Source organism: Rhizobium sp. C4, assembly GCF_021026315.1.
GTDB lineage: Bacteria > Pseudomonadota > Alphaproteobacteria > Rhizobiales > Rhizobiaceae > Ensifer_A.
This window is the reverse complement of sequence record NZ_JAJNCX010000004.1, coordinates 227,416-281,449: the sequence shown is the minus strand read 5'-3', so window position 1 is coordinate 281,449 and position 54,034 is coordinate 227,416. Positions and strand designations below refer to the sequence as shown.

61 protein-coding genes and 1 riboswitch (2 of these 62 running past the window's edge) are annotated in these 54,034 nt (G+C 61.7%); of the genes, 36 read left to right on the top strand and 25 right to left on the bottom strand.

Going from position 1 to position 54,034, the window contains the following annotated elements:
• A protein-coding gene (locus tag LQK84_RS10050) for a type II toxin-antitoxin system RelE/ParE family toxin (protein ID WP_230828557.1) crosses the window boundary here: on the top strand, positions 1-243 show its 3' portion. It extends 51 nt beyond the left edge of the window; only the last 243 of its 294 coding nucleotides appear in the window; its start codon lies off the left edge, out of view; its stop codon occupies positions 241-243.
• Positions 244-318: 75 nt separating this feature from the next.
• On the opposite strand, the gene cobO is transcribed toward LQK84_RS10050, so the two are convergent.
• Positions 319-948, bottom strand: a complete 630-nt coding sequence (gene cobO / locus LQK84_RS10045; protein WP_230828556.1) for a cob(I)yrinic acid a,c-diamide adenosyltransferase — start codon at positions 946-948, stop codon at positions 319-321.
• Between the two features lie 60 nt (positions 949-1,008).
• On the opposite strand from cobO, the gene LQK84_RS10040 reads away from it, so the two are divergent.
• Positions 1,009-1,221, top strand: a complete 213-nt coding sequence (locus LQK84_RS10040; protein WP_230828555.1) for an AbrB/MazE/SpoVT family DNA-binding domain-containing protein — start codon at positions 1,009-1,011, stop codon at positions 1,219-1,221.
• Positions 1,221-1,595: a type II toxin-antitoxin system VapC family toxin gene (locus LQK84_RS10035; RefSeq protein ID WP_230828554.1), complete on the top strand. Its 375-nt coding sequence runs from the start codon at positions 1,221-1,223 to the stop codon at positions 1,593-1,595. The genes LQK84_RS10040 and LQK84_RS10035 overlap by 1 nt, the downstream gene beginning before the upstream one ends.
• A gap of 2 nt (positions 1,596-1,597) precedes the next feature.
• Here LQK84_RS10035 and cobN read toward each other — a convergent pair whose 3' ends face one another.
• From cobN to LQK84_RS10010, 5 genes are all read right to left on the bottom strand, one after another.
• Entirely contained in the window at positions 1,598-5,563 is a 3,966-nt protein-coding gene (gene cobN / locus LQK84_RS10030) for a cobaltochelatase subunit CobN (protein WP_230828553.1), read from the bottom strand.
• Between the two features lie 11 nt (positions 5,564-5,574).
• The gene (locus tag LQK84_RS10025) at positions 5,575-5,883 is read right to left on the bottom strand and encodes a HigA family addiction module antitoxin (RefSeq protein ID WP_230828643.1); all 309 of its coding nucleotides are present in this window, start codon (positions 5,881-5,883) and stop codon (positions 5,575-5,577) included.
• A 158-nt stretch (positions 5,884-6,041) separates the two neighbouring features.
• Complete coding sequence (gene cobW, locus LQK84_RS10020) at positions 6,042-7,088, bottom strand: cobalamin biosynthesis protein CobW (protein ID WP_230828552.1); 1,047 nt, start codon at positions 7,086-7,088, stop codon at positions 6,042-6,044.
• A 5-nt stretch (positions 7,089-7,093) separates the two neighbouring features.
• The gene (gene cobU, locus LQK84_RS10015) at positions 7,094-7,606 is read right to left on the bottom strand and encodes a bifunctional adenosylcobinamide kinase/adenosylcobinamide-phosphate guanylyltransferase (RefSeq protein ID WP_230828551.1); all 513 of its coding nucleotides are present in this window, start codon (positions 7,604-7,606) and stop codon (positions 7,094-7,096) included.
• 62 nt (positions 7,607-7,668) lie between these two features.
• Positions 7,669-8,035, bottom strand: a riboswitch (cobalamin riboswitch).
• A 25-nt stretch (positions 8,036-8,060) separates the two neighbouring features.
• The gene (locus tag LQK84_RS10010) at positions 8,061-9,515 is read right to left on the bottom strand and encodes a cobyric acid synthase (RefSeq protein WP_230828550.1); all 1,455 of its coding nucleotides are present in this window, start codon (positions 9,513-9,515) and stop codon (positions 8,061-8,063) included.
• A 410-nt stretch (positions 9,516-9,925) separates the two neighbouring features.
• Between LQK84_RS10010 and bmt the strand changes: the two genes are divergently transcribed.
• Entirely contained in the window at positions 9,926-10,933 is a 1,008-nt protein-coding gene (gene bmt, locus LQK84_RS10005) for a betaine--homocysteine S-methyltransferase (RefSeq protein WP_230828549.1), read from the top strand.
• Between the two features lie 15 nt (positions 10,934-10,948).
• Here the strand turns inward: bmt and LQK84_RS10000 are convergent, their stop codons facing one another.
• A complete protein-coding gene (locus LQK84_RS10000; RefSeq protein WP_230828548.1) occupies positions 10,949-11,965 on the bottom strand; it encodes a hypothetical protein in 1,017 nt (338 codons plus the stop codon).
• Between the two features lie 144 nt (positions 11,966-12,109).
• Here LQK84_RS10000 and LQK84_RS09995 point away from each other — a divergent pair, with 144 nt between their 5' ends.
• A complete protein-coding gene (locus LQK84_RS09995) occupies positions 12,110-12,454 on the top strand; it encodes a hypothetical protein (protein ID WP_230828547.1) in 345 nt (114 codons plus the stop codon).
• Positions 12,455-12,458: 4 nt separating this feature from the next.
• Here LQK84_RS09995 and LQK84_RS09990 read toward each other — a convergent pair whose 3' ends face one another.
• Positions 12,459-13,136, bottom strand: coding sequence for a ferredoxin (locus LQK84_RS09990; RefSeq protein WP_230828642.1), 678 nt, complete (start codon positions 13,134-13,136; stop codon positions 12,459-12,461).
• A gap of 113 nt (positions 13,137-13,249) precedes the next feature.
• The gene (locus LQK84_RS09985) at positions 13,250-14,833 is read right to left on the bottom strand and encodes a trimethylamine methyltransferase family protein (protein WP_230828546.1); all 1,584 of its coding nucleotides are present in this window, start codon (positions 14,831-14,833) and stop codon (positions 13,250-13,252) included.
• A 218-nt stretch (positions 14,834-15,051) separates the two neighbouring features.
• Here LQK84_RS09985 and LQK84_RS09980 point away from each other — a divergent pair, with 218 nt between their 5' ends.
• Both LQK84_RS09980 and LQK84_RS09975 read left to right on the top strand, forming a co-directional pair.
• A complete protein-coding gene (locus LQK84_RS09980) occupies positions 15,052-16,122 on the top strand; it encodes an AbrB family transcriptional regulator (protein ID WP_230828545.1) in 1,071 nt (356 codons plus the stop codon).
• Positions 16,123-16,251: 129 nt separating this feature from the next.
• Positions 16,252-16,947, top strand: coding sequence for a corrinoid protein (locus LQK84_RS09975; RefSeq protein ID WP_230828544.1), 696 nt, complete (start codon positions 16,252-16,254; stop codon positions 16,945-16,947).
• Between the two features lie 63 nt (positions 16,948-17,010).
• On the opposite strand, the gene LQK84_RS09970 is transcribed toward LQK84_RS09975, so the two are convergent.
• The gene (locus LQK84_RS09970) at positions 17,011-17,172 is read right to left on the bottom strand and encodes an entericidin (protein WP_230828543.1); all 162 of its coding nucleotides are present in this window, start codon (positions 17,170-17,172) and stop codon (positions 17,011-17,013) included.
• Positions 17,173-17,268: 96 nt separating this feature from the next.
• Here LQK84_RS09970 and LQK84_RS09965 point away from each other — a divergent pair, with 96 nt between their 5' ends.
• Entirely contained in the window at positions 17,269-17,880 is a 612-nt protein-coding gene (locus tag LQK84_RS09965; RefSeq protein ID WP_230828542.1) for a DUF1638 domain-containing protein, read from the top strand.
• 9 nt (positions 17,881-17,889) lie between these two features.
• Here LQK84_RS09965 and LQK84_RS09960 read toward each other — a convergent pair whose 3' ends face one another.
• Positions 17,890-19,359, bottom strand: coding sequence for a sensor domain-containing diguanylate cyclase (locus LQK84_RS09960; protein WP_230828541.1), 1,470 nt, complete (start codon positions 19,357-19,359; stop codon positions 17,890-17,892).
• Positions 19,360-19,677: 318 nt separating this feature from the next.
• Here LQK84_RS09960 and LQK84_RS09955 point away from each other — a divergent pair, with 318 nt between their 5' ends.
• From LQK84_RS09955 to LQK84_RS09880, 16 genes are all read left to right on the top strand, one after another.
• Positions 19,678-19,980, top strand: a complete 303-nt coding sequence (locus LQK84_RS09955) for a virulence factor (RefSeq protein ID WP_230828540.1) — start codon at positions 19,678-19,680, stop codon at positions 19,978-19,980.
• Positions 19,973-20,536 carry a methylenetetrahydrofolate reductase C-terminal domain-containing protein gene (locus LQK84_RS09950; protein ID WP_442966943.1) on the top strand — a complete coding sequence of 188 codons (564 nt, stop codon included), beginning with the start codon at positions 19,973-19,975 and terminating at the stop codon, positions 20,534-20,536. Before LQK84_RS09955 ends, LQK84_RS09950 begins: the two co-directional genes overlap by 8 nt.
• Positions 20,533-21,624: a methylenetetrahydrofolate reductase gene (locus tag LQK84_RS09945; RefSeq protein ID WP_230828539.1), complete on the top strand. Its 1,092-nt coding sequence runs from the start codon at positions 20,533-20,535 to the stop codon at positions 21,622-21,624. The genes LQK84_RS09950 and LQK84_RS09945 overlap by 4 nt, the downstream gene beginning before the upstream one ends.
• Positions 21,625-21,690: 66 nt before the next feature.
• Positions 21,691-22,662: a methyltetrahydrofolate cobalamin methyltransferase gene (locus LQK84_RS09940; RefSeq protein WP_230828538.1), complete on the top strand. Its 972-nt coding sequence runs from the start codon at positions 21,691-21,693 to the stop codon at positions 22,660-22,662.
• A gap of 78 nt (positions 22,663-22,740) precedes the next feature.
• On the top strand, positions 22,741-22,968 hold the full coding sequence (locus LQK84_RS09935) for a DUF4160 domain-containing protein (protein WP_230828537.1): 228 nt from the start codon (positions 22,741-22,743) through the stop codon (positions 22,966-22,968).
• Positions 22,961-23,368, top strand: a complete 408-nt coding sequence (locus tag LQK84_RS09930; RefSeq protein WP_230828536.1) for a DUF2442 domain-containing protein — start codon at positions 22,961-22,963, stop codon at positions 23,366-23,368. Before LQK84_RS09935 ends, LQK84_RS09930 begins: the two co-directional genes overlap by 8 nt.
• The gene (locus LQK84_RS09925; RefSeq protein ID WP_230828535.1) at positions 23,365-23,664 is read left to right on the top strand and encodes a BrnT family toxin; all 300 of its coding nucleotides are present in this window, start codon (positions 23,365-23,367) and stop codon (positions 23,662-23,664) included. The genes LQK84_RS09930 and LQK84_RS09925 overlap by 4 nt, the downstream gene beginning before the upstream one ends.
• On the top strand, positions 23,630-23,893 hold the full coding sequence (locus LQK84_RS09920; RefSeq protein ID WP_230828534.1) for a CopG family antitoxin: 264 nt from the start codon (positions 23,630-23,632) through the stop codon (positions 23,891-23,893). Before LQK84_RS09925 ends, LQK84_RS09920 begins: the two co-directional genes overlap by 35 nt.
• Positions 23,894-23,908: 15 nt before the next feature.
• A complete protein-coding gene (locus LQK84_RS09915) occupies positions 23,909-25,930 on the top strand; it encodes an ASKHA domain-containing protein (protein WP_230828533.1) in 2,022 nt (673 codons plus the stop codon).
• A 95-nt stretch (positions 25,931-26,025) separates the two neighbouring features.
• The gene (locus tag LQK84_RS09910; RefSeq protein ID WP_230828532.1) at positions 26,026-26,274 is read left to right on the top strand and encodes a type II toxin-antitoxin system Phd/YefM family antitoxin; all 249 of its coding nucleotides are present in this window, start codon (positions 26,026-26,028) and stop codon (positions 26,272-26,274) included.
• On the top strand, positions 26,264-26,566 hold the full coding sequence (locus tag LQK84_RS09905; RefSeq protein WP_230828531.1) for a type II toxin-antitoxin system RelE family toxin: 303 nt from the start codon (positions 26,264-26,266) through the stop codon (positions 26,564-26,566). Before LQK84_RS09910 ends, LQK84_RS09905 begins: the two co-directional genes overlap by 11 nt.
• Positions 26,567-26,619: 53 nt before the next feature.
• Positions 26,620-27,180, top strand: coding sequence for an NADPH-dependent FMN reductase (locus LQK84_RS09900; RefSeq protein ID WP_230828530.1), 561 nt, complete (start codon positions 26,620-26,622; stop codon positions 27,178-27,180).
• A 130-nt stretch (positions 27,181-27,310) separates the two neighbouring features.
• Positions 27,311-29,548, top strand: a complete 2,238-nt coding sequence (gene purL, locus LQK84_RS09895) for a phosphoribosylformylglycinamidine synthase subunit PurL (protein WP_230828529.1) — start codon at positions 27,311-27,313, stop codon at positions 29,546-29,548.
• Positions 29,549-29,565: 17 nt separating this feature from the next.
• Complete coding sequence (locus LQK84_RS09890; protein ID WP_230828528.1) at positions 29,566-29,799, top strand: BolA/IbaG family iron-sulfur metabolism protein; 234 nt, start codon at positions 29,566-29,568, stop codon at positions 29,797-29,799.
• Between the two features lie 146 nt (positions 29,800-29,945).
• Positions 29,946-30,281, top strand: a complete 336-nt coding sequence (gene grxD / locus LQK84_RS09885) for a Grx4 family monothiol glutaredoxin (protein WP_230828527.1) — start codon at positions 29,946-29,948, stop codon at positions 30,279-30,281.
• A 139-nt stretch (positions 30,282-30,420) separates the two neighbouring features.
• Positions 30,421-31,629 carry a multidrug effflux MFS transporter gene (locus LQK84_RS09880; protein ID WP_230828640.1) on the top strand — a complete coding sequence of 403 codons (1,209 nt, stop codon included), beginning with the start codon at positions 30,421-30,423 and terminating at the stop codon, positions 31,627-31,629.
• Positions 31,630-31,656: 27 nt separating this feature from the next.
• Here LQK84_RS09880 and LQK84_RS09875 read toward each other — a convergent pair whose 3' ends face one another.
• From LQK84_RS09875 to LQK84_RS09845, 7 genes are all read right to left on the bottom strand, one after another.
• Complete coding sequence (locus tag LQK84_RS09875; RefSeq protein WP_230828639.1) at positions 31,657-32,430, bottom strand: inositol monophosphatase family protein; 774 nt, start codon at positions 32,428-32,430, stop codon at positions 31,657-31,659.
• Positions 32,431-32,494: 64 nt separating this feature from the next.
• Positions 32,495-33,382 carry a tRNA 2-thiocytidine(32) synthetase TtcA gene (ttcA, locus tag LQK84_RS09870; protein WP_442966942.1) on the bottom strand — a complete coding sequence of 296 codons (888 nt, stop codon included), beginning with the start codon at positions 33,380-33,382 and terminating at the stop codon, positions 32,495-32,497.
• Positions 33,379-34,233 (bottom strand): ChbG/HpnK family deacetylase, encoded by an 855-nt coding sequence (locus LQK84_RS09865; RefSeq protein ID WP_230828526.1) that lies wholly within the window; start codon positions 34,231-34,233, stop codon positions 33,379-33,381. Before LQK84_RS09865 ends, ttcA begins: the two co-directional genes overlap by 4 nt.
• Entirely contained in the window at positions 34,230-35,180 is a 951-nt protein-coding gene (locus tag LQK84_RS09860) for a glycosyltransferase family 2 protein (RefSeq protein WP_230828525.1), read from the bottom strand. Before LQK84_RS09860 ends, LQK84_RS09865 begins: the two co-directional genes overlap by 4 nt.
• A gap of 22 nt (positions 35,181-35,202) precedes the next feature.
• Complete coding sequence (locus tag LQK84_RS09855) at positions 35,203-36,738, bottom strand: glycosyltransferase family 39 protein (RefSeq protein ID WP_230828524.1); 1,536 nt, start codon at positions 36,736-36,738, stop codon at positions 35,203-35,205.
• 136 nt (positions 36,739-36,874) lie between these two features.
• Complete coding sequence (gene rpsD / locus LQK84_RS09850; protein WP_230828523.1) at positions 36,875-37,492, bottom strand: 30S ribosomal protein S4; 618 nt, start codon at positions 37,490-37,492, stop codon at positions 36,875-36,877.
• A 228-nt stretch (positions 37,493-37,720) separates the two neighbouring features.
• Positions 37,721-37,909 (bottom strand): hypothetical protein, encoded by a 189-nt coding sequence (locus LQK84_RS09845; protein WP_230828522.1) that lies wholly within the window; start codon positions 37,907-37,909, stop codon positions 37,721-37,723.
• On the opposite strand from LQK84_RS09845, the gene LQK84_RS09840 reads away from it, so the two are divergent.
• Both LQK84_RS09840 and pepT read left to right on the top strand, forming a co-directional pair.
• Entirely contained in the window at positions 37,908-38,912 is a 1,005-nt protein-coding gene (locus LQK84_RS09840; protein ID WP_230828521.1) for a TerC family protein, read from the top strand. The genes LQK84_RS09845 and LQK84_RS09840 overlap by 2 nt on opposite strands.
• A 331-nt stretch (positions 38,913-39,243) precedes the next feature.
• Positions 39,244-40,488, top strand: coding sequence for a peptidase T (pepT, locus tag LQK84_RS09835; RefSeq protein WP_230828520.1), 1,245 nt, complete (start codon positions 39,244-39,246; stop codon positions 40,486-40,488).
• A 21-nt stretch (positions 40,489-40,509) separates the two neighbouring features.
• On the opposite strand, the gene LQK84_RS09830 is transcribed toward pepT, so the two are convergent.
• Positions 40,510-41,478: an alpha/beta hydrolase gene (locus tag LQK84_RS09830; protein WP_230828519.1), complete on the bottom strand. Its 969-nt coding sequence runs from the start codon at positions 41,476-41,478 to the stop codon at positions 40,510-40,512.
• A 249-nt stretch (positions 41,479-41,727) separates the two neighbouring features.
• On the opposite strand from LQK84_RS09830, the gene LQK84_RS09825 reads away from it, so the two are divergent.
• The 3 genes from LQK84_RS09825 to LQK84_RS09815 all read left to right on the top strand — a co-directional run bounded on the left by LQK84_RS09825 (position 41,728) and on the right by LQK84_RS09815 (position 43,329).
• A complete protein-coding gene (locus LQK84_RS09825; RefSeq protein ID WP_230828518.1) occupies positions 41,728-42,549 on the top strand; it encodes a D-alanyl-D-alanine carboxypeptidase family protein in 822 nt (273 codons plus the stop codon).
• Positions 42,550-42,572: 23 nt separating this feature from the next.
• On the top strand, positions 42,573-42,917 hold the full coding sequence (locus tag LQK84_RS09820; protein WP_230828517.1) for a DMT family transporter: 345 nt from the start codon (positions 42,573-42,575) through the stop codon (positions 42,915-42,917).
• 202 nt (positions 42,918-43,119) lie between these two features.
• A complete protein-coding gene (locus LQK84_RS09815; RefSeq protein WP_230828516.1) occupies positions 43,120-43,329 on the top strand; it encodes a cold-shock protein in 210 nt (69 codons plus the stop codon).
• Between the two features lie 105 nt (positions 43,330-43,434).
• Here the strand turns inward: LQK84_RS09815 and LQK84_RS09810 are convergent, their stop codons facing one another.
• Positions 43,435-44,940 (bottom strand): ATP-binding protein, encoded by a 1,506-nt coding sequence (locus tag LQK84_RS09810; protein ID WP_230828515.1) that lies wholly within the window; start codon positions 44,938-44,940, stop codon positions 43,435-43,437.
• 188 nt (positions 44,941-45,128) lie between these two features.
• On the opposite strand from LQK84_RS09810, the gene LQK84_RS09805 reads away from it, so the two are divergent.
• The 6 genes from LQK84_RS09805 to LQK84_RS09780 all read left to right on the top strand — a co-directional run bounded on the left by LQK84_RS09805 (position 45,129) and on the right by LQK84_RS09780 (position 50,032).
• On the top strand, positions 45,129-45,821 hold the full coding sequence (locus LQK84_RS09805; protein WP_230828514.1) for a helix-turn-helix transcriptional regulator: 693 nt from the start codon (positions 45,129-45,131) through the stop codon (positions 45,819-45,821).
• A gap of 71 nt (positions 45,822-45,892) precedes the next feature.
• Entirely contained in the window at positions 45,893-46,270 is a 378-nt protein-coding gene (locus LQK84_RS09800; protein WP_230828513.1) for a VOC family protein, read from the top strand.
• Positions 46,271-46,280: 10 nt separating this feature from the next.
• A complete protein-coding gene (locus LQK84_RS09795) occupies positions 46,281-46,730 on the top strand; it encodes an EVE domain-containing protein (RefSeq protein ID WP_230828512.1) in 450 nt (149 codons plus the stop codon).
• A 48-nt stretch (positions 46,731-46,778) separates the two neighbouring features.
• Entirely contained in the window at positions 46,779-47,144 is a 366-nt protein-coding gene (locus LQK84_RS09790; RefSeq protein ID WP_230828511.1) for a DUF2946 family protein, read from the top strand.
• A gap of 54 nt (positions 47,145-47,198) precedes the next feature.
• Positions 47,199-48,656, top strand: coding sequence for a multicopper oxidase family protein (locus tag LQK84_RS09785; RefSeq protein ID WP_230828510.1), 1,458 nt, complete (start codon positions 47,199-47,201; stop codon positions 48,654-48,656).
• Between the two features lie 233 nt (positions 48,657-48,889).
• On the top strand, positions 48,890-50,032 hold the full coding sequence (locus LQK84_RS09780; RefSeq protein WP_442966940.1) for an AI-2E family transporter: 1,143 nt from the start codon (positions 48,890-48,892) through the stop codon (positions 50,030-50,032).
• Positions 50,033-50,129: 97 nt separating this feature from the next.
• On the opposite strand, the gene LQK84_RS09775 is transcribed toward LQK84_RS09780, so the two are convergent.
• The 5 genes from LQK84_RS09775 to LQK84_RS09755 all read right to left on the bottom strand — a co-directional run bounded on the left by LQK84_RS09775 (position 50,130) and on the right by LQK84_RS09755 (position 53,480).
• Entirely contained in the window at positions 50,130-50,366 is a 237-nt protein-coding gene (locus tag LQK84_RS09775) for a DUF1127 domain-containing protein (RefSeq protein ID WP_230828509.1), read from the bottom strand.
• A gap of 381 nt (positions 50,367-50,747) precedes the next feature.
• Complete coding sequence (locus LQK84_RS09770) at positions 50,748-51,158, bottom strand: hypothetical protein (protein WP_230828508.1); 411 nt, start codon at positions 51,156-51,158, stop codon at positions 50,748-50,750.
• A gap of 62 nt (positions 51,159-51,220) precedes the next feature.
• The gene (murI, locus tag LQK84_RS09765; RefSeq protein WP_269071936.1) at positions 51,221-52,006 is read right to left on the bottom strand and encodes a glutamate racemase; all 786 of its coding nucleotides are present in this window, start codon (positions 52,004-52,006) and stop codon (positions 51,221-51,223) included.
• A gap of 5 nt (positions 52,007-52,011) precedes the next feature.
• Complete coding sequence (locus tag LQK84_RS09760; RefSeq protein ID WP_230828506.1) at positions 52,012-52,881, bottom strand: RNA methyltransferase; 870 nt, start codon at positions 52,879-52,881, stop codon at positions 52,012-52,014.
• An 80-nt stretch (positions 52,882-52,961) separates the two neighbouring features.
• The gene (locus LQK84_RS09755; protein WP_230828505.1) at positions 52,962-53,480 is read right to left on the bottom strand and encodes a hypothetical protein; all 519 of its coding nucleotides are present in this window, start codon (positions 53,478-53,480) and stop codon (positions 52,962-52,964) included.
• A gap of 250 nt (positions 53,481-53,730) precedes the next feature.
• Here LQK84_RS09755 and LQK84_RS09750 point away from each other — a divergent pair, with 250 nt between their 5' ends.
• Positions 53,731-54,034, top strand: the 5' portion of a protein-coding gene (locus tag LQK84_RS09750) for an NADP-dependent isocitrate dehydrogenase (RefSeq protein WP_230828504.1). It continues 911 nt past the right edge of the window; the window shows 304 of its 1,215 coding nt (coding positions 1-304); its start codon is at positions 53,731-53,733; the stop codon falls past the right edge of the window.

Genomic DNA, 54,034 nt, shown 5'->3' with positions numbered 1-54,034 from the left:
GAAATTGGTGCCTACATATCCGCGCAGAATCCGAACGCTGCCTCCAAGGTCTTGAATCGCATTGTCGTCGCCGCAGATTCCCTCGCCAGCCAACCTGAAATGGGGCGCGACGGCCGCATCAAAGGAACCCGCGAACTGGTTTTGCCGGACATCTCCTACGTCATCGCATACCGCGTGGCGGAAACATCTGTCGACATTCTTACCGTCGTTCACACCTCTCGCCGCTGGCCCACTTTTCTTTGAAATCCCCTTTAACGGGAAGGATCAGCACACATGGACGAGCGTTTGGACCAGATGTCAAACCTCGACGCCTGAACCTTAATATTCAACACCCTTCTGCGCCTTGATGCCCGACCGGAACGGATGCTTCACCAGCTCCATCTCCGTGACCAGATCGGCAATCTCGATCAGCTCGTCGCGCGCATTGCGTCCCGTAAGCACGACATGCGTCATATGCGGCTTCTCGGTCTTGAGAAAATCCACCACCTCGTTGATATCGATATAGTCGTAGCGGATCGCGATATTGATCTCGTCGAGCAGCACCATCGACTTCTCACCCGAGGCAATCAGCTCCTTCGCCTTGGCCCAGGCCGCCTGCGCTGCCGCAACGTCACGCGCGCGGTCCTGCGTCTCCCAGGTAAAGCCCTCGCCCATCGTGTGGAATTCGCAGAGATCCGAAAAACGCGCCAGGATCAGGTCGCGCTCACCCGTCGACATGCCCCCCTTGATGAACTGCACGACCGCCGACGGCATGCCATGGGCGATATGCCGGAAGATCATGCCAAACGCAGCCGTCGACTTGCCCTTGCCCTTGCCGGTATGAACGACGATCAGCCCCTTCTCGTCGGTCTTCGTCGCCATGATCTTGTCGCGCGCGGCTTTCTTCTTCGCCATCTTCTCGGCGTGACGCGCATCGTCCTTGGGCGTGGTCTCTTCGGCTTCAGTCACTTTGCAGGCTCCTCGATTTGCGTTATTCTTACATTTGTCCATCGACAGGAAAACGTAAAAATGAGCGATACAGCAACGCTGTCGTCCAAATTCCAGATTTCCGTTCCCAAAGCGGTGCGGGAAAAGGAAGACTGGCATCCGGGGCAGAAATTCGCCTTCGTACCGGGCGATGGCGGTTATCTTCTCGTGCCGGTTCCCTCAGTGACAGAACTGCGCGGACTCGCCAAGGGAGCCGACCGCGCCGATATCCGCGACCGGCGTGACCGCACCTGATGCGCGTCATCGACTCGTCCGTCTGGATCGAAATTCTCGCCGATGGTCCATGCGCGGGCCGCCTGCTTGAGGACGTTCCGGCTCCGCAGGAAATTGCCATGCCATCGATCATCGAGCTTGAGCTGGCCAAATGGATTGCGCGCGAGGCCGACTCCGCCACGCTGCGCAAATTCCTCGCCTTCTCAAGCCAATGCATCTCAGCCCCTCTCGACACCAAACGCGCGCTCATGGCAGCCGAGGTTCACCGCGACCTGAAACTCGCGACGGCCGACGCGATCGTCTACGCCGCAGCACTTGAGTTCGAGGCTGAACTCGTCACCTGCGATCGGCATTTCGAGAGCCTGCCGCAGGTCCTCTACATCCCCAACAAATAGCATCATCGGCTCCCCGCCAACCGCTCCAGTTCGAACCGCGCCGAATTCGACCGCGCCTCCCAGAGCCCGCGATCCAGCGCCTCGATGAACCGCTCGGCCAGCTCCGTCAGCGCCGGCGCATTCTTGTCGCGCATGAAGTCGCGCACCGCCTCGTCCGCGATGAAGGCCTGATACGCGGCCTCGAAATGATGGCTCTTCACCGCGCCCGTCGTGGCGGAAAAGGCGAACATGTAATCCACCGTCGCGGTGATCTCGAACGCGCCCTTGTAGTCATGGCGCATCACGCCGGCGATCCATTTCGGGTTGACGACGCGGCCGCGCACGACGCGGGAAATTTCTTCTTCAAGCGAGCGGATGACCGGCTTTTCCGGCCGCGAGTGGTCGTTGTGATAGACCGCCGGCTGGCTGCCCTTCAGATGCTCCACCGCCGCCGACATGCCGCCTTCGAACTGGTAATAGTCGTCGGAATCGAGAAGGTCGTGTTCGCGATTGTCCTGGTTCTGGATGACGGCCTCGACCGTCGAAAGCCGGGTCTCGAACAGCCCGCGCTCGGCCACCCCCTCTTCGCCCGCGCCATAGGCATAGGAGCCCCAAACGAGATAGCTCTCCGCCAGATCGCCGCGCCGGTCCCAGCCCTTTTCATCGATCAGCGCCTGAAGGCCGGCGCCATAGGCCCCCGGCTTGGAGCCGAAAACACGGAAGCCCGCCTTGCGCGCGGCCTCGGCCTCGCCCATCCCGGCAGATACCAATGCGGCCTGTTCGCCGCGCATGCGCGCCGCAATCGGGTTGTCGCCTGCGTCCTCATCCAGCCCGCCAACCGCGCGCACCGCCTTGTCGAAGAGCGCGATCTGCTCGGGAAAGGCATCGCGGAAAAAGCCGGAAATGCGCAGCGTGACATCGACCCGCGGCCGCCCGAGCTGCGCGACCGGGATCACCTCATAGCCGGTGACACGCAGCGACGCCGTATCCCAAACTGGTTTCACCCCGATCAGCGCCAGACCTTGCGCAATATCGTCACCGCCGGTGCGCATGTTTGACGTGCCCCAGGCGGTCAGCGCGAAGCTCTTCGGCCAGTCGCCATGGTCCTGCACATAGCGGGTGACGAGGAGTTCGGCAGACTTGCGGCCCAGTTCCCAGGCCGTCTGCGTCGGCACGGCGCGGCTGTCGACGGAATAGAAGTTGCGGCCCGTCGGCAACACATCCGGCCGCCCCCGCGTCGGCGCACCGGACGGGCCGGGTGGGACGAAGCGGCCATCAAGCCCTCTCAACAGGCCTTCAATTTCCGCCGGCCCGCAGGCGATGACGGAAGGTTTCAGCCGGCTCTCGATCGCATCGAGAACCGCATGCGTGGCAGTCCAGCCCTCGGGGCAAGACACCTCGCCGGAGACCAGTTGCACCGCCAGCAATTCGATCCGCTCGACCGTATCGCCATTGGTGCGCCATGGATCGGCGGAGAGATCGGCGAGGATGGCGGGCTGCGAGCCGGCCCAGAGGTCCGACATGGTGCAATCGAGAGGGTCGAAAACGCTCGCCGCCAATCTCCCCCCTTGAGGGGGAGATGTCCCGTCAGGGACAGAGGGGGGTAAGTCACGGCATAACGGCGCGATACCCCCCTCTGTCGGCTTCGCCGACATCTCCCCCTCAAGGGGGGAGAGTGAAAGGGAATCCACCGCAATCGCCCGCTGCAAGCTCTGATCTCCACCCTCGCCCAGCCCGCGCGGCACCCGCGCCAGGGCCACGCAAAGATCGGTCAGCAGCCGCCCCTCCGGCGCAACACCAAAGACATGCAAGCCATCGCGGATCTGCATTTCCTTGAGATCGCAGAGCCAGGCGTCGAGCTTCACCAGCGCCTGATCCGCATCGTCGGCCCGCACGATGCCCGCATCATGGTCGAGCCCGATGTCCGTCACGAGATCGAGGATTTTCTTCCGCAGCACGGTCAGACGGCGCGGATCGCCGCCCGCCGCCTGATAATATTCATCGACCAGCGCTTCCAGATCCTTCAGCGGCCCGTAGCTTTCCGCCCGCGTCAGCGGCGGCGTCAGATGGTCGATAATGACGGCGGAGGTGCGGCGCTTGGCTTGCGTACCCTCGCCCGGATCGTTGACAATGAAGGGATAAAGCTGCGGCAGCGGGCCGAACACCGCCTCCGGATAGCAGGTCTCGGACAGCGCCAGCGCCTTGCCCGGCAGCCATTCGAGATTGCCATGCTTGCCCATATGCACGACGGCATCTGCGCCGAAGCTCTCGCGCAGCCAGGCATAGAAGGCAAAATAGCCATGCGGCGGCACGAGGTCCGGCGAATGATAGGTCTCTTTCGGGTCGATATTGTAGCCCCGCGCCGGCTGAATGCCGATCGCCACGTCACCGAGCCGGGACATGGGCAAAGCAAAGACATCGCCGACGACATAGGGATCGCGCTCCGGTCCGCCCCATTTCGCCGTCACAGCCGCTTGAATCACTTTGGGAAGTTTCGCGAAGAAGGCCTTGTAGTGACTCAGAGAAAGCGTTTCTCGGATCTCGCGCCCGTCATTGCCGGCATTGGTCGGCCCGGCCATCAGGAAATCCATGAGCCGGTCGCTATTCGTCGGAATGTCCGTCACCGGATATCCCGCTCCTGCCATCGCGTTCAAAACCTCGACCGTGCCGGCCGGCGTATCGAGCCCGACACCATTGCCGAGCCGCCCGTCGCGGTTCGGATAATTGGCAAGCACGATGGCGACGCGACGCTCTGCCGCCGGCTTCCGCCTCAGCCGTACCCAATTGGCCGCGAGATCGGTCACGAAACCGACCCGCCCCGGCTCCGGCACATGCGACACGATATTCGCCTGAACCCGCTCATCGAACCGCGCCGCCGCCTTGAAGGACACGGCCCGCGTCATCACGCGCCCATCCGTCTCCGTCAGCGACACATGCATGGCCAGATCGCGCGCCGACAGCCCCTGCGGCGAGGCCTCCCATGCCTCCTTGGACGAGGAGGAAAAGACTGCCTGAAGCACGACCGCCCCGCCCTCGTCCAACACGCCAGGCTGATAGGTGGCACCCGGCGGCGAGACTGCAAAGCCGGTCGCGTTGATCACGACATCCGGCTGAACCGCACCGAAGACATGCCGCACCGTTTCCTGGCTCACCGCATCCTTGAGGCTCGCCACGAAGACCGGCAGCGCTTTCAACCCGCGCGCCGCCAATGCGTCGACAAGAGCAGCAACAGGAGCAGTTTCTCCGGATTGCACGAGCGCCCGGTAGAAACAGATCGCGACGGTGCCGCAATCTCCCAATCTCCCCCCTTGAGGGGGAGATGTCGGCAAAGCCGACAGAGGGGGGTGCCCCACGGCGGAACGAGAGGATACCCCCCTCTGTCCCTGACGGGACATCTCCCCGTCGAGGGGGGAGAGGGACCGCCACGCCTCCACGCCGACAACACCCTGCCCCGGCCACCAGATCCCCGCCTTCAGAAGCGGTGTCGCCGGCGCCGGCTTCTCGGCAGAGGCCAGCATGGCGGCGCAATAGTCGAGAAAGCCGCGTGCATTCGCCTCGCCGCCCTCGACGAGATAGGAATGCAGCGCCGCGTAATCCGCCCGCGAAACATTGGAGTAATCGGCAAGCGCCGGATCGGGCCGGTCATCACCGGGAAGCGCGACAATCAACGCGCCCGCGCGCTCGGCCGCCGTGTAAAACGCCTCCAGCAGATACTGAAAATACCCTGTCCCGCCCAGCGCCCTGACGACAACGAGCTTCGCATGCCGCAAGGTTTTCTCGACATAGGTATCGACCGACATCGGATGCTTGAGGCTCATCAGGCTCGCCAGCCTCAGCGACGGCCCGGACCATCCGTCCGCCGCAGCAGCCACCCCCGCAAGCTCAGTATCGGCCGCCGACAAAAACAGGATATCGCCCGACGACTGACCAAGATCAACCGCCTCGCCCCCATCGGCGATGGAACCCTTTTGTGCGAGAAGAAGATGCATTCTGCCCCAGTTCAGGCCGCTTCAAGCGGTTCAATGGCGGCAATCTCGTCCGCCTTTTCAGCCCGTGCCACAGCAAGTTCATAGCCAACCTGCATATTCATCCAGAAATCCGGCGTAGTGCGAAAGAAGCGGGCCAGACGCAACGCCGTATCCGTCGTAATCCCGGTTTCTTCCGCCACAATCCGCTCGATGCGCGTGCGTGGCACCTGCAACCGTCGCGCCAGTGCGCCGGCGCTCATGTTCAACGGCACGAGATATTCCTCCCGCAGAATTTCTCCGGGGCGAATGGCTGGCAGTTCAACAGCAAGCATGTTCGTCATCGCATTCAACCCTTGTGGTCGACCAGCAAGCGGGCCGTCTTCCGTCTCCCCCCTTGTGGGGGAGATGGCGGCAGCCAGAGGGGGTAGCCGCCATCCATTCGCTTTCGGCAAGAATGCCCCTCCCCAACCCTCCCCACAAGTGGGAGGCAGAAGACCCATCAAATCCCCTTGATCGCCGCCATGATCGCTACATCGTCCATTTCGTCATGCAGACCGATCACGACAAGCCTCGTCGCCCGCGTCTCGCCCGGCTTCCACGGCCGGTCGAAATAGGTCTCGATGCGGTTGCCGACAGCCTGTATGACAAGGCGCATCGGCTTGCCGGGAACATCGGCAAAGCCCTTGAGGCGCAGGATGTCGTGCGTCTCGATGATCCCCTTCAGCGCATCGGCGAAACCGGCCGGATCGGCAACCGGACCGTATTCCACGACGAAGCTTTCGAACTCGTCGTGATCGTGGTCATGCGGCGCGCCTTCGTGCTCCAGCTCGTGATGCGACTTGCGGTTTTCGATATCGTCTTCGGTGCCGACGCCAAGGCCGAGTAGGACGGACGCCGGCACATCGCCGCCACGGCTGACCACCATTTTCGGCTTGCGCGCGGTCGCATTGCCAACTGCCTCGCGCACCGCGTCAAGACCGGCGGCATCCAGCAGATCGGCCTTGTTGAGAATGACGAGGTCGGCGGCCGTCAGCTGGTCTTCAAACAACTCTTCCAGCGGGCTTTCATGATCCAGCCCCTCATCCTCGGCGCGCTGAGCATCAATAGCGTCATGATCGTCGGCAAAACGGCCGGCGGCAACGGCGGCGCTATCGACCACCGTCACGACACCATCGACGGTCACACGGGTCTTGATGCCAGGCCAGTTAAAGGCGGCGACCAGCGGCTGCGGCAGCGCCAGACCGGAGGTTTCGATGACGATATGGTCCGGCAGGACATCGCGCCCCAGCAGCTTTTCCATCGTCGGAATGAAATCGTCCGCCACGGTGCAGCAGATGCAGCCATTGTTCAGCTCGATAATGTCGTCCTCGGTGCAGTTTTCCGCGCCGCAGCCCTTCAGCACCTCGCCGTCAACGCCCAGATCGCCGAATTCATTGATGATCAGCGCAATCTTCTTGCCCCCGGCATTGGAGAGCAGGTTGCGGATCATCGTCGTCTTGCCCGCACCCAGAAAGCCCGTGATCACGGTGGCCGGTATCTTCTGCATTCTCTTCAACCCTTCATCTTGAGCGGCAGCCCGGCCGCCACGAAATAGACTTCATCGGCAACCGCTGCGACCTTCTGGTGCAGACGGCCGGCATGGTCGCGAAAGGCGCGCGCCATGGCATTATCCGGCACGATGCCGAGACCGACTTCATTGGAAACGATGAAAACCTGCGCCTTTGCGCCGGCAAGCGCGGATACGAGCCTGTCAAAGGCCTCGTCCATGTCGCGCTCCGCCATCATGAGATTGGTGACCCACAGCGTCAGGCAATCGATGAGAATGGTATTCTCGTCATAGTCCAGCGGGGTGAGCGCACAGGTCAGCTCCAGCGGCGCTTCAATGGTTGTCCATTCCTGCCCGCGCCGGCTCTGGTGATGGTCGATGCGCGTGCGCATCTCCGCGTCCCAGGCCTGCCCTGTTGCGATGTAATGAAGCACGCCGCCGCTCTCGCGCGCCAGCTGTTCGGCCAGCGCGGATTTGCCCGAGCGGGCTCCTCCAAGAATGAATGTGTTGCGCGTCATCGCGCCGCTCCGGTGGGAGCGTTAAAAACCTGCGCCAAGACAACCTCCGTGCTGCGAGCGCTTCATCTGAACGGAGAATGGCAGGTCTCCTGGCTCACGGCTCCCGGTCGATGCTTGTCACATCTGCGCATCAAAGCGCCTGACCATCGGCGGCCCTCGCCTTCCCGGTATGGACGCGCGTCTTGAGAGGCGGACGATTCGTAGAAAAAGAGGCGTCCGGCCCCGGTTGTTCAAGACATGCATACCAGTGGCTTTTCACGCATCCCCAGGCCCACACCATTGCGGCATCCTGGACTTGCGCGACGGGCCGACCTCACCGTTCTACAGTCGCGGGGTCGGCTGCGATTGGAGGTTTGGGCAAAAGCCCGCCTCGTCGCATTCCCTCTTCGTCTCCGGTTGCCCGGAGAAACCATTCAAGTAACGGCACAAGGGTTAGGCGTGAACAGTTGCCGTGTCAATCGAGGAGGTTCGCAACCCAGCGCTTGTCCAGCACCGCCTCAAGCTCCGCGGCCACCTGATCGAGCGCCGCATCCACTGTCTCACGATAGGACTGCCCGCCCGCCTCCACGCCGAAACTGGCCAGCAGCGCACGGCGATAGGCATCCGAGCCGAAAAGCCCGTGCAGATAGGTCCCCATGACCCGCCCATCGGAAGAAACCGCGCCATCGGCCCGGTTGTCGATGGCAACCGACGGCCGGGCGCAATCGGCCCCGCGCGTCACGCCGAGATGGATTTCATAGCCGGAGAGCGGCGCATCATATTCAAGAGAGCGGGCGGAAGAGTTCCGCACCGTCTTTTCCGGCGCCATCTCCGTCTCGACATCGAGCAGCCCCAGCCCCGCAATCTCGCGCTCCTCGCCCTCAAGCCCGAGCGGATCGGTGATCCGGGTTCCGAGCATCTGGTAGCCGCCGCAAATACCGATGACGCGGCCACCGCGCCGGCGATGCGCTGCAAGATCGCGATCCCAGCCATTCGTCCGCAGAGCCTTCAAGTCACCGATGGTCGACTTGGAACCCGGCAGCACGACAAGGCCGGCGTCGTAAGGCAAAGCCTCACCCGGCTTCACGAAGACAAGCTCCACCCGCTCTTCCGCCGCCAGCGGATCGAGATCATCGAAATTGGCAATGCGCGGCAGCATCGGCACCGCCACCTTGAGCGCCCCCGCCCCCTTGGAAACCAGCCGCTCCAGCACGACGGAATCCTCCGCCGGCAGACGCCCGGCCGATTTTAGCCACGGCACGACGCCGAAACAGGGCCAGCCGGTGAAACCTTCGATCTGCGTAATCCCGTCATCGAACAGGCTGACATCGCCACGAAACTTGTTGATGAGATAGCCGGTGATCATCGCACGATCTTCCTGCGTAAGGATCGCATGCGTGCCGACCAGCGAGGCAATCACCCCGCCCCGGTCGATATCGCCGACCAGCACGACCGGTACATTCGCTGCCGTGGCAAAACCCATATTGGCAATATCGCCGGCGCGCAGGTTGATTTCCGCCGGCGATCCCGCGCCCTCGACAATCACGAGATCAGCGCCGGCCTTCACTGTCTCGAAACTTTCCAGCACCGCGCCGAGCAGTTGTGGCTTGAGGCGCTGATAATCGCGCCCCTTGGCCTGCCCGAACACCTTGCCCTGAACAATGATCTGGCTGCCGTTTTCCGACTGCGGCTTGAGGAGCACCGGGTTCATGTGGACGGAAGACGCAACGCGCGCGGCCATGGCCTGCAACCACTGCGCCCGGCCGATCTCGCCGCCATCCTCGGAGACGGCAGCATTGTTCGACATGTTCTGCGGTTTGAACGGGCGAACGGCAAGCCCGCGATTGGCGGCAATCCGGCAAAGCCCGGCGACAAGCACGGTCTTGCCGACATCCGAGCCGGTTCCCTGAAGCATGATGGTCTTGGTCATGGGGAGCGGTCGTAACATCGCAAACGGCGCTTTAAAAGCGCGAAAACCGCGCGTCGCAAAGCGATGCACGGTTTGCCGATACTCATTGGCCATCCCGCACATACACTGCGGGATACGCTCGCCTCCGGTACGCAAGACCTGATCCGGAAGCGTGTCAGCGGTGTCCCCCGCTGCACGAAAACAATTAGCCGGACATTCTTACCGGAGAGTTATTGAGAGCTTAAATATCTATGAATTGACGATTTATTTTAGCCATACCAACGGGACCTGAGGGTTACACGTCGCGTCAAAGACGAGTAGTTTATTGAAATGGAACGATAAACGCGAATTCTACGGGCCGGCCGAAGATAGCGATTGAAATCATATAAAGATATCTTTATATCATCCGCATCAAAATCGAGGATCTGACGATGACGACTGCAAATCCGCTTCAGGCGCTGCTTGCCGAAAAGGGCGTGCTGATGGCCGATGGCGCCACCGGCACCAATCTCTTCGCCATGGGGCTTGAGGCCGGCGAGGCACCGGAACTCTGGAACGAGGCAAAGCCGGAGAACATCACGAAGCTGCATCAGGACTTCGTGGATGCCGGCGCAGACATCATCCTCACCAATTCCTTCGGCGGCACGCGCCAGCGTCTGAAGCTCCACAAGGCAGAAGGCCGCGTCTTCGAACTGAACAAGAAGGCTGCCGAGATCGCCCGCGCCGTCGCCGACAAAGCAGGCCGCAAGGTCATCGTTGCCGGCTCCGTCGGCCCGACCGGCGAACTTCTGGTTCCGCTCGGCGCCATGACCTACGACGACGCCGTTTCCGCCTTCAAGGAACAGATGGAAGGCCTCAAGGCAGGCGGCATCGACATCGCCTGGATCGAGACCATGTCCTCGCCGGACGAAATCCGTGCCGCGGCAGAAGCAGCCATCGCGCTTGATCTGCCTTACGTCTACACCGGCTCTTTCGACACCGCCGGCAAGACCATGATGGGCCTGAACCCCAAGGACATGCCGCAGGTGGCCGACGGCCTTTCCGACAAGCCGGTCGCCTTCGGTGCGAACTGCGGTGTCGGCGCTGCCGACATCCTCTCCTCGCTGCTCGACATGACGGCAGCGGACCCGAATGCCGTCGTCGTCGTCAAGGGCAATTGCGGCATCCCGGAATATCGCGGCGCGGAAATCTACTATTCCGGCACGCCGGAACTGATGGCCGAGTATGCGCATCTGGCGATCGACGCCGGCGCGCGCATCATCGGCGGCTGCTGCGGCACGTCCTGCGATCACCTGCGCTCGATCCGCGGCGCCATCGACAGCCATACGAAGGGCCCGCGCCCGACCATTGACGATGTCGTCACCCGCATCGGCCCGCTGCGCAATAAGATGGCCTCCGAAAGCGGTGGCACCGGCGAACGCCGTCGCCGTCGCGGCTGATCCCAGAAGCCGCTGTCAGACAGACGCTGACTTGAGGAAGGCGATATATTTCGCCTTCAGGCCCGGCTGGAAACAGTCGAGCACGGCAGCCCCATGCAGAAATTTCAGCATGGGGTTACGCTCCTGCAAGCCCTTGCGTGCGAGTTCCGCAAGCGCAGGATGCAACTCTGCTGCCCGTTCGACAGCAATCCTGAGACCGAGGTCGAGCAGGTCTGAAAGCTCGCCGGCCTGCACCTCGGCAAGAGCCTCGCGGTTCGGGACAACGCCTTTGCGGCTTGCAAAGACGAAAAGATCCATCCAGCGCAACAGGGAATTATAGTCCCTGAAATTCTCAGGTAGGCCAACGCTCGTGTAGAGATGCTTCGCATTGGTATCGACCGCCTCGGGCGTCGCCCATGCCGCGACATTGTAGCGAAAGAGCATGGAGCGATCGAGGAGCATCCTGCCGGCTACGATGAGAGCCATCACCATCTGCCAGTCGGCATAGGAGCCGCGCGTCGGATGCGACGCCAGGAAATACTCCCGCAAAGAGAGATAGGGCTCCGTGCGGAAGATGCTGTAGAAGGTCGAGTTGTCGCCCTCGTTGCGGTCGATGTACTGACGAAGCCTCTGTCCGGGCGTGTCTGCGTCCAGCGCATAGACCCGCGGGACGGACAGGTCTGTCCCGTCAAGGAACAGCTCGACACATGGCTTGACCCCGATGACGTCCGGCGCAAGTGCCGCAAGATCGATGGCGGGACAGACATCCTGCGCGAAGAGTTCGTCATCATCCCCCATCGGCATCAGAAAGGGCGTTTCGACCGGCAGAAACGTATTCCGGGCATTGGCGATCGGATCGACGGGCGCATCGGGAAGATAGACAAGATGCGCCGAACGCCCCTGCCAGTAGGCGGCCTTTTTAGCATCGCCCGAATTGTCCGACACGATGAGTACGGCATCGCGCGCCTCGCAAAAGGCAAGCGCCGTCTCGATGGAGCTGAACGATCGTTCGAAGCCGCGATTGCTCGGCATGCAGACCGAAAGCTGTTTCATGCCGCCCCTTTTCAGCGATTCGTCATGGAGCCATCGGAAGTTCTGCGCTTCGCGAAGTCAAGCGGCGAACGGCAGGTGCGAAGGGGACGGACGTCCCCTATGATCCGCCCACATCAATCGATTCGGAATGAGAGACCTGAGACGATGAACGCCAAGGCCAATTTTCCAGACAGTGAAACCGTTGCGGGAAAGCTTTCGAGCCTCGAAGAACAGGACAAGGCCTGGCTTCAGCTCGTTCTGGAGAACTCGGCACAGGACGACGCGCTGCTCGACGGCATCACGCATTTCGTCAATGCCGCTGCTGAAGCGCGCTTTCTCAATTCGCTGAAACTGTCGCGTGCCGGCGAATGGCTGGGCGCCCATGCGCCCGCCCGCCTCCAGATCCGTCTCCTGGAGATCGCCCGTTCCAGCCAGCATCCGGCCTACGCCGCCTTCCGCGAAGGCGTGGCAAAATCAGGCGGCCTGGACAAGGCCTGGCCGAAAGCCTGAGGCCTCAGCTAAACAGCGCGTCCATGTGAAACCGAAGCTGCGCTTCCGGATATCGATAGCCTGCACCGACCGGACATGCGTTGCGCGCGACACAGCCCGAAGACATGCAGCCCGCCTGCCCCTCGGCGGTGACGAGATGCGCCCGGCACGGATCGACGGCAAAGCCTGAGAGTGAGATCGCACCGGCCGGACAGGCGGACAGACATGGCTTTCCCGCACAGGTATCGCAGGGCGAAGGCTCCATTGCCGAAGGCCGGGTGCCGATGTCGTCCCGGAACGCCAATGCTCCGCGATAGCCATGCCAGAGCCCATAGCGCGGATGGATCAGAATGCCGAGCGGCGAGGCCTTCAATCCCTCCGCCCGCATGGCCCAGCGCTGGAACGGCATGTAGGGCGGATCGGACGGATAGAAGGCCGTCGCGCCAAGCCTTTCTGCAACAGGTCCGATCACCGCCTTAGACCACGCATCCAGCGGATCGCTTCCGAAATAATCTCGCCGCCAGGCCGCAAAGCCAGGCCAGATCGATCCGCCGACATTGCCGAGCAGGACGACGCTGAGCGCGCTGCCTCCTTCGTCGAGAGACGGTCCCTCACCCTCTGCAAAGGACACAACACCGCGCAGCCTGATGCCCGAAGGCTCCAAGGCACTTTCCAATTCTTGCAGAATGCCGAAGGCGGGCATCACTGCCCGCCCTCCTGGTCGCGTTTTTCCTGATAATGCGGCCGCCAGACGGCGCGCTGGATCATCTCCGTCACCGTGGCCGCTGCGCCTTGCTCCCTGGCTGCGGGCTCGTTTCAGGTGAAGGCGTCTGGCACCGCATCCTTCTTTTGCTGGATGAATGCGAGCAGCGCCTCGTCGATCGCCGGATCAAGCGGCGGCGCTTCGTAACTGTCGAGCCACGAACGGCAGAGCGCATTGGCACGCTCCTCGATGCGCTTGGAGCCTTCGATTTCCCACTGCTCGAACGAATTGTTGTCGGCAAGCGCCGAGCGATAGAAGGCCGTCTGGAAATTCGCCTGCGTGTGGGCGCAGCCGAGATAATGGCTGCCGGGGCCGACTTCGCGGATGGCGTCAAGCGCCTGCGCGTTTTCCGAAAGGTCAATGCCCTCGGCCATCTTCTGCATCATGCCAAGCTGGTCCTGGTCGATCATGAACTTCTCATAGGACGAGACCAGACCGCCTTCGAGCCAGCCGGCGGCATGCAGTACGAAGTTCGTGCCGGCGAGCAGCGTCATGTTGAGCGTGTTGGAGCTCTCGTGTGCTGCCTGCGCATCCGGAACCTTGGAGGCACAGAGCGAGCCGCCCGTGCGGAACGGCAGACCGAGACGACGGGCCAGCTGGGCCGCACCGTAAGAGACAAGCGACGGTTCCGGCGTCCCGAAGGTCGGCGCACCAGACTGCATGGAGATGGAGGCAGCGAAGGTGCCGAACAGAACCGGCGAACCCTTGCGGATCAGCTGCGTGAACGACGCGCCGGCGAGAACTTCCGCCAGGATCTGCGTCAGCGTGCCGGCGACCGTCACCGGGCTCATAGCGCCCGAAAGGATGAAGGGCGAGATCACAGAGGCCTGATTGTGCCGCGCATAGACCTTCAGCGCGCCGACCATGGTTTCGTCAAAGACCATGGGCGAATTGGCGTTGATGAGGTTCAGCGTCACACAGTTGTTTTCGACAAACTCGTCGCCGAAGACCAGCTTCGCCATGGCAATCGTGTCTTCCGCGCGTTCCGGCGCGGTGACCGAGCCCATGAACGGCTTGTCGGAATATTTGATATGGCTGTAGATCATGTCCAGGTGACGCTTGTTCACCGGGACATCGACCGGCTCGCAGACCGTGCCGCCCGAGGAATGCATGGACGGCGCCATATAGGCGAGCTTCACGAAATTGCGGAAATCCTCGATCGTCGCATAACGGCGATTGCCTTCAAGGTCGCGGACGAAGGGCGGGCCATAGACCGGCGCGAAGATCGTCGCCTTGCCGCCGACATGCACGCTGCGTTCGGGATTGCGCGCATGCCAGGTGAATTCCTTCGGAGCGGTCTTCAGAAGTTCGCGGCAGAGCCCCTTCGGAAAATGCACGCGCTCGCCGCGAACATCAGCGCCAGCCTCTTTCCACAGCGCCAGCGCTTCTGCGTCTTCGCGGAACTCGATGCCGATTTCCTCAAGCACGCGATCGGCATTGGCCTCGATGAGGGCGAGGCCTTCCTCGTCGAGAACCTCGTATTCGCGGATCTTGCGGGTGATGTAAGGAAGCGAAGCACCCGGACCGCCGCCGGTGCGGGCCGCGCGGCGGGCTGCGGCACCGCGCCCTGCTCCACGGCTACGCCGTCCGCCATCTCCCTCGGCTGCGGCGCCTGCAAGTTCGATTTCCTGATCCATGGTTCCCTCACCCGATATGATGGTCTTTTCGACCGATGACAAACGATCTTAGATGATAGCCCTAGCCGGACATTCCTAAATGCGCCACTGAGAAGGCTGTTCGCGAAGAAAAATTCCGCAAGCTACGCGGTGATTTTCGCGGCCCGCATCCTTGCACTGGCCGGGTTGCTGCTGTAGGGCCGGACGGCAAGCCTCCCCGCCCAGCGAAGTCACCGCCCATGTCCAAAAGCGACAGCCGCAACAGCATCAGGAACTGGTGCCTGCTCATCGTCCTGACGGCTGTGGTGACGGGCGTGCTTTATGCCATGCATCTTCCGGCCGTTTTCCTGCTCGGGCCGATGGTATCGGGCCTGCTGCTAGCCTCGCGCGGCATGAAATTCTCCCTGCCCTCGCCTCTCGTCGCCTTCTGCCAGGGCATTATCGGCGTCATGATCGCCGGAGGCATGCCGCTCACCGTCTTTGCCGAAATCGCCAAGGACGGTTTTCTCTTCATCGGGCTGGTTCTTTCCGTCGTCGCCTTGAGCTTCGGCTTCGGCTGGCTGCTCGCAAAATATCAGGTCCTGCCCGGCACAACGGCCATCTGGGGCTCGTCGCCGGGCGCTGCGAGCGCCATGGTTCTGATGGCCGAGGCCGCCGGCGCCGATTTCCGCCTCGTCGCCTTCATGCAATATCTGCGCATGCTGATGGTTGCGGCCACGGCCTCGCTGATCGCCCGCTTCGTGCTCGGCCAGACCGGCCAGCTGCCGGTTCCCGAGCCGTGGTTTCCACCTGTCGATCCGCTGAACCTCGTCCTCACGCTGGCAATCGCCGCCTGCGGTCCGGTCTTCTCCCGGCTCTTCAAGCGCCCGTCGATCAACATGCTTGCCCCGATCGTCATCGGCATCGCCTGCCATGCCGCAGGCCTCGTGACAATCACGCTGCCTCACTGGCTTCTAGCATCCGCTTATCTGCTGTTTGGCTGGAATGTCGGATTCCGCTTCACCCGCGAGATCGTGACGCATGCGCTGAGGGCGCTGCCCGTCCTCTTCCTCTCGATCCTGTCGCTGATCGTCCTGTGCGGCCTGCTCGCCGTGGCGGTCTCCCATTTCGGCCACATGGACCTGCTGACCGCCTATCTGGCGACCAGCCCCGGCGGCGCCGATTCCGTCGCCATCATCGCGGCCTCCACGCCGGTGGACAAACCCTTCGTGCTGGCCATGCAGATGACGCGCTTCATCTCCGTCCTGTTCCTCGGCCCCGTCCTCTCGCGCTACTTCGCCGCCCGTTTCGACCGCCGTTTGAACCTCTGACCTCGCGGCCGTCGCAGATCAACGCTCACCGTGTCGCTTTCGATTGCGCGTTACCCGAACTTTAATCTAACACTCTATAAGGTCTTGGCGATTTGATGCCGATGGGCTTTTTTTGGAGCGGGAGCGACCATGTCTGACGATGAAATCATTCTTTCCGAGCTTTCCGACGAAGAACTCGTGCAGCAGATGCACGACGATCTTTACGACGGTCTGAAAGAGGAAATCGAGGAAGCCACCCACATCCTGCTGGATCGCGGCTGGGCACCTTACGACGTCCTGACCCAGGCGCTGGTCGAAGGCATGCGCATCGTCGGCATCGACTTCCGCGACGGCATTCTCTTCGTGCCGGAAGTTCTGCTCTCGGCCAACGCGATGAAGGCCGGCATGAACATCCTGCGCCCGCTGCTGGCCGCCACCGATGCGCCCAAGCAGGGCAAGATGGTCATCGGCACCGTCAAGGGCGACATCCACGACATCGGCAAGAACCTTGTCGGCATGATGATGGAAGGCGCCGGCTTCGACGTGGTCGACCTTGGCATTAACAATGCGGTCGAAGCCTATCTTGATGCGATCGAAAAGGAACAGCCGGACATCCTCGGCATGTCCGCCCTTCTGACCACGACCATGCCCTACATGAAGGTCGTGATCGACACGCTGAAGGAAAAGGGCATCCGCGACGATCTCGTCGTTCTCGTCGGCGGCGCGCCGCTGAATGAGGAATTCGGCAAGGCGATCGGTGCCGACGCCTATTGTCGCGACGCGGCGGTGGCTGTCGAAACCGCCAAGGATTTCATCAAGCGCAAGCACAACAGCCTGAACGCCTGATCAAGACAAAGCGGCCGCCCCAGAGAGCGGCCGCTTCGATAATGGGGGTGCTGCTGCGGCGGCTTACTGGGCAGCCTTGGCAACGTTATGCGCAGCATTCTTGGTCGCGCCAACGGCGCTTGCCGTATCGCGGCCGACGCCACGGATCGTGTTGCCACAGGATGCCAGCACGACGAGCGAGGCGAGAAGAACTGCGGTGGTGATTTTGGAACGATTCGAAATCATGGTAAGTTCCCAGATAATTAGACTGCCCAAGCTCCTGTACGGAGCTAACTCAGCGATAACGCATGACTCGCCGCCAAGTTCCCCGACAGGTTACACATGAGTGCGATTTCTCAAAAGGTCAAAGTGATCGCCTGCGGCGCTCTTGCACGCGAAATCATCGCGGTCTGCGAAGCCAACCGGCTGGACCATGTTGAACTCACCTGCCTGCCGGCCATCTGGCATGTCTATCCGGACAGGATTGCCCCTGCCCTCAGAGACAAGATTGCCGAAGCCCGCGCAGAAGGCATCGAGCGCATTTTCATCGGCTATGCCGAATGCGGCACACGGGGTGAAATCGACAAGATTTGCGCCGAGGAAGGGATCGAGCGGATCGGTGGTCCGCACTGTTATGCCTTTTACACCGGCGTCGACAAATTCCTCGCCGAATGCGCAGAGGAAATCACCGCCTTCTACCTCACCGACCTGATCGCCCGCCAGTTCGAGGCCTTCGTCATCGAGCCGCTGAAACTCGACAAGCATCCGGAGCTCATCCAGATGGTCTTCGGCAATTACGAAAAGATCGTCTATCTGGCACAGACGGAAGACGAAGACCTGCAGGCCAAGGCAAAATGGGCCGCGGACTATCTGGGTCTAGCCTATGAATATCGCTTCACCGGCTACGGAGACCTGACACCGGCGATTGCCGGTGCAGCGCCCGCATCCAGCTGAAGGCGTGTTTCAGCGGGCAGCCCGGCGGCTTGCCTCGCTTCTGCCGGAGCAGGCCTTGTCGGCATAATAGGCGCGCTTTTCTTCAAACATCAGCGCGTCCGCGCGGCGCACCACGGATTCGATCGTCTCTCCCGCCTCGCTCGTCGCGAAGCCGAGCGACATCGAGATCGGCGCGTCGGAATAGAACTGATTGTTGATCTTCAGCAGCTCGCGCACGGTCTCTGCCATGGCCGTCGCGGTGCGGAGATCGGCGCCGGGCATCAGCAGCGCGAACTCGTCACCGCCAATACGGGATGCGGTGACGGGTGCCGAGGCAACGCCGTTCAGGACCTCGCCGAAACGGCGCAGGAGTGCATCGCCGGCCTCATGGCCAAGCTGGTCGTTGGCTTCCTTGAGACCGTTGAGGTCGATGATGACAGCCGACACCGGCCTCAGCGGCTTGCGTTCCAGGCGGTTGAGCTCGTCGGTGTAGAAGGCGCGATTGTGCAGACGCGTCAGCACGTCGTGCTTGCCGAGATATTCGAGATAGGACTCCGCCTTCTTGCGGGCCGTAATGTCCGTCAGCGCCACCTGGACCAGCGACCAGTCCTTCTCGCGGCCCGGCAGGACGGAGAAATTCATCAGAAGATGCCGTTCATTGCCATCGAGCGCATAGTTGACGACCTCGCGATGCTGGTGAAGCCGGCCCTCCCAGAGATCGATCAGCTGCTCCTTGAACGGCTTTTCCATCGCATCGCGGAACACATGCGGCAGGCGCTTGAACAGCATCTCCCGATCGGTGGCTCCGAAAAGATCGAGCGTCGCCTTGTTCACGTCCAGCACGCGAATTTCCGACATGCATTGCTGGATGAATTCCGGATGGACGTCGAGAAACACCCGGAAATCCAGAATGCCACTTTCGCGTACGCGTTCCATCAGTGCGTAAATGGCGCTGAAGTCTTCCATCCAGAGCGAGACCGGCGAATATTTGAAAATGCCTTCCGCGTGCAGGCGGTTGCGCTCCTCGGCACGGCGAGCCTCTTCGCGTGCCGTGACATCTTCCGTCGTGATCAGCAGGCGGCCCAGCGTCTTCTCGTGCCCCGGCAGCACGGCGCCGCGCAGCTGGATGTCGAGCCGGCGACCGGAGAGCGTGTAGTTCACGGCACTGCTGGAAAAGGCGGTCTTGCCCTCCCAGAGCTCAACGAGTTCGTTGATATGGGTCTCGAGCATGTCGCCCCAGAACACCTTGTCGAGATTGGCCTTCAACTCATCGAGATCGCGCGCTTCGAAAAGTTCGAGCGTCTTGGTGTTGACCTGCAGGATCTTGATGCGGCTCGAGCAGGCGGAAACCCGCGAGAGATCTTCTCGCAGGAACGCACCGAGGTCCTCGACGCCCTCTACCTTCCAGGCATCGAGTTGCACACGAACATCGCTGAAATCCTCGATCCACATCGCCACAGGAGCGAGTTCGAAAATATCCGCATTGCGAGAATTCGGCATGAAGACAACCTGAAAAGAGAATCAACGGAAAATACAATCGAATGCTGACAAAGTCTTGAAATTTCTCGCCGCTTGACGAAGCGCAAGACTCTGCATCTGTACACCCATACAAGCTAGAGACAATTCGTAAACCGCATCTTTACGTCCCGCCTAAAGAAGTTGCCGAACAACCGGTCTTCCCAGTCGGCGCTGTCGCTTTTGAGCGATCCCGACGTCGCGCCAAGTGGCGTCCGCCTGTTGGCGCACGTGCATTCTCCTTGCATTCGCACGCCTTGCAGGACAGGCTCTGGCGATCGGGGGAGAGGCAGGAAAATCATCATGGCAGACCTTATCGTCGTCTACTGGCGCGACATTCCAGCGCAGGTGATCGTGAAGAAGGGCCGGGCAACGGCCAAGCGGGAATTGTCGCTGCGCTTCACCGAAGCCATTGACATGTGCGCCATGCGCTCGGGTGCCGCCGAAACCGACGACTATCTCGCCGAGTGGCGCAAGGCCGATCCGATCCCGGTTTCCGACGATCTGGAGGCCGAAGCCGACAAGGCAGCCGCAGATCTCGAAGCCGCCTATGACAAGGAACGCCTCGTGGCGCTGGTCCATGCCGGAGGCCGCAACAATGGCTGAAGCCGCCAAGAAGCCCACGGGCACGGCCTATCAGCCCTCCGGCGTCTCGCCCTCGCGCCGCGCCGGGCGCAGCTACACGATCCGTCTCTGGTCGGTGCGCCATTCGCGCTTCCTGGAAGTGCTCTACAATCTCTTCGCCGATCTCTTTCTCAAGCTTCACCCCTTCTGGAAGGCCGTCGGCTATGGCCGTGCCGAAAAGCCGGTGAAGTTCATCGAGCGCAATGTGAAGGGCCTGCTCTTCGACTGTCGCATGTGCGGGCAATGCGCACTGTCCTCCACCGGTATGAGCTGTCCGATGAACTGTCCGAAGCAGCTCCGCAACGGCCCCTGCGGCGGCGTCCGCGCCAACGGCAATTGCGAGGTCGAGCCGGATATGCCCTGCGTCTGGGTTCAGGCCTGGAAGGGCTCGCGCAACATGGAAAAGGGTGACGCGATCCTCAACGTCCAGAAGCCGGTCGACCAGTCGCTGCGCGAGACGTCCGCATGGCTTCGCGTCACCGCGCAGGCAGCCAAGGCACGAGAAGCCCAATCGCAGGAAAAAGGGGCCGCGAAATGATGCACGATACCCATCCGCACGATCCCGGCCTGCCGCTGGAGCCCCTGCCCGGCCATTCCTCGCGTGGCCGTCTTGAACGCATTCTGCGCCGTGGCGAATTCGCCGTCACCGCCGAGCTCAACCCGCCCGACAGCGCCAACCCGGAAGACGTCTACGAACGCGCCGCGATCTTCGAAGGCTGGGTGGACGGCATCAATGCCGTGGACGCCTCCGGCGCCAACTGCCACATGTCGTCCGTCGGCATCTGCGCCCTGCTTACCCGCATGGGCTATGCCCCGATCATGCAGATTTCCGCCCGCGACAGGAACCGCATCGCCATTCAGGGCGATGTGCTGGGCGCCTCCGCCATGGGCGTGCAGAACATTCTCTGCCTCACCGGCGACGGCGTGCAGGCCGGCGACCAGCCGGGCGCCAAGCCCGTCTTCGACCTCGACTGCATGTCCATGCTGGAAACCATCCGCACCATGCGCGACGAGGCGAAATTCCTCTCCGGCCGCAAGCTCACGACACCGCCCGCCGTCTTCCTCGGTGCCGCCATCAACCCCTTCGCCCCGCCATACGATTTCCGGCCCTACCGGCTCGCGAAGAAGGTCGCGGCAGGGGCGCAATTTGTGCAGAGCCAGTATGTCTTCGATATTCCGATGTTCAAGGAATACATGAAGAAGGTCGTCGACCTTGGCCTTGCCGAGAAATGCTTCATCCTCGCCGGCGTCGGCCCGATGGCCTCGGCCAAGACCGCCAAGTGGATCAGAACGAATGTCCCCGGCATCCATATCCCCGACGCCATCATCAAGCGGCTGGAAGGGGCGGAGAACCAGAAGCGCGAAGGCAAGCAGATCTGCATCGACATGATCAATGAGGTGAAGGAGATTGAAGGCGTTTCCGGCATCCATGTCATGGCCTATCGGCAGGAAGAATATGTCGCCGAAATCGTCCATGAATCCGGCGTGCTGAAGGGCCGCCAGCCCTGGAAACGCGAAGTCTCGCGCAGCGAAGCGATCGCCGCAGCGCATGCTGCCGATGTTCACGAAGGCCAGTTGCAGAACCCGCAGGAAATGGCCAAAGCTGCCGCCTCAAACAATTCGTAAGGCGGCGACGCCTCTCAATCAAACAATCATCTGTTCAACGCTGATCCGCCTGAAGGACCGAACACAATGACCCGCACCATCGTCGCCTCCGCCACCCGCGAAATCATCATCGGCTTCGACCAGCCCTTCTGCGTGATCGGCGAGCGCATCAACCCGACCGGCCGCAAGAAACTCGCCGCCGAAATGCAGGCCGGCAATTTCGACACCGTCATCAAGGACGCGCTGGAACAGGTTGCCGCCGGCGCCACCATGCTTGACGTCAATGCCGGCGTCACCTCCGTCAACCCCAACGAGACCGAACCGGGCCTCCTGGTGCAAACGCTGGAAATCGTCCAAGGCCTCGTTGACGTGCCGCTTTCCATCGACAGCTCCGTGACGGCAGCCATCGAAGCAGCCCTCAAGGTCGCCAAGGGCCGCCCGCTGGTCAATTCCGTCACCGGCGAAGAAGAAAAGCTCGAAGCCATCCTGCCGCTCTGCAAGAAATATGACGTGCCGGTCGTTGCCATCTCCAACGACGAGACCGGCATTTCCATGGACCCGGATGTCCGCTTCGCCGTCGCCAAGAAGATCGTCGAGCGCGCCGCCGATTACGGCATCAAGCCGCATGACATCGTCGTCGATCCGCTCGTCATGCCGATCGGCGCGCTGGGTGATGCCGGCCGGCAGGTCTTCCAGCTGCTCTATCGGCTGCGCAATGAACTCAAGGTCAACACGACCTGCGGCCTCTCCAACATCTCCTTCGGCCTGCCGCACCGCCACGGCATCAATGCCGGCTTCATCCCCATGGTCATCGGCGCCGGCATGACGTCTGCCATCATGAACCCCTGCCGCCCACAGGAAATGGAAGCCGTCCGCGCCGCCAACGTGCTCAACGGCACAGATCCGAACTGCTCCAACTGGATCATGACCTATCGCGACTACAAGCCCGCCGAAGGTGGCGCCGCCGCGCAGAGCCCGGCCCCCGCCCCCAGCGGCGACCGCCCGGCGCGGCGCGGCGGACGTGCGGCCCGCGTTGGCGGGAGTGGCGCGAGCGAGTGAGTTAACAACTCGCTGGTCTTCGGCCCGGCAAGAGACAGACGTCCTCCATTGAAAAACCCAACTTGTTAGGTTATTTGAATGGTAACGGTTCTCCGCGAATATGGAATGCGGTTTGTTATCTACACGGCCGACCATGAGCCGCCGCATGTGCATGTCTACGGAGACGGCGAGGCACGGATCGATATCGCCGGCCTGAAGGTCTTGACGCAGGGCGGAATGGCGGACCGAGACGTCCGCCGCGCCGTCGATGTGATAGAGGCAAACCGGGAGCTTTTTCTGAACGTCTGGAGGAAATACCATGGCTGACGTCAGCGATATCGAACTTGTCGAAGCCAAGGCCCGCTGGCAGGCCGAACGGGCCGGACGCCCCATTCCCGTTACCGTCCGCTATGACGGCAAGTCCGGCCTTATCGTCGTGGACTTCGAAAACGGTGCGGCCTTCATGGTGCCGGCCCGCGCGCTGGAAGGGCTTGCCGACGCAACGGAAGGCGAATTGGCCGAGGTCGAACTTCTCGGCGAGACCGGCCTGCACTGGGAAACGCTGGATGTGGACTACACGATTGCCGGCCTGATGAGCGGCATTTTCGGCAGCCGCCACTTCATGGACGCCCAACGCCGCGGCGGCCTCTCCCGTTCTCCGGCAAAGGCTGAGGCCAGCCGCCGAAACGGCAGCAAGGGCGGAAGACCACGCAAGATCGACCAATGATCGCCGACTTCGATTGGGACGATGGCAATTGGCCGAAATGCGCAAAGCATGGTCTGACCAAAGAAGACATTGAAGCGGTGTTCCGCTCCGGACCCCAAGTTTTCGGCGACCCTTCGGTCGAAGAGCAGCGCAAGCGCGCAATTGGCGTAACGTCAAACGGGCGTCACGCTTTTGTCGTGTTCACCCTTCGCCAGAGGCATGATAAGGTCTATATCAGGCCGATCAGCGCGCGCTTCATGCATCAAGAGGAAATCGAGTTTTATGAAAGCCAAATCGGAACTGAAAAAAATTCCTGATTTTGCTTCGGATGAAGAGGCCGAGCGCTTTGTCGAAAGCGCCGACCTGACCGATTTCGATTTGTCGGACATGAAGCCCATGCACTTCGATTTCGGCGACGAGGCGAACGATGTTCATATTCGCCTCCCTGCGTCGCTCTTGGACGCGATCAAGTCGAAAGCGAAGGAGCGTGGCGTCACATCTGCCCGCATTATTCGCGATGCACTTGAACAGGCACTCGCGAAGTAACGGTCAGACACCCCCATGACAGATCACCTCGTCCTTTTCATGCCTTCGGGCAAGCGCGGCCGTTTTGCCTCCGGCACGCCCGTCATCGAGGCCGCGCGCGAGCTTGGCGTCTATGTCGAAAGCGTCTGTGGAGGGCGGGCGACCTGTGGGCGCTGTCAGGTCTCGGTGCAGGAGGGCCAGTTTGCCAAGCATGGCATCACCTCCTCCAACGATCACATCTCGCCGATCGGCCCCAAGGAAGAGCGCTATGACCGCGTGCGCGGTCTGCCCGAAGGCCGCCGCCTCTCCTGTTCGGCAACCATTGAAGGCGACCTCGTCATCGATATTCCGCAGGACACCGTGGTCAACGCGCAGGTCGTGCGCAAGGAGAGCGACGGCCGCGTGATCGCGCGCGATCCGGCAATCCACATGTGCTATGTCGAGGTCGAGGAACCCGACATGGAAAAGCCGCTCGGTGATCTCGACCGGCTGCTCGTGGCGCTCGAAAAGGACTGGAAGCTGTCCCGCATAGAGGTCGATTTCCATCTCCTCCCGCGCGTTCAGCAAATCCTGCGCAAGGGCGAATGGAAGGTCACGGCCGCGATCCACAAGGATGAAGCCGACGACCGCCCGCGCCTCGTGGCGCTCTATCCGGGCCTGAAGAACGAGGCCTATGGCATTGCCTGCGACATCGGCTCGACGACGATTGCCATGCATCTCTCCTCGCTGCTGTCTGGCCGCACGTTGGCGTCCTCCGGCACATCCAATCCGCAGATCCGCTTCGGTGAGGATCTGATGAGCCGCGTGTCCTATGTCATGATGAACCCGGACGGGCGCGAGGCAATGACGAATGCCGTACGCGAGGCGATCAACGGCCTTGTCGACAAGGTGGCCGCCGAGGGCGGCATCGACCGGAAAGATATTCTCGATGCCGTCTTTGTCGGCAATCCGGTCATGCACCACCTCTTCCTCGGCATCGATCCGACCGAACTTGGCGGCGCGCCCTTCGCGCTTGCCGCTTCCGGCGCGCAGCACCTGAAGGCCGAAGAGATCGGCATCCGGCTTAACAAGGGCGCGCGCGTCTATATGCTCCCCTGCATCGCCGGCCATGTCGGCGCGGATGCCGCCGCCGCCACGCTCACCGAAGGCCCGCACCGGCAGGAGGAGCAGATGCTTCTGGTCGATATCGGCACCAATGCCGAAATCGTGCTCGGCAACTCCGCCCGCACCGTCGCCGCCTCCTCGCCCACCGGCCCCGCTTTCGAAGGCGCTGAAATCTCCTCCGGCCAGCGCGCCGCCCCCGGTGCCATCGAGCGCGTCCGCATTGACCGCGATACGCTGGAGCCGCGCTTCCGCGTCATCGGCGTCGAACAATGGTCAGACGAACCGGGCTTTGCCGAGGCCGCAGAGAAGACCGGCATTACCGGCATCTGCGGCTCGGCGATCATCGAGGTCGTCGCCGAAATGTTCCTCGCCGGCATCATCTCGGAAGACGGCGTTGTCGATGGCGCTATGGCGGCGAGAAGCCCGCGCATTCTCGAAAACGGCCGCACCTTCTCCTATCTCCTGCATGACGGCGCACAGAAGATCACCGTGACGCAGAACGACGTCCGCGCCATCCAGCTCGCCAAGGCCGCCCTTTATGCCGGCGTCAAGCTGCTGATGGACAAGCTGGGTATCGACCACGTCGACCGCATCGGCCTTGCCGGCGCCTTCGGCACCTTCATCGATCCGAAATACGCCATGGTCCTCGGCCTGATCCCCGATTGCGATCTCGATAAGGTCAAGGCCGTCGGCAACGCCGCCGGCACGGGCGCGCGCATGTGCCTCTTGAACCGTGGCTACCGCCGCGAAATCGAGGAGACCGTTCGCAAGATCGAAAAGATCGAGACGGCGCTGGAGCCGAAATTCCAGGAACATTTCGTCTACGCCATGGCCATGCCCAACAAGGTGGACAACTTCCCGAACCTCGAAAAGGTAATTGCGCTACCGGAGCGGAAGACGTTGACGGATGCGGGCGGCGAAGGTGGACGGCGGCGCAGACGAAGCCGGGAGTGATCAGGCGCGAGCGACGTGTCACCATTGGGCGCAACTTGAAAAGACCTGTTAATGGTACTATACTCAGTACTATAAATGACCTCAAGGAACATGCCATGACCCAGATCGTCCTCGCCGAGGTGACGGCAAGCGTTTCCGAGTTGAAGAAGAATCCTATGGGCACGGTTGCGGCTGGCGAAGGCTCGGCCGTTGCCATCCTCAATCGCAACCAGCCGGCATTTTACTGCATTCCCGCCGAGACCTACGAAGCCATGCTCGAGAAGCTGGAAGACCTCGAACTGAATGCCATTGCCGATGCGCGGGCAAACGATCCGGTCATCAAGGTCAGTCTGGATGATCTATGAGCTTGGCTTTGTCGAAGCTGCGCTGAAGGAGTGGAGGAAGCTCGACAGCAATACGCGCGAACAGTTCAAAAAGAAGCTCGCCGAACGCTGCGTAAACCCGCGCGTCCCGTCCGCCCAGCTTTCCGGCAGCAGGGATCGCTACAAGATCAAGCTGCGCGGCGCTGGCTACCGGCTTGTCTACGAAGTGCGGGACGAACAGGTGATCATCGTCGTCATCGCTGTCGGCAAGCGGGATCGGTCGGAAGTTTATAAGGCAGCAGCACGCCGAAAACTTCCTCCATCGACTGCCTGACAAAAGGCCCATCCGTCATTCCAGACTCACCCCACCGCTGGTAGCCTCTCCTGATGAAACTTCTCGCCATCTCCGGCAGCGCCCGCGCCCAGTCCACCAACACCGCGCTTCTCCGGGCCCTGGCGGGCATCGCACCATCGTCAGATGAGCTTGAGGTTTTCGCCGGCATCGGCGACCTCCCCATCTTCTCTCCCGACCGCGAAGGTGACGCGACGCCGGAACTCGTGCGGGCGTTCCAGCAGAAAATCGCCGCCGCCGATGGCCTGATCATCGCAAGTCCCGAGTATGTCCGTACCCTCCCCGGCGGGCTGAAGAATGCGATCGACTGGCTCGTGTCCGGCGAACATGTCATCGGCAAGCCGATCGTCCTGGCCCATGCCTCGCATCGCGGTGACGACATGCTGCAGACGCTGCGCACGGTGCTGTCCACGATCAGCTCTAATTTCAATCCGGGCATCTTCCTGCGCGTTGCCTTGATGAAACAGGAGCCGGAGGCCATCGCCGAGATCATGGCCCTGCCCGCAAACAGGCTGGCGGCGGAGAAATTCCTCGACGATTTCGCCGCCTTCTGCCGCGACAGCAGAGCCGCCAAACCGAGCGCGATGGACTTGTGACATCGGCGTCGAGGTCAGGCGCCGATTTTCCGCAGCCTTTCCCCAAGTTGCCGGCATTTCCGGGTCGCACTCCCCGCCGTCATGCGCTATAGGGGCATCAAAAGCGCCACCCTGAGCCAGACGGACGCCCATGACCATTTCGAACAGCCAGCCGATCACCCCGGAACTCATCGCCGCTCACGGCCTGAAGCCGGACGAGTACCAGCGCATTCTGGATCTGATCGGCCGCGAGCCGACCTTCACCGAGCTCGGCATCTTCTCCGCCATGTGGAACGAGCACTGCTCCTACAAGTCGTCGAAGAAGTGGCTGCGCACGCTGCCAACCAAGGGGCCGCGCGTCATTCAGGGACCGGGCGAAAATGCCGGCGTGGTCGATATCGATGACGGCGAATGCGTCGTCTTCAAGATGGAGAGCCACAACCACCCCTCCTATATCGAGCCCTACCAGGGTGCGGCGACCGGCGTCGGCGGGATCCTGCGTGATGTCTTCACCATGGGCGCGCGCCCGATTGCGGCGATGAACGCGCTGCGTTTCGGTGAGCCGGATCATCCGAAGACCAAGCATCTCGTTTCCGGCGTCGTTGCCGGCGTTGGCGGCTATGGCAACTCCTTCGGCGTGCCGACCGTCGGCGGCGAAGTCGAATTCGACGCCCGCTATAACGGCAACATTCTCGTCAACGCCTTTGCCGCTGGCCTTGCCCGTACGGACGGCATCTTCCTCTCCGAAGCCAAGGGCGTCGGCCTGCCGGTCGTCTATCTCGGCGCCAAGACCGGCCGCGACGGTGTCGGCGGCGCGACCATGGCGTCAGCCGAATTCGACGAGAGCATCGAAGAGAAGCGCCCGACCGTTCAGGTTGGCGACCCCTTCACCGAAAAGTGCCTGCTGGAAGCCTGCCTTGAGCTGATGCAGACCGGCGCCGTCATTGCCATCCAGGACATGGGTGCGGCAGGCCTCACCTGCTCGGCTGTCGAAATGGGCGCCAAGGGCGATCTCGGCATCGAACTTGAGCTGGACAAGGTTCCGGTTCGCGAAGAGCGGATGACGGCCTATGAAATGATGCTGTCGGAAAGCCAGGAGCGCATGCTCATGGTGCTGGAGCCCTCCAAGGAAGACGTCGCCAAGGCGATCTTCGTCAAGTGGGGCCTCGACTTCGCCATCTGCGGCAAGACAACCGACGACCTTCGCTTCCGTGTCATCCATCAGGGCGAGGAAGTCGCAAACCTGCCCATCAAGGACCTCGGCGACCAGGCCCCGGAATATGACCGTCCGTGGAAGGAACCCGGCAAGTTCCCGGCCATGCCGGCCGCCTCCGTTGCAGCACCGGCGGATTACAAGGCGACGCTCCTGTCGCTGGTCGGTTCGCCCAACCAGTCGTCGCGCCGCTGGGTCTATGAGCAATATGACACGCTGATTCAGGGCAATTCGCTTCAGCTTCCCGGTGGTGACGCCGGCGTCGTGCGTGTTGATACGCATCCGACCAAGGCGCTTGCCTTCTCCTCCGACGTGACGCCGCGCTATGTCGAGGCAGATCCGTTCGAGGGCGGCAAACAGGCCGTTGCGGAATGCTGGCGCAACATCACGGCAACGGGCGCCGAACCGCTCGCCTCCACCGACAACCTGAATTTCGGCAATCCGGAAAAGCCGGAAATCATGGGCCAGTTCGTCATGGCCATCAAGGGCATCGGCGAAGCCTGCCGCGCGCTCGATTTCCCGATCGTTTCGGGCAACGTCTCGCTCTACAACGAAACGAACGGCGTCGCGATCCTGCCGACCCCGACCATTGCGGGCGTCGGCCTTCTGCCCGACTGGTCGAAGATGGCCCGTATCGGCTCGATGAAGGCCGGCGACGCGATCCTGATGATCGGCACGGACGGCAGCCATCTCGGCCAGTCGATCTATATGCGTGACGTGCTCGGCATCAAGGACGGCCCGGCTCCGGAAGTCGATCTTGCCGCCGAACGCCGCAACGGCGATTTCGTCCGCAACGCGATCCGCAATGGCGAAGTGACGGCTTGCCACGACATCTCGTCCGGCGGCCTCGGCATCGCGCTCGCCGAAATGGCGATGTCCTCTGCCAAGGGCATGAAGCTCTCGCTTTCAGAAAGCCACGGCCCGGCGCATGCGCTTCTCTTCGGCGAAGATCAGGCGCGCTACGTCATTGCCGTTCCGGCTGACCTCGCAGACTTCGTCTGCGCCAATGCCGAAGATGCCGGCGTTCCCTTCCGTCGCCTCGGCACGGTTGAGGGCACGAACCTCGTTGTCGATGAACTTCTCAATGTTTCGGTTGACGAATTGCGCGTAGCCCATGAATCATGGTTCCCTGAATTCATGGACGGCGGCAAGGCGCTTCGCCCGGCTGCCGAGTAAGCGGAGAAGTACCCAACATGGCAATGAAAGCGGGCGACATTGAAGATCTGATCAAGGCGGGCATTCCAGGCGCGAAGGTGAAAATTCGTGACCTTGCCGGCGATGGCGATCATTTTGCCGCCGAAGTCGTCGCGGAAGCCTTCCGCGGCAAGACCCGCGTGCAGCAGCACCAGATGGTCTACGATGCCCTTCAGGGAAACATGGGCGGCGTGCTTCACGCGCTCGCCCTGCAGACCAGCATTCCGGAATAAGTGAGGCGCGGCGGCCTGCTGAAAACAGGCCCCGCCTCTTTTATTCCCGAAATGGCATGCTATTTATCGTGTCAGGCTTACCAAAGGTAAGGTTTGACCAGTCGGATTGGGCCGGGCCTTGAACCCGTGCAGGAAAGGACAAATCCATGAGCGCAGTTCACGAATTCATCGACAACGAAGTCAAGTCGAACGACGTCGTCCTCTTCATGAAGGGCACGCCGCAGTTTCCGCAGTGTGGCTTTTCGGGCCAGGTCGTGCAGATCCTCGACTATCTCGGCGTCGACTACAAGGGCATCAACGTGCTGGCCGATGGCGATATCCGCCAGGGCATCAAGGATTATTCCAACTGGCCGACCATTCCGCAGCTCTATGTGAAGGGCGAATTCCTCGGCGGTTGCGATATCGTGCGCGAGATGTTCCAGGCCGGCGAACTGCAGGATCACCTCCAGGCCCAGGGCGTTGCCGTCAAGGGCGCCGCATAAGGATCATGCCTGCCGCAACGAGGCGGCAAAGCAGATAACCGGAATGGCGAAGGCGCTGTCCAACCAGCGCCTTCTCGCTTTTTGGAGCACAGGAAGAATGACCGCATCAAATGCAGCGAAGCCCGCCGTGCTCGGCCGCATGGGCAAGACGCAGTTCATTGCGCTTTGCGCGGCCCTCATGGCGCTCAACGCGCTTGCCGTCGACATCATGCTGCCCGGCCTGCAATATATCGGCGCATCGCTGAATGTTCAGGACGAGAACAGCCGGCAGTTTGTCGTCACCGCCTATCTCATCGGTTTCGGCATCGCTCAGCTCTTCTTCGGCCCGGTCTCCGACCGTTTCGGCCGCCGCAAGCCGCTCTTCTTCGGCTTCATCATCTACATCCTCTCCGCCTTCGCGATCACGCTGGCACCCACATTCGGCGCGCTTCTGGCGCTGCGCTTCGTGCAGGGCATCGGCTCGGCGGCAACGCGCGTCGTCACCGTCTCGATCATCCGCGACGTTTATGGCGGGCGTCAGATGGCGGAAGTCATGTCGCTGATCATGATGGTCTTCATGGTCGTTCCGGTCATTGCGCCAGGCACTGGACAGATCATCCTCCTGTTTGGCAACTGGCACCTGATCTTCCTGTTCATCGGCGTTGTCGGCCTGATCGTTGCGCTGTGGACCTGGCGCAACCTGCCCGAAACGCTGAAGCCGGAAGATGTACGCCCCTTCACCAAAAGCGTCATTCTCGACGGCTTCCGCATCGTGCTGACCAACCGCTCGGCGCTGTTCTACACGCTTGCCAGCGCCGTTCTCTTCGGCGCCCTGTTCGGCTTCATCAATTCAGCCAACCAGATCTATATCGAGGTCTACAAGCTCGGAAACTGGTTCCCGCTGGCCTTTGCGGGCGTGGCGCTGTTCATGGCGCTCTCATCCTTCGTCAATTCAAGGCTGGTCGGACGTTTCGGCATGCGACGCCTGTCGCATGGTGCGCTCTTCGGCTTCATCGGCATCAATGCCATCTGGCTCGCCGCCGAACTGCTGGGGCCGGAGCCGCTGCCCTTCCCCATCTTCATCACGATCTTCGCGATCGCGATGTTCCTCTATGGCTGGATTGGCTCGAACTTCAATTCGCTGGCCATGGAGCCACTCGGCCATGTCGCCGGTACCGCGTCTTCAGTGCTCGGCTTCACGACAACCATCGGCGGCGCGGCACTCGGCGCCATGATCGGCCAGGCCTATGACGGCACGGCACTGCCGCTCGTCGCAGGCTACTGTGTGCTCTCGATTGTCGGTCTCGGCTTTGTCCTGCTCGCCGAAAAGGGCCGGCTTTTCCGCCCCCACAATCTGCCGGTCAGATAAGGTCGTGGTCGAAACAATGGTCGCCGTTCAGGCGACCATTGCGATATTCGGGAAAATCGTGTCGCGCAGCGCCTGCCAGCTGTCGCGATCGGTGGCAACCAGAAGGCCGCCATCGGTGTGGCTCGGCAGATAGGCGGAGCCGTCAAAGCGCGCGGCATATCCACCGGCCTCCTGGCTCAGCAGAGCACCGGCCAGATGATCCCACGGCATCAGCTTGTTATAGAGCGCGAACTGCATCCCGCCCTTGGCAAGCAGCCGATACTCATGCGCGGCGCAACGATAGCTGAAGAAATTGCGAACCTTCGCCAGATTGGCGAGCAGCGCCGCGCGCTCTTCTCCATAGAGATAGCCGGTGGAGGCTGCGCCCAGCATAGCCTCCACCGGAATGCCCTTGCCGACAGACAGGCGCTTGCGCTCACCATCGAGCGGCACGGCCCAGGCGCCGGCCCCCTTCTCCGCCACATGGCAATCGCCCGCAAACGGATCGAGGATGATGCCGGCAACCGTCTCACCGCCCCGGACCACCGAGATCATGACGCCGAAAAGCGGCACGCCATTGGCAAAATTGAACGTCCCATCAACCGGATCGACAACGATCGCGAGATCGGCAGCACCCAGCTTGCCGAGCAGCGCCGGATCGGCCGCAACCGATTCTTCGCCCACGAAAAGCGCATTCGGCATCAGGCCGGCGATCTCGCGAGCGATCAGCCGCTCGGCTGCCTCATCCGCCTCCGTCACCAGATCGATCGCCTCGCTCTTCTCGCGAATGTCGCCGTCGCCGAGCTTGCCGAAACGCGGCATGATCTCGGCCTCGGCGGCCTGCCAGAGAATGTCGATGAGCTTGTCTGTGGGGATGGTCACGGGATCAGTCCTGTCTGTCTTTCGAGAGTGTCAGCGAAGCGAAGTCGAACAAGCTCTTATCCAGCATATGCGACGGGTTGATGTTGGCCATCGCCTTCATCATCACCTCCTTGCGGCCCGGCATCTTCGCCTCGATGCCGGCCAGCATGTCCTTCATCGCGTTCCGCTGCAGACCGTCCTGCGAGCCGCAGAGATCGCAGGGGATGATCGGGAACTGCATGGCTGCCGCAAACTTTGCCATGTCCTCTTCCGCGCAATAGGCAAGCGGGCGGAGCACCATCAGGTCGCCCTCGTCATTGACGAGCTTCGGCGGCATGGTGGCGAGCTTGGCGCCATGGAAGAGATTGAGGAAGAAGGTCTCGAGAATGTCTTCCCGATGATGGCCGAGAACGAGCGCGTCGCAGCCCTCCTCCTTGGCGATCCGGTAGAGATTGCCGCGCCGAAGCCGAGAACAGAGCGCGCAATAGGTCGCCCCTTCCGGCACCTTTTCCTTCACGATCGAATAGGTGTCGCGATATTCGATCCGATGCTGGATCCCGAGCGAGGTCAGGTAGTCCGGCAGGACATGTTTGGGAAAGTTCGGCTGGCCCTGGTCGATATTGCAGGCAATGAGCTCCACCGGCAGCAGCCCGCGCCACTTGAGCTCCATCAGGATTGCCAGCAGCCCGTAGCTGTCCTTGCCGCCGGAAAGCGCCACCAGCCAGCGGGTCTGGCCTTTCAGCATGGCAAAATCGTCTATCGCCTGCCGGACGTTCCGCAGCAGCCGCTTGCGCAGCTTGTTGAAATTCGAGGACTGCGGCGCATGCGCATAGAGCGCCGTCATGGACGCGTCGCCGGCAAAGCTCTCGGTCGCGGCTTCGGCGTGTTCGTCGGGCGTGATTGCAATATTCATGTGGCCCTCTGCCGGAGGCTCGATTCAATGCGCATGAGCGTCGGATCAAGATTGGCGAGAACCGAATATTCGACATCGCGCCCCTCGACCAGCACGTCGCGCTGGCGCAGAACCTTGTCGACAAAACCGGGATGGCACATGAAGACGCCGTAATTGCCCTTCTCGATCAGGCCACGCAGCATGGGTTCGAATTCTTCCGGCCGCGTCCAGTCGTAGAAGCCGAGCAGCGGGCCGCGGATGCTGTAGCCGTGCTTGCGCATCGCCGTCTCGAAGCCGGCTGCAACGACTGCGACAACGACCGTCTTCGCCTTGATCTTCAAGCCGGGCGCCGCCATCACCGAAGGTGCGCCGCGGAGCCATGGCAGCTTGCCGTATTCGGCAAACAGGGCCGCCCGCTTTGCGAGCCATACCCGCACCGCCGGCAGGAAATGCACATGCTGGTGACCGTCGATATAGGCCGGCAACCCGCCCATCGTTTCCACAAAGGCCGCAAACTGCGCGTCGAGTTCGCCTTCGACGGCCGCCACATTGACCTTGCCCTGGAAGCTTGCCTTGATCAGCGCATCGACCTTCGGCATGCGCCGGTTCTGCCCGAAGGCATTGCGTCCGGTCATCGGATTGAAGTCGGTCAGCGTCAGATGAAGCCCCGCCTCGGCATAGCCCTGATCAACCAGCGCCTTCAGGCCTGCCGCCTCGACGCGCCAGTCGCCAAACAGCGTCATGCAGCCCGTGCCGTCGATCTTGCCGGCGGAGATCAGCTTGCGGATCGCGCGGTTGACGCCCGGCGCAAGGCCATAGTCATCCGCAACCAGAGTGAGACCGTCCCGCTTCGAGCCTCCGGTCCTGCTCATGACACGTCGTCCGAGCGATGAACCTTGCGCACGATGTAGAGCGGCCGGTCCTTCACCTCCGCAATCGTCACCCAGATATACTCGCCAAGGAGACCGAGAAGCGCCAGATTGAAGCCGCCGAGGACAGAAATCGCGGACATCAGGCTCGGATAGCCCGGAACATCGGTCCCGAATACCAGCGAACTGAAGATGATATGCGCGCCATAGACAATGCCGGCGAGACCCGTCAGCACGCCAATGATCGACATGATCCGGAGCGGCAGAGCGGAGAAGGACACGATGCCCTCGACGGAGAGCGCGATCAGCCCGAGTCTTGACCACTTTGTCACGCCCGAAAGGCGCGGATCCGGCCGGTAGTAGATGCCCTTCTGCCGGAAGCCGGCCCAGGCATAGAGGCCCTTGTTGAAACGGCGCTTGTCACGCACCCGCAGCAGCGCATCGACCGCAGCGCGGTTCATGACCCGGAAGTCGCCGGCATTTTCCGGCACTTCGAAGCGCTGGCGGAAATTGATGAGCCAGTAGAAGAACCGCCCGGCAAGCGCCTTCCTCCAGGATTCCTCGTTGCGGTCGTCGCGGATCGTATAGACGACATCAAGCTTGGGGTCCGCCATCAGCTCGTCGATCATCTGGATGCAGACGTCGTAAGGGTGCTGAAGGTCGGCGTCGATCATCATCACATAGTCGCCGCGCGTCTCGGCAAGGCCTGCGTAGAGCGCCACTTCCTTGCCGAAATTGCGGCTGAGCTCGATGATGCGCCAGCTGCCGTTGAGATGCGCCCGATAGCGCTCGATACTGTCGTCGGTGCTGCCATCGTCGACGAGCACCACTTCCAGATCGAACCCGAAGCGGCTCTTGATCTCAAGCGCGAGCTTGTCCGCGAACGCTCCAAAGCGTTCGGCAGACTCCCGTTCGTTCAGAAACGGCGCGACAATCGAGAACAAGGGCATGCAGGAACCAGACCTAGCAGTTTCATGGAGCCGGACGGCAAAGGCCTTCAGGCAGCAGAACAGTTAATGTCGCAATACGCCCCTGTCCACCACGGCCGTTCCGCCAATCGAAATTTTCCTGTGCGGCAACACAAAGCCCATTCGCTTCGGGATAACCGACGGGAACTTCCTCGGTCGCCAGAATGCCCTGGCTGCGAATGAGCGCATCCGTGACCCAGGGCGAATAACCCTTGTTGTAATGCTCGAACCAGGCAGGCCTGCCCGGCGTCACGTTTGCGACACCCGCCGCCTCCGGTCCCCCGGCGACGATCTGGATCGGCATGTCTGGCTTGCCGGCAGCGGTCACGGCCTTCCGCCACAGCGCCTGCCCCGCCTCGGCCATGGGCTCTGCCGGCATCAGCGGTGCCCACAGGACCGGACGGCCATTGGCCCGCCAGTAATGCGCCTGCCGCTCGACCGGATAGGCAATCGCCAGAATGACCAGCACCGCGACATAAAAGATTGCCGCGCTCTTGCGCCAGCTGACCTCCACGCCGTTCGGAACGAGGAGCATGATGACAAACGCGGGCGCCGGAAGCATGTAGGCGATCAGCCACTGGTCCTTGATCAAGCCGCCGCCAAGTGCGCCGATGAAGGCTGCGATCGCGATCGGGCCGATGACGACAAAGCCGAGATAGACCTTGAGGCTGCGATCAACCGCCGAATCGGTCCGCCGCGGCTGCGACACGTGATCAAGACCCCGAATCGCAATCAGCATTGTCGGGATCAGCACCCCGATGGCGCCAAGGATGACGAAGAGCGGGCTTGTCAGATGGCCAAGCGCCGTCCCCTCCGTGCGCTCGGCACTCATGCGGAAATAATCGGCCGTGTTCATCGGCGCGGTGAAGAACCACCAGACATGCGGCAGGAAGACGACCACCGAGGCAAGGAATGCCAGAAACACATGCAGCACCTTCACCCGCGACCGCGCCACCGGATCGGCCAGCAGGCCGACGGCGGCGAAAAGCACGATCAGGCCGAAGGAATACTTACCGAGCAGCCCCGCCCCGGCCGCGACACCGGCCAGCAGCGTCCAGCCGAGCGACCGCGTCATGACCCCGCGAAACGCCGCATAGAGGAACAGGCCGACAAAGGGCAGCTGCGCGATGTTCGCATTCCATTGCGGCAGTTGCGGCCCGAAATAATAGACGAGCGGCGTGGCCAGCACCACAAGCCCGGCCTGCGAGGCCGGTCGGGTAATGCGCAGGAGCAGGTAGATGAAGATGAGGCCGACACCCAACGCAATGCCGGAGGCCACATAGGGACTTCCGATCCACCCGCCGGAAAGCTTCCAGGCGATGCCGACGAGCCAGATCATCATCGGCGGATGCCGGTAGATACCGAGCAGGCCCTCGCGGGACCACGCGACTTCCTCGATCGTATCGACGGGAAGACCGGCGTTGGAGAAATATGGAATGATGGTCCAGCAGATCGTATAGATTGCCAGAAATACCAGTACACCCGCAAAAGATCGGGTGAGCCAGTCAAGACCCACCTGAAGCTTGTTTCTGTCTTTCAAGATCGCCTGCCTGCCCGCGTGGCTGAAACACAATAAGATCAAAAATCAGATTGACCTTCTGAAGGCCCAAAATAAAGAAGCCGGCGACCAAGATCGCCGGCTTTCCAAAGATATATTCTGTCTTGCGACTGAAAAATCAGCGCGAATAGAATTCGACGACCAGGTTCGGTTCCATGACGACCGGATACGGAACGTCGGAAAGCGAAGGAACGCGAACGAAGGTTGCAACCATCTTGTTGTGGTCGGCTTCGATATAGTCCGGAACGTCGCGTTCAGCGAGCGAAACGGCTTCGAGAACGACGACGAGCTGCTTGGACTTTTCGCGAACTTCGATCACGTCGCCGGCCTTGCAGACATACGAACCAATGTTGACGCGAACGCCGTTGACCGTAACGTGGCCATGGTTGACGAACTGACGGGCAGCGAAGACCGTCGGAACGAACTTGGCGCGGTAGACGATGGCGTCGAGGCGCGATTCGAGCAGACCGATCAGGTTTTCGCCCGTGTCGCCCTTGCGGCGGTCAGCTTCGGCGAAGATCGCCTTGAACTGCTTTTCGCGCAGGTCGCCGTAGTAGCCCTTGAGCTTCTGCTTGGCGCGCAGCTGCACGCCGAAGTCCGAAAGCTTGCCCTTGCGGCGCTGGCCGTGCTGGCCCGGGCCGTATTCGCGACGGTTGACCGGGGACTTCGGACGGCCCCAGATGTTCTCGCCCATGCGGCGATCGATTTTGTACTTGGCAGCGGTGCGCTTGGTCATCGCATTTCCTTTTTCTTCGTTTTTGTTAGACCGGTCTGTTACCAAACCGGTTCAAGGAAACACGCCCTCCTCTGAACGGTTTTGCCGCTCTGACAGGCTTCTCACGGGTTAAGCGTCCGGAGAATCCACGGGACATGTCAACATAAAACACCGGAAACGTGAGCCTCCGGTGCTGGCGCGGTCTCTAGGGGATCGTCATGGAATTGTCAACACTGCCGGGCCACCCAATCAGGGATCGCACCACTTTGCCCGCCGCAAATTGACGGAAAGCCAGAAAATTTCGCTCCCACACCTTGAAGCAACAGCCTCAAACCCCATTTCCAAAAAAGCACCGGGCCCCTCTGACGTGTACGCCGCCGGATCGACCGTGATGTCGGTGCTTTGTTTTTCAACCTGATCCGGCATGGACAATGTCATGGATTTTTTCCTGGTTGAATTCCAGGGGGCCGCCTTGTGGATGTGGCTCTCCTTCATCGCCATCGTGATCGCGCTTCTGGTGCTGGATCTCGGTGTTCTTCACAAGAAGAGCAAGGAAATCGGCATTCGCGAAAGCCTGCTCATGTCAGGCTTCTATGTCACGCTCGGCATTCTCTTCGCCGGCTTCGTCTGGAGCCAGTTCGGCGAGCAGGCCAGCCTGCAATATCTCACAGGCTTCGTGATCGAGAAGAGCCTGGCGATGGACAATATCTTCGTCATCGCGATGATCTTCGGCTATTTCTCCATTCCGCGTGAATATCAGCACCGCGTGCTTCTGTTCGGCATTCTCGGCGTGATCGTGCTGCGCGGCATCATGATTGCCGCAGGTGCCGCCGTCGTCGAAAACTATGGCTGGGTTCTCTACCTCTTCGCCGCCTTCCTGATCATCACCGGCATCAAGATGCTGTTTTCGAACAGCGAACCCTATGATGTCGAAAACAATCCGGTCCTGAAATTCCTGCGCAAGCGCCTGCCCGTCACGGAAAAACTGCATGGCCAGAAGTTCCTGGTGCGCGAGAATGATCCGGCAACCGGCAGGCTGAAGACCTATGTGACACCGCTGCTGTTGGCCCTCATCATGATCGAATTCGCCGACCTCGTGTTCGCGGTCGATTCGATCCCGGCCATCTTCGCCATCACCACCGACCCGTTCATCGTCTACACGTCGAACATCTTCGCCATCCTCGGCCTGCGCGCCCTCTACTTCGCGCTCGCCGCCCTCATCCACCGCTTCGCCTACCTGAAATATGCGCTCTCGGTGGCCCTGATCTTCATCGGCTCGAAGATCTTCATCGCCGACATGCTGGGGCTGGCCAAGATCCCGCCGCTGATCTCGCTCGGCGTCACGCTCGCCATCCTCGCCTCCGGCATCATCGGCTCGCTCTGGGCGACCCGCGACGCGGACAAGGCAGAGAAGGCTCTGCCGGAAAAGCCTGCCAGGTAACGCGTGGGAATGGATATGATCGCCCCGCTTGGAGTAAGACGACGGGAGCACCAACGCCTCCGTCATCCCGGCCTTGAGCCGGGATCCAGCAGCGCCGTGTCTACGGCGCGGAAGGCTCTTTTAGATGAGTCCTTTCAGCCCGCGGACGCGGACTGGCTGGATGCCGGATCGGGTCCGGCATGACGGAAGGTTGAGGACGCCGCGTCTTAACTCCCCCACATCACGCCGCGCCGGCTCACCCCGGCGCGGTTTTCTTATGCGGAAAAGATTTCCGCGCGACGACGGGCGCGTTAAGGTCAATCCAACCTCCCTTGAGAATCGGATACCGCTCATGACGCCTGCCAACGACACCGTGCTTTCCCGCCTGCTGCGCTATGTCGTGGTCGATACGCAATCGGACCCGAGCTCCTCCGCCCAGCCTTCGACGGAAAAGCAGAAGGACCTCGCCCGCATTCTCGTCTCGGAACTGCTCGAGATGGGCCTGTCGGACGCGCATATGGACGAGCATGGCAATGTCTATGCGACCCTGCCGTCCAACACGCATAAGGACGTCCCCGTCATCTGCTTCTGCTCGCATGTCGATACCGCCCCCGATTTCACCGGCACAGGCGTCAAGCCGCAGGTGGTGAAGAACTATGACGGCGGCGACATCGTGCTTCCGGGCGACAGGGACCGGGTCATCCGCCCCTCCGAACATCCCGAACTCGCAAACCTCATCGGCAATGACATCGTCACCTCCGACGGCACGACGCTTCTGGGCGCCGACGACAAGGCCGGTGTTGCCGAGATCATGACGGCCGCCGCCTGGTTCGTCGATCACCCCGAGGTGAAGCATGGCACGGTGAAGCTTCTCTTCACCACCGACGAGGAGATCGGTCGGGGCGCCGACAAGGTGAACCTCGAAAAGCTCGGCGCACGCTTTGCCTATACGATGGATGGCTCGACCGCCGGCGATATCGAGAACGAGACCTTCTCCGCCGATGGCGTGGAGATCGAGATTGCCGGCGTCGCCATGCATCCGGGCTTTGCCAAGGACCGCATGGAAAACGCCATCAAGATCGCTTCGGAGATCGTCGCCCGCCTGCCGAAATCGCTTTCGCCGGAACGCACAGACGACCGCAAGGGCTTCATCCACCCGGTCTCGCTGGAAGGCTCGATGGAAAAGGCCACGATCGGCCTCATCATCCGCGATTTCGTTGATGAAGGACTGAAGGAAAAGGAAACGCTGCTGGAGGGGATCGTCGGCACCGTGATGGCCGACTATCCAGGATCGACCTATTCGTTCAAGGTCCGCCAGCAATATCGCAACATGAAGGTCGTGCTCGATCGCACGCCGGAGGTCGTCCACTATGCAGTCGAGGCCGTGCGCCGCGCCGGCATGGCGCCGAAGCTCGGCAGCATTCGCGGCGGCACGGATGGCGCCCGCCTGTCCTTCATGGGCCTGCCCTGCCCCAATATCTTCACCGGCGGACATGCCTATCACTCGCCCCTCGAATGGGTGAGCGTTCAGGACATGGAAAAGGCCGTGAAGACGATCGTCGAACTGGTCAAGATCTGGGAAGAACGCCAGAGCTGAAAAGGACGCCCGGGAGCAGGCTTAGCGGTCGCGCTCCCGACCCGTCGCGGCCATCGAGACGGCCGTGTTGTCGTTTCGCTTCAGCCACTGCTCGAAGGACTTGCTCCAGGTGATGCTCGCCGTCCCCGGACGGCCCATGGCAAAGCCGTGGCCGCCTGTCGGCAGACGCACGAAATCGACAGGAACCTTGGCGCGCTTGCAGGCGGCGTCCATGATCTCGCTATGGGCAACATTGGCGATCGGATCGTCGGCGGCATGGACGAGAAACACCGGCGGCATGCGCGTGTTGACACCCGTCTGCACGGACCATTGCGCCTCTGTCGCCACCGTGCCGCGACCGACCATCTGCCGATGCGTGGAGGTCTTGGTGAAGGGCGGCTCCAGCGACACGACGGGATAGACCAGCGCGACCCAGTCCGGTCGCGCTGAGAACGTATCGATCTTGTCGATCGGCTCGTAATAGGTTTCGGCAAAACGGGTGGCGACGAGGCCAGCCAGATGCCCGCCGGCCGAAAAGCCGAGCACACCGACGCGGCCTTTGTCGATGCCATAGGAGGCGGCATTCGCACGGATCAGGCGGATCGCGCGCTGCGCGTCCTCGATCGCCACTTTCGGTCCATCGCCCCAGCTCTCGCCGGGCAGACGATAGGTCAGGACAAAAGCGGTAAAGCCGCGGTCGTTCAGCCACTTTGCAGCCGAATAGCCCTCGCCCTGCGCCGATATGGATCGATATCCGCCCCCGGGAATGATCAGCACGGCGCCGCCATTCTGCTTTTCCGGTTTGAAGACGCTGATATCGGGGGAGGAAATCTGGCTGAGGGCGCCCCACGGCGTCGACTTGAGCGGACCCTTCGGTCCGCCACCGCCCGGTGCAGCCTCGGGCCAGAGCAGAACTTGTTCGGGTGATTGAGGCATGACATCTCGCGCTTCGACCGTGCTGACAGTCAAAGCCAGAAATGCAGCAGCAATCAGATATTTGCGGAGGATCATCCAGTCTCCGATAACACGAAGGCTTCTTGCGCCCCGAACCACATGGGCTCCTGCTCAGACAACATTTTCTTGTGTCATTCGCCACTTAGGCTCTCATTGAGCAAGGTCGCGGTCAAATGCAAGTGAATTGTTCGAATCGAATGATTTATGTTTCGTTAATGCGGGAAGATATGGCGTTTCCAGCACGTTTCGGCTAACCCCTGCCGTCGTATCATCCCCTCGCCGCCGAACATCAGGAATCCATTGTCCATGTCCTTGCGTCTCTCCCCCGCCCTTGTCCGTGCAGCGCTCGGCGTTTCGCTGCTCTTCTCTGCTCACGCCGCCCTCGCCGACCGCGCGCATCTGATGCTCGACGCAGAGACCGGCAAGGTGCTGGAGGCAGAAAACCCCGATCAGCAGAATTTCCCCGCCTCGCTGACCAAGATGATGACCCTCTATCTCACCTTCGACGCGCTGCACAAAGGCTCGCTGAAATGGGAAGACAAGCTCGTTCTCTCCGCCAATGCGGAAAGCAAGGACCCTTTCAAATACGCACTCGGCGCCGGCAAGACGATCACCGTCAAGGAAGCCGTGCTCGGCATGATCGTGCTGTCCGCGAATGACGCCGCCGTCGCCGTGGCCGAGCATTTCTCGGGTTCCGAAGCCGATTTCGGCAAGGTCATGACGCAGAAGGCCCATGCGCTCGGCATGACCAACACGGTCTTCACCAACCCGGCCGGCCTGCCCGACCCGGTGCAGGTCTCGACCGCCAAGGACATGGCAACGCTGGGTCTGGCGCTGATGCGCGACTTCCCGGAAGAGTTCAAGCTCTTCTCCACCCGCAAGTTCGTCTTCCGCGGCATGAAGCTGCATGGCCATAACCGCATGATGGCGAGCTACCAGGGCGTGGACGGCATCAAGACCGGCTATACGCAGGCCGCCGGCTACAATCTGGTGACCTCCGCCTCCAGGAACGGCAAGCGCGTCATCGGCGTCGTCATCGGCGCCAAGTCCGCTGGCGAACGAGACCAGCAGATGACCGACATGCTCAACAAACATCTGGGCGGCGAGACCAAATCCGCCAAGAGATAAAGCCACGAAGACGAGGACGACACATGCCCACAATGACAGTGACCTATGCCGTTCTCGTCGCCGCCATCTTCTTTGAAGTGATCGGCACGACGCTTCTCAAGCAGGCCGAACAGTTTACGAAGCTTTGGCCGACCGTCTTCTCCATGGCTGCCTATGGCGTCGCCTTCTATCTGCTCTCGATCGTGCTCAAGACCATGCCGGTCGGCATCGCCTATGCGATCTGGAGCGGACTGGGCATCGTCTTCGTTTCGATCATCGGCGTCACCGTCTTCCGCCAGAGCCTTGACTGGCCCGCGATTGCCGGCCTTTTGCTGATCATCATCGGCATTGTCATCGTCAATCTGTTCTCGTCGTCCGTCGGACATTAGGCGCTGACGTCACACAACAGGACAGAGGCGTCCAGGAAAAACGGTTGCGTTTTCAGCCGATTCCTTTATGAAATGCGCATCGAACTTTGCTAGCGACTTCTGGTCGGCGCTTAACCGGCCTCTGTTTTCCCTTCAAAATCGATCCACCGGCGTGGGAGGTTTTCCACGCCAAGTCCACACAACGATTTGAAAGGAAATCGTCATGGCATCAGGCACCGTAAAGTGGTTCAACAGCACCAAGGGCTTCGGCTTCATCCAGCCGGACGACGGCTCCACGGACGTTTTCGTACACATCTCGGCCGTTGAACGCGCCGGCATGGGCACGCTCTCCGAAGGCCAGAAGATCCGTTACGAAGTCCTCCAGGACCGCCGTTCGGGCAAGAGCGCCGCAGGCAACCTGCAGGCTGGCTGATAAGCCGCTCTTCTGAACTGAATAACGAAAAGGCCGGGCGTTTGTCCGGCCTTTTTGATTCTGCAGTTTGAATGAGACGCCCGGCTTCCGCGTGAAGCGCCGTGACTACTCCGCCGCCTGCGCCAAATCCGCCGCATCCGGATCGCCCGGTGCCGTCTCGCAGTCGAGATCGGGAAAGGCGGCGATACGCCCGCCGCCATGGGCCGTGTGAACGACAATCAGTCCCTGCTCCTCGAAATAGCTCAGGAACCGCCGCGCACGCCGCGCCGAATGCGTACCATAGACCCGCGCAATCGAGGCATCCGGCGGGCAGGCCTCGCCGCAGATCGCAGCCTTGGCCAGCAGCAGGAACACGCCCTGAAGATCGTCGGTGACACGACGCGCCAGCTCGAGCGCACTCGCCCATTGTTCGGACCCCGCCGTCTCCTCGTCCACGCCGGAGCGCACGACGGCAAGTCTTCGCCGGAACTCGGCGAGCGGCAGCGGCGGCCCCTGAATGCGGCGAATGCGGGCGCGCACGAGGAAGTCCTGATAAAGCTCGGCATCCGGCCGAAAGGTGGCGCCGGGCTGCGACAGAACTTCCGAGAGCGCCTGATCGAGCTTGTCTTCGCGCTCGGACGGATCGAGGTCGAACGAGGCCTGGCGCGGCTGCGGCTCGGATGCGGCAGGCTCGGCACGGGCAAGTTCGGCCAGAATATCGGTGGCGGGCTTCGGCGTCGGCGGCGTGCGGCGCACGACAGGGCGCGTCAGTTCATCCTCGGTCGGCGTCAGGATCAGATCCTCGACATCGACTTCGGGCGCCTGGCCCGGCAGCGGCATCAGTTTCGGGCTCCCCGAGCGCGCCGAGGTCTCGACATGCCCGATCGTGACATTCAGCGGTCGCCGCGACAGGGCAGGTCCGAGCGCCACGAAGGCGCCGCGCGACAGGTCGCGGAACATTTCCGCCTGCCGCCGCTCCATGCCGAGAAGATCGGCCGCACGCGCCATGTCGATATCGAGAAAGGTACGCCCCATCAGGAAGTTGGAGGCTTCAGCGGCGACGTTCTTGGCAAGCTTCGCCAGACGCTGCGTGGCGATGACGCCGGCGAGACCGCGCTTTCGGCCACGGCACATGAGGTTGGTCATCGCGCCGAGCGACAGCTTGCGCGCCTCGTCCGACACTTCGCCGCCGACGGCGGGCGCAAACATCTGCGCTTCGTCCACCACGACCAGAACCGGATACCAGTAGTCGCGATCCGCATCGAAAAGCCCGTTGAGGAACCAGCCGGCCGCCCGCATCTGGTTCTCGACATCGAGCCCTTCGAGCGACAGCACGCAGGAAACGCGATGCTGACGCACGCGCGTCGCGATCCCCACCAGCTCGCCCTCCGTGCGCTCGCCATCGACGACCACATGGCCATATTTGTCGGCCAGCGTCACGAAGTCGCCTTCGGGGTCGATGATAACCTGCTGAACCCATTGCGAGGACTGTTCGAGAAGGCGGCGCAACAGATGCGACTTGCCGGAGCCGGAATTGCCCTGCACCAGAAGGCGCGTCGCCAGCAGTTCCTCGATATCGAGCATGGCTTTCTGCCCGCCCGAAACCGTCCCCATATCGATGCCGACCTTCAAATGCGCACGTCCTGAACTGATTGGATGCTGAGGGAGACTCGGGATAGCCCTGCCCCGAACTCGCCTTTTAGCAAAGGTGCGGTCATTTGGGCAGCTTGAATGCCGAAAACCACAGATGATTGCAGAGCATGGCATCCTGCCATAATCTGTCAGCACATCATGTCAATAAAACCCGCTTGAGGGAACCCATGTCGCGCTCAGCCAGATTGCTAGATCTCATCCAGATCCTGCGCCGCCACCGCCAGCCGGTGAGCGGGGACAATCTCGCGCGCGAACTCGGCATTTCCATCCGCACGCTCTATCGCGACATCGCCACGCTCCAGGCACAAGGCGCTGACATCACCGGCGAGCCTGGCATCGGCTATATCCTGAAGCCCGGCTTCATGCTGCCGCCGCTGATGTTTTCCGAGGATGAACTGGAAGCGCTGGTGCTCGGCTCGCGCTGGGTGTCGAAACGCGCCGGCGGGCCGCTCGGCAAGGCGGCGGAAAATGCGCTGGCCAAGATCGCAAGCGTTCTTCCGAAGGACCTGCGCGAGCAGCTGGATGCGACGAACCTGCTGGTCGGCCCCGGCGATCCGGTTGTCGCCGGCGACACGCATCTCTCCGCCATTCGCCTTGCCATCCGCAAGGAGCGCAAGCTTTCCATCGCCTATGAGGACGAGGCCGGCCGCACCAGCGAGCGCACCATCTGGCCCTTCGCGCTCGGCTTTTTCGACCGCGCCCGCGTCGTCATCACCTGGTGCGAGCTGCGCAACGATTTCCGCCATTTCCGCGCCGACCGCATCGTCCGGCTGGATGAGACCGATATGCGCTATCCCCGTCGCAAGGCGGTCCTTCTAAAGGAATGGCGCGAGCTGGATCGCGCCAAGGTCAAGAACTGATACTGCCATTTTTTGGCAGTATCAGATTCTATAACGCTCCTGTCCTCAACGACAAACGACAGGAGATGAACATGAAACCTTCCAACTTCGTCCTCTTCTATGTGAAGAGCCCCGCCGAAAGCGCCGCCTTCTATGAAAAGCTGACCGGCCACAAGCCCGTTGAGCAATCGCCCGGCTTTGCCATGTTCGTCATGCCCGGCGGCTTCAAGCTCGGCCTGTGGCTCGACAGCGAGATCGACCCGCCCGCCAATGGCAGGATCGGCGGCGCGGAAATCATGTTCGATTGCGATACGGACGCTGACGTCGACGCGGCACATGCCGATTGGGCCGCCAAGGGTGCAGCGATCCTCCAGAAGCCGACCATGATGGATTTCGGCTACACCTTCACCGCCGCCGACCCGGACGGCCATCGCCTGCGCGTCTATCGCCGCGCCGATGAACCGGTCTGAGGCTCGCCCCATGACAAGCACCATGTCGAGATACTGGATCGGCATAGCCTCGGCGGACCATGTCCGCCGCGGTGTCAGCGAAGGCTTCATGCAGGTCTGCCACGGCAAGGGCGGCCCGCTGAAACGCACCGCACCCGGCGACTTCATCGCCTATTATTCGCCAAGCCGCGTCATGGGCGTGAAGGACGGCCTGCAGGCCTTCACCGCCTGCGGTCGTTTGAGCGAGCGTGAGCCCTACCAGTTCGACATGGGCGGCGGCTTTGTCCCCTTCCGCCGCGATGTCGAATGGATCGCTTCCGGCGAGGCCAAGATCCTGCCCATGCTGCAGATGCTGAGCTTCACCGCCGGCAAGGCGAACTGGGGAGCGCCCTTCCGCTACGGCCTCTTTTCGATCCCGGCGGCGGATTTCGCCCTCATCGAAAACGCCCTTCGGCCATCATCTGGCGTGGCCGCCGCTTGAAATCGGCGCATGCGATGTTACTTTCATAGGATTGAAGCGGAACATCGCATGCGTCACCTGTCGCGCCTTTTCCTGATCCTGTGCCTTCTGGCCGGCCTCGCCGCCGCGCCGGCCGCATCCTTTGCGGCCCCGGCGGGCCATGATCAGGCCGCGATGATGGCGGACGGAATGAACATGCACGCACATCATGGGATGCAGACGGAGAAATCCCACGCACCCGCAACCGACCATCACGGCAAGCACGACGCCGCCTGCGCGGCCTGGTGCGCCGGCGTCTTCCTCACGGCCCTGCCCCGTCCTGCCGCACTCTTCACGGCGTCGCCAACCTTGCAAATCCACCCGGCCCGCGCCGAACCGCTGACCGGCCTCGTGCCCGCGCCGCCGCTCCAGCCGCCGAAACACACGCTTTCCTGATGTCACCGCCCCGCGACTTGCGGAGCAAACGACCACATCATGAAAGCCAAACCCATGAACAGAAGAGATTTTCTGAAAACGGCAAGCCTTGCCGTCGGCGGCCTTGCGGCGAGCCAGTTCGTCCCCCGGATCGGTCGCGCAGCGCCCGCCCCGCGCCAGCTCACCATCGACACGCGCATACTTGAGGTCAACGGCAAGCCCGCGACCGTCTATGGCCTCACCGAAAACGGCAAGCCCGGCCTCACCTTTGCCCCCGGCGAACGCTTTTCCGTCTCCTTGAACAACAGGCTCAAGGAAGACACCATCATCCATTGGCACGGTCTCACCCCGCCCTGGGAACAGGATGGCGTGGCCGACAATCCGCTGCCGATGCTGAAAGGCGGCGAGACCCGTCCTTATGATTTCGCGCTCGAAGAGACCGGCACATTCTGGATGCATGCCCATACGCTTCAGGAACAGAACCTGCTGGCAGCCCCGCTGATCGTTCATTCGAAGGAAGACGCAGCGGCTGACCGTCAGGAGGTCGTCATCCTGCTCCACGACTTCTCCTTCAAGCCGGCGGAAGAGCTTCTTTCCACGCTGACCGGCGGCAAGGGCGGCCATATGATGCATGGCGCCCACCAGATGGATCATGGCAGCATGGGCAAGATGTCGATGCAGCACGACATGACATCCATGGGCTCCGGCCACGACATGTCCGCCATGGGCGGCATGGGCGCGATGGACCTCAATGACATCGAGTATGACGCCTATCTCGCCAATGACCGCACGCTCGACGATCCGGAGATCGTTACCGTCGAGAAAGGCGGTCGCATCCGTCTGCGCATCATCAACGGCGCAGCCTCCACCGCCTTTCATCTGACAACGGGCAAGCTTGCCGCCCGGCTCGTCGCCGTCGACGGCCACGCCATTGTGCCGATGACGGCGGAGACGGTGCCGATCAGCATGGGCCAGCGCATCGATCTCGACGTGGAAATCCCGAAGGACGACGGAGCGTTTCCGATCCTGGCGCTGCGCGAAGGCACCGGCGATAGAACCGGGATCGTGCTTGCCACGCCCGGCGCGAAGATCGACCGCCTCGCGGCGAAGATCGGGACCAAGACCCAGCCGCTCGATCTGACGCTCGAAAGCGCGCTGCGCTCCACTGCGCCGCTTGCAAACCGCCCCGCCGACAAGGCGCTGATGGCGCACCTGTCGGGCGACATGGCGAGCTATCAATGGGCGCTGGCGGGGCTGGAAGACCTGAAGCTGAAAAGCGGCGAACGGGTCGAGATCGCCATGATGAACATGTCGATGATGGCCCATCCCATGCATCTGCACGGCCATGCCTTCCAGGTCGTCGCCATCGATGGCCAGCGGATGGCGGGCGCGGTGCGTGACACCGTCCTCGTGCCGCCGATGAAGACCGTCACCATCGCCTTCGATGCCGGCAAGCCGGGCCATTGGCCCTTCCATTGCCACCATCTCTACCACATGGTGACAGGCATGATGACGCATATCGAGGTGGCGTGACCGCAAAGGCGATAGCGGACCAACCATCCGCTTCGCTTCCGCCACAAGGACCGGCTTTCCAATGCAGGATTGCAAGCGCCGTCCTTTCGATCGGCGCTTGCGACGCGCGCGCGTACGCGGCATTCGCGCGCAGCGTTGCTCCATGGACATCGCACAGCTTACTCCCTATGTTGCGCGCCTGCTCGCGCTTTTGCGGTGGAGCAGGACTTTTATGAAAAGAGAATTGTAGTCCGATGGACCGGGAAAAAGTGACCAAATCCGAACCGGTGAAAATGCAGCGTTGGCTGGGTGCGACAAAGGCCTCGGGCGCGGCGATCGTGGAACCGGTGTCGATCGCGCGTTGGCTGCTGATCATGGTGATCGGGCTAGGGATCTATTTCTTTTATGGATTTACGGTTCCCATACTCGGGGCGCTGGTGATCGGATTTGCAAGCTGGCCGCTTTTCGCGATGCTCAAGGCACGCGTCAACGGTCGCCGCACCGTTGCCGCAAGCCTCGCCGTGCTGCTAATCCTCATATTCGTCATCGTCCCGGTCTTTCTGGCCTCAAGCTATACGCTGAGGGAAGTCGGGCGCTGGCTTAAGCTCGCCGCTGAAGCAAACAGAAGCGGTGCGAAGACGCCCGCGTGGGTGACCAACCTGCCGTTCATCGGTGATTGGGCGAATGAAGAATGGACCCGCCTTTTTGCCCATCCAGGCGGCATCGGCGAACTGATCCAGCTCGTGACCGGCAGCAACATCGGCGCCATCTATCATGTGGCCCTCATGACCGGCGCCGGCATTTTCAACTTCCTGCTCACCCTGCTTTTCATGATGATCGTTCTGTTCTGCATCTATCGTGACGGGGCCGGCTTCGCGCTACAGATCGACAAGCTGGGAGAACGGGTCCTGCCGAAGCGCTGGGAGCGCTTTTCGCGCATCGTGCCGCAAACCGTCAGCGCGACGGTAACCGGCATGACCCTGATTGCCGTTGGCGAAGGGGTCGTGCTCGGCGTCGCCTACTGGCTTGCCGGTGCGCCCTCCCCGATCACGCTCGGGGTCCTGACGGGCATCATGGCGCTCATCCCCGGCGGCGCGCCCTTGTCCTTCACCCTCGTCTCGCTCTATCTCCTCGGCACAGGCTCACCGGTCGCAGCCGTTGCCCTTTTCACCTGGGGAACGACCGAGCTCTTCATCGTCGACAAGACACTCCGTCCGAGAATTGTCGGAGGTCCTATCAAGTTGCCGTTTCTACCGACGTTCTTCGGCCTGATCGGCGGCGTCAAGACTATGGGGCTTCTGGGTCTCTTCATCGGACCCGTTCTGATGGCCCTTCTCGTTGCCATATGGCGCGAGTGGCTGCGAGAACTCGATGCACGGGACGCAGACAACCAATAGAGCGTTCAGCAAACGCCGGAAACGGCGTGACCGCGCCTGAACCAACGCGTTCGAGGTCGAGGGTGGAAGCGGATCTCCTCCGCCTCCACCAATACAGTCAAAGCCGGCCATCCCAGCGATGAAGCCAGAGGATCTGCGGCTGAACCTCGATCACCGGCAGGCCGATATCCTGGCGGGTCCGGTTGTCGAGATAGGCCAGCTCGCGCCGCTCGCGGCGGCGCTTCCTTTCAGCCGCCATGAGTGCCCGCAGCGTCGTCCAGAAACCGAAACGCCGGCTGATCCTGTCCAAGGCAAGAGAAAGCTCTCCTGCGTCCTTGAGTTGCAATTCAAACATGATTGTCCGCCCCGGCGCTCGACGAGCCGCCAGGTCCTTTCGCGGTTGCGACGGGCGGAATCCGAACGCTATGGGACAAGCCCAGGGGCACGGAAAGACCGTCAGGTACTAATGATGATTTTGGAAGTTAAGCGTCTGCAGGGAAACGGTTTTCAGACGCCATCACACGTGATGGCGATAACCCACCGTGCCGGAAAGCACGCTCATCGGGCTGAAACCAAGCGGCAGACGCACTTTACGATAAGTCGTATTCATCTCGCGCCTCCAGAGGTTCGCGTTGCAGATGGTGAGACGATACACGAACTTTGACGGACGACAAGAGCGCAATTTGGGATTGCGGAAATCAGACACAGCCGTTGCAAATCCGCAACAGCGCATCCATCAGCCCAAGGCTTCAAGCCTTGCCAGCTTTTCCATATCCTTGGCGCGTCCAAACAGACGGCACATGTCCTTCAGGTCTGCGACAGCGGGAACGGGGATCACGCCACGCGACAGATGAACCAGCCGGCGGCTTGTCGGCCAGAAGACCTGCCAGCCGCCCTCGCCCGCCACCTCGAACCCACCCATGAACTCGGCCTCGCGCACCAGCAGCCGTTGGCGGAAAAACACCTTTGACCGGAATTTCGGATGCGCCGACAACGAGAGCGGGGCTGCGCCAAAGCGAAGGGCGAGAGCCTGCGCCGCTTCGGCGGAGAGAAGCACAGCGATATCGTTCGGTTCGATACCCGATGCGCCGGAAAGCAGGATCGCGGCACTGCCGATGACCCACCAGTGATCCTGAAAGTCTGCCATCAGGTGTGCAAGCCGTTCCAGATCAGCTGCGAAACCATCGGGAAAGGTTGGGGCCATGGGCGTCAAACCGTCAACCCGAACCCTTGCAGCAGCCGCCGCGTCGCAAAATCCGGCGGGCCAGCTGTGAAATGGGCGATGTCTGCCTCGCCGTCGGACTTGAGATGATTGGTCATCGGCACCAGTCGCCGCGCCTGCCGCGCGATCGCCTCGGCCGGATCGAGCCAGTCGACCGGCCAGGGCGCGAGCTTGCGGAAGATATTGGCAAGAAAGGGATAATGCGTGCAGGCGAGCACGACGATATCGGTCTTCTTCCCGTCCTTCTCGACAAAGCATCCCGAAATCTCGGACAGCACCGCCGCATCCTCCAGCTTGCCGCCGCGAATATAGGTCTCCGCCATGCCGGCCAGATTTTCAGACCCGACAAGGCGGACATGACACTGGCTGGCAAAAGACTGGATCAACTCGCGCGTATAGGCGCGCTTGACGGTGCCGGGCGTGGCCAGCACCGAGACGAGACCCGAACGCGTGCGCTCCGCCGCCGGCTTGATCGCCGGCACGGTGCCGACAAAAGTCATGTCGGGATAGGTCGCGCGCAGCGCGGAGCCTGCAATCGTGAACGCCGTGTTGCAGGCGATGATGCAGGTCACCGGCTTGAAGCGCGCGATCAGCTCTCCGAAAAGCGAAACGACGCGCTGCGTCAACTCGGCCTCACCCCAACGGCCATAGGGAAAGGCCGCATCGTCGGCGACATAGACGAAATTGCGCTCCGGCATCAGCACGCGCGCCTCGCGCAGCACGGTAAGCCCGCCGATACCGCTGTCGAACACGAGAACCGGCTGCATATCCATCGCCTTCACTCTTCCGTCTTGTCTGTCGTGTCTTCCGTATGCTTCACGCGGGCCGCGCGCGGCTTGACCTTCGGCTTGCGCGCCCGGTTGGCATCCGCAGATCCGCGCGGATTATCGCGCGTAAACTTGTCGAGACAGGAAATCACGCCGCGAAGAACCTGGATTTCCGACGCCGTAAAACCGGGCCGTGTGAGAACGGTGCGCAGGTTCTCCACCAATTTCGGCTTTTTGGCGACGGGCCGGAAATAGCCGCGCCCATCCAGCGCCTCCTCGACATGATCGAACAGGCCCTGCAGATCGGACTTCGTCGCCGGCGGCATGGGCTTCGCCTGGAACGGTGTGTCCTCCGGCGAGGCAAGCCCCGTCTTCAGCCATTCATAGGACATGAGCAGAACGGCCTGCGCGAGGTTCAACGAGGCAAAGGCGGGATTGACCGGAAAGGTCACGATCTCGTCGGCCAGTGCCACTTCCTCGTTCGTCAGCCCCGTCCGCTCGCGGCCGAACATGATGCCGACCTTCTCGCCCAGCGCGAAGCGGCTGCGCAGCGTGGCAGCCGCCACTTCCGGCCCGCGCACCGGCTTGAACCCGTCGCGGTCGCGCGCCGTGGTCGCATAGACGAAATTGATGTCGGCCAGCGCCTCTTCCAGCGAGGAGAAAATCTGCGCGCCGTCGATGACGTGATCGGCGCGCGAGGCAGCAGCCCGCGCACTCTCGGACGGCCAGCCGTCGCGCGGATTGACGATGCGAAGCTCCGCCAGGCCGAAATTCGCCATGGCCCGCGCCACCATCCCGATATTCTCGCCCAGTTGCGGGCTCACCAGAATGATCGCCGGTCCCTCCGCCAGAAGCGGACGCTCGCTGTTCGTGCCTGCCATAATGCCTTATCCGTTGAAAACGGAGCTTCCATAGTTCAGCGCGGGGCAAAAATCAAAAGCTCTCGCACCGAGACCGGCTGTCACTGCGCGGAGAAATAACCATTCATGGTATCGCGCAGCGAAACCGGGTCGCCGTCCGGCACGATATTCACGATATCGTCGATCTTCGCCACGCCGTTTTCCATCACGACCTTGAAATGCGTCTCGCTGAAGCGGCTGTCGGCATTGTCGAAGCAATAGAAGGCGTGGAACTTTGCCACGACATCAAACCCGCCATCCTTCGGACCTGCATTGGTAATCGTCAGGTCCTTCGGCGCACAGCCGTCCTGACCTCCGAGCACCGGATCGTAGTCGATAAAGGGCTCGTCATTCGCCTGCGCCTTGGCAAAGCCCTTCTTCGCGATCGTTGCGAAAGCGGAGCTGAACAGCTGCGGCATCCACTTGTCCGAGAAATAGTCGTCCTGCTCCGGATTGTCCTGCTTCCAGACGCCCTGGCTGATCTGCATGATCTTCTGCACCGGCGCGGTGGGATCGGCATCGTCGGCAAGGGCCGTGCCGCCAAACGTCAGAACTGCAGCCACGACAGCAAGAAAGCGCATCTTTTGATCTCCGGCACGGCAATGATTCGCGCGATGGTTCGGCGGTTGCATGAAAGTGGTTCGAAATAGCCCGCCAATTCAACCAGAAAATGGCGCAAGACGCCTGCAGCGCCAAAGCGCGATCTTTCCCGAAATTTGATGAACTCGCCACGCATCCGCCTTTGCGTTCCGTCTGCACGATGCTATAGCGCACGGGAGAATTTCGAAAGGCGATACCCCCCTCGCCACAATCCGAGAAAGAGGCTGATATATGAGCAAGATCAAGGTAGCCAACCCCGTCGTGGATCTCGACGGCGACGAGATGACCCGCATCATCTGGCAGTTCATCAAGGAAAAGCTGATCCTGCCCTATCTCGATCTCGACATCGAATATTACGACCTCTCGGTCGAAAACCGCGATGCGACGAACGACCAGGTCACTATTGACGCCGCCCATGCCATTGCCAAGCATGGCGTCGGCATCAAGTGCGCCACGATCACGCCGGACGAAGCCCGCGTGAAGGAATTCAACCTGAAGGAAATGTGGAAGTCGCCGAACGGCACGATCCGCAACA

What these genes read in the sequence shown, in the direction of transcription:
- murI (WP_269071936.1), bottom strand. Translation starts at nt 52,006, where the DNA reads ATGGATATGCAGCCGGTTCTCGTGTTCGACAGCGGTATCGGCGGGCTT.
- cobN (WP_230828553.1), bottom strand. Translation starts at nt 5,563, where the DNA reads ATGCATCTTCTTCTCGCACAAAAGGGTTCCATCGCCGATGGGGGCGAG.
- LQK84_RS09990 (WP_230828642.1), bottom strand. Translation starts at nt 13,136, where the DNA reads ATGCCCGCCTTCGGCATTCTGCAAGAATTGGAAAGTGCCTTGGAGCCT.
- LQK84_RS09950 (WP_442966943.1), top strand. Translation starts at nt 19,973, where the DNA reads ATGGCTGAAGCCGCCAAGAAGCCCACGGGCACGGCCTATCAGCCCTCC.
- LQK84_RS09930 (WP_230828536.1), top strand. Translation starts at nt 22,961, where the DNA reads ATGGCTGACGTCAGCGATATCGAACTTGTCGAAGCCAAGGCCCGCTGG.
- LQK84_RS09840 (WP_230828521.1), top strand. Translation starts at nt 37,908, where the DNA reads ATGGATTTTTTCCTGGTTGAATTCCAGGGGGCCGCCTTGTGGATGTGG.
- LQK84_RS09755 (WP_230828505.1), bottom strand. Translation starts at nt 53,480, where the DNA reads ATGCGCTTTCTTGCTGTCGTGGCTGCAGTTCTGACGTTTGGCGGCACG.
- LQK84_RS09980 (WP_230828545.1), top strand. Translation starts at nt 15,052, where the DNA reads ATGTCCAAAAGCGACAGCCGCAACAGCATCAGGAACTGGTGCCTGCTC.
- LQK84_RS09925 (WP_230828535.1), top strand. Translation starts at nt 23,365, where the DNA reads ATGATCGCCGACTTCGATTGGGACGATGGCAATTGGCCGAAATGCGCA.
- LQK84_RS10035 (WP_230828554.1), top strand. Translation starts at nt 1,221, where the DNA reads ATGCGCGTCATCGACTCGTCCGTCTGGATCGAAATTCTCGCCGATGGT.
- LQK84_RS09900 (WP_230828530.1), top strand. Translation starts at nt 26,620, where the DNA reads ATGAAACTTCTCGCCATCTCCGGCAGCGCCCGCGCCCAGTCCACCAAC.
- LQK84_RS09820 (WP_230828517.1), top strand. Translation starts at nt 42,573, where the DNA reads ATGCCCACAATGACAGTGACCTATGCCGTTCTCGTCGCCGCCATCTTC.
- LQK84_RS09965 (WP_230828542.1), top strand. Translation starts at nt 17,269, where the DNA reads ATGAGTGCGATTTCTCAAAAGGTCAAAGTGATCGCCTGCGGCGCTCTT.
- LQK84_RS09960 (WP_230828541.1), bottom strand. Translation starts at nt 19,359, where the DNA reads ATGCCGAATTCTCGCAATGCGGATATTTTCGAACTCGCTCCTGTGGCG.
- LQK84_RS09985 (WP_230828546.1), bottom strand. Translation starts at nt 14,833, where the DNA reads ATGGATCAGGAAATCGAACTTGCAGGCGCCGCAGCCGAGGGAGATGGC.
- LQK84_RS09945 (WP_230828539.1), top strand. Translation starts at nt 20,533, where the DNA reads ATGATGCACGATACCCATCCGCACGATCCCGGCCTGCCGCTGGAGCCC.
- bmt (WP_230828549.1), top strand. Translation starts at nt 9,926, where the DNA reads ATGACGACTGCAAATCCGCTTCAGGCGCTGCTTGCCGAAAAGGGCGTG.
- LQK84_RS09760 (WP_230828506.1), bottom strand. Translation starts at nt 52,881, where the DNA reads ATGGCAGGCACGAACAGCGAGCGTCCGCTTCTGGCGGAGGGACCGGCG.
- LQK84_RS09970 (WP_230828543.1), bottom strand. Translation starts at nt 17,172, where the DNA reads ATGATTTCGAATCGTTCCAAAATCACCACCGCAGTTCTTCTCGCCTCG.
- LQK84_RS10025 (WP_230828643.1), bottom strand. Translation starts at nt 5,883, where the DNA reads ATGACGAACATGCTTGCTGTTGAACTGCCAGCCATTCGCCCCGGAGAA.
- rpsD (WP_230828523.1), bottom strand. Translation starts at nt 37,492, where the DNA reads ATGACCAAGCGCACCGCTGCCAAGTACAAAATCGATCGCCGCATGGGC.
- LQK84_RS09940 (WP_230828538.1), top strand. Translation starts at nt 21,691, where the DNA reads ATGACCCGCACCATCGTCGCCTCCGCCACCCGCGAAATCATCATCGGC.
- LQK84_RS10000 (WP_230828548.1), bottom strand. Translation starts at nt 11,965, where the DNA reads ATGAAACAGCTTTCGGTCTGCATGCCGAGCAATCGCGGCTTCGAACGA.
- LQK84_RS09825 (WP_230828518.1), top strand. Translation starts at nt 41,728, where the DNA reads ATGTCCTTGCGTCTCTCCCCCGCCCTTGTCCGTGCAGCGCTCGGCGTT.
- LQK84_RS09915 (WP_230828533.1), top strand. Translation starts at nt 23,909, where the DNA reads ATGACAGATCACCTCGTCCTTTTCATGCCTTCGGGCAAGCGCGGCCGT.
- LQK84_RS09790 (WP_230828511.1), top strand. Translation starts at nt 46,779, where the DNA reads ATGCGTCACCTGTCGCGCCTTTTCCTGATCCTGTGCCTTCTGGCCGGC.
- LQK84_RS09805 (WP_230828514.1), top strand. Translation starts at nt 45,129, where the DNA reads ATGTCGCGCTCAGCCAGATTGCTAGATCTCATCCAGATCCTGCGCCGC.
- LQK84_RS09875 (WP_230828639.1), bottom strand. Translation starts at nt 32,430, where the DNA reads ATGCCGCGTTTCGGCAAGCTCGGCGACGGCGACATTCGCGAGAAGAGC.
- LQK84_RS09780 (WP_442966940.1), top strand. Translation starts at nt 48,890, where the DNA reads ATGGACCGGGAAAAAGTGACCAAATCCGAACCGGTGAAAATGCAGCGT.
- LQK84_RS10040 (WP_230828555.1), top strand. Translation starts at nt 1,009, where the DNA reads ATGAGCGATACAGCAACGCTGTCGTCCAAATTCCAGATTTCCGTTCCC.
- LQK84_RS09920 (WP_230828534.1), top strand. Translation starts at nt 23,630, where the DNA reads ATGAAAGCCAAATCGGAACTGAAAAAAATTCCTGATTTTGCTTCGGAT.
- purL (WP_230828529.1), top strand. Translation starts at nt 27,311, where the DNA reads ATGACCATTTCGAACAGCCAGCCGATCACCCCGGAACTCATCGCCGCT.
- LQK84_RS09815 (WP_230828516.1), top strand. Translation starts at nt 43,120, where the DNA reads ATGGCATCAGGCACCGTAAAGTGGTTCAACAGCACCAAGGGCTTCGGC.
- ttcA (WP_442966942.1), bottom strand. Translation starts at nt 33,382, where the DNA reads ATGAATATTGCAATCACGCCCGACGAACACGCCGAAGCCGCGACCGAG.
- LQK84_RS09830 (WP_230828519.1), bottom strand. Translation starts at nt 41,478, where the DNA reads ATGATCCTCCGCAAATATCTGATTGCTGCTGCATTTCTGGCTTTGACT.
- LQK84_RS10010 (WP_230828550.1), bottom strand. Translation starts at nt 9,515, where the DNA reads ATGACCAAGACCATCATGCTTCAGGGAACCGGCTCGGATGTCGGCAAG.
- LQK84_RS09865 (WP_230828526.1), bottom strand. Translation starts at nt 34,233, where the DNA reads ATGAGCAGGACCGGAGGCTCGAAGCGGGACGGTCTCACTCTGGTTGCG.
- LQK84_RS09860 (WP_230828525.1), bottom strand. Translation starts at nt 35,180, where the DNA reads ATGCCCTTGTTCTCGATTGTCGCGCCGTTTCTGAACGAACGGGAGTCT.
- LQK84_RS09910 (WP_230828532.1), top strand. Translation starts at nt 26,026, where the DNA reads ATGACCCAGATCGTCCTCGCCGAGGTGACGGCAAGCGTTTCCGAGTTG.
- LQK84_RS09890 (WP_230828528.1), top strand. Translation starts at nt 29,566, where the DNA reads ATGGCAATGAAAGCGGGCGACATTGAAGATCTGATCAAGGCGGGCATT.
- pepT (WP_230828520.1), top strand. Translation starts at nt 39,244, where the DNA reads ATGACGCCTGCCAACGACACCGTGCTTTCCCGCCTGCTGCGCTATGTC.
- LQK84_RS09995 (WP_230828547.1), top strand. Translation starts at nt 12,110, where the DNA reads ATGAACGCCAAGGCCAATTTTCCAGACAGTGAAACCGTTGCGGGAAAG.
- LQK84_RS09975 (WP_230828544.1), top strand. Translation starts at nt 16,252, where the DNA reads ATGTCTGACGATGAAATCATTCTTTCCGAGCTTTCCGACGAAGAACTC.
- LQK84_RS09905 (WP_230828531.1), top strand. Translation starts at nt 26,264, where the DNA reads ATGATCTATGAGCTTGGCTTTGTCGAAGCTGCGCTGAAGGAGTGGAGG.
- LQK84_RS09800 (WP_230828513.1), top strand. Translation starts at nt 45,893, where the DNA reads ATGAAACCTTCCAACTTCGTCCTCTTCTATGTGAAGAGCCCCGCCGAA.
- LQK84_RS09795 (WP_230828512.1), top strand. Translation starts at nt 46,281, where the DNA reads ATGACAAGCACCATGTCGAGATACTGGATCGGCATAGCCTCGGCGGAC.
- LQK84_RS09775 (WP_230828509.1), bottom strand. Translation starts at nt 50,366, where the DNA reads ATGTTTGAATTGCAACTCAAGGACGCAGGAGAGCTTTCTCTTGCCTTG.
- LQK84_RS09845 (WP_230828522.1), bottom strand. Translation starts at nt 37,909, where the DNA reads ATGACATTGTCCATGCCGGATCAGGTTGAAAAACAAAGCACCGACATC.
- LQK84_RS09935 (WP_230828537.1), top strand. Translation starts at nt 22,741, where the DNA reads ATGGTAACGGTTCTCCGCGAATATGGAATGCGGTTTGTTATCTACACG.
- cobW (WP_230828552.1), bottom strand. Translation starts at nt 7,088, where the DNA reads ATGCAGAAGATACCGGCCACCGTGATCACGGGCTTTCTGGGTGCGGGC.
- grxD (WP_230828527.1), top strand. Translation starts at nt 29,946, where the DNA reads ATGAGCGCAGTTCACGAATTCATCGACAACGAAGTCAAGTCGAACGAC.
- LQK84_RS09785 (WP_230828510.1), top strand. Translation starts at nt 47,199, where the DNA reads ATGAACAGAAGAGATTTTCTGAAAACGGCAAGCCTTGCCGTCGGCGGC.
- cobU (WP_230828551.1), bottom strand. Translation starts at nt 7,606, where the DNA reads ATGACGCGCAACACATTCATTCTTGGAGGAGCCCGCTCGGGCAAATCC.
- LQK84_RS09955 (WP_230828540.1), top strand. Translation starts at nt 19,678, where the DNA reads ATGGCAGACCTTATCGTCGTCTACTGGCGCGACATTCCAGCGCAGGTG.
- LQK84_RS09880 (WP_230828640.1), top strand. Translation starts at nt 30,421, where the DNA reads ATGGGCAAGACGCAGTTCATTGCGCTTTGCGCGGCCCTCATGGCGCTC.
- LQK84_RS09770 (WP_230828508.1), bottom strand. Translation starts at nt 51,158, where the DNA reads ATGGCAGACTTTCAGGATCACTGGTGGGTCATCGGCAGTGCCGCGATC.